At 40.2% G+C, this 57671-nt stretch carries 58 protein-coding genes and 1 tRNA gene (1 of these 59 only partly in view); 50 read left to right on the forward strand and 9 right to left on the reverse strand.

What is annotated here, in order from left to right; genetic code table 11:
• On the forward strand, window positions 1-1640 hold the 3' portion of the coding sequence (gene ilvD / locus KUA57_RS04910) for a dihydroxy-acid dehydratase (protein WP_000137343.1). The gene continues 64 nt to the left of window position 1, outside the view; 1640 of the gene's 1704 nt are visible here — the last part of the coding sequence; its start codon lies off the left edge, out of view; its stop codon occupies window positions 1638-1640.
• A 60-nt stretch (window positions 1641-1700) separates the two neighbouring features.
• On the opposite strand, the gene KUA57_RS04915 is transcribed toward ilvD, so the two are convergent.
• Window positions 1701-2042 (reverse strand): metal-sulfur cluster assembly factor, encoded by a 342-nt coding sequence (locus tag KUA57_RS04915; protein ID WP_173306484.1) that lies wholly within the window; start codon window positions 2040-2042, stop codon window positions 1701-1703.
• A 123-nt stretch (window positions 2043-2165) separates the two neighbouring features.
• Between KUA57_RS04915 and rgg the strand changes: the two genes are divergently transcribed.
• The 12 genes from rgg (at window position 2166) to KUA57_RS04980 (ending at window position 12371) form a co-directional block, all read left to right on the forward strand.
• Entirely contained in the window at window positions 2166-3017 is an 852-nt protein-coding gene (gene rgg, locus KUA57_RS04920; protein ID WP_218493749.1) for a quorum-sensing system transcriptional regulator Rgg, read from the forward strand.
• A 199-nt stretch (window positions 3018-3216) separates the two neighbouring features.
• The gene (locus tag KUA57_RS04925; RefSeq protein WP_218493750.1) at window positions 3217-4464 is read left to right on the forward strand and encodes an MFS transporter; all 1248 of its coding nucleotides are present in this window, start codon (window positions 3217-3219) and stop codon (window positions 4462-4464) included.
• A 77-nt stretch (window positions 4465-4541) separates the two neighbouring features.
• Window positions 4542-5822, forward strand: coding sequence for a histidine--tRNA ligase (hisS, locus tag KUA57_RS04930; RefSeq protein ID WP_218493751.1), 1281 nt, complete (start codon window positions 4542-4544; stop codon window positions 5820-5822).
• 143 nt (window positions 5823-5965) lie between these two features.
• The gene (locus KUA57_RS04940; protein ID WP_004240940.1) at window positions 5966-6169 is read left to right on the forward strand and encodes a helix-turn-helix transcriptional regulator; all 204 of its coding nucleotides are present in this window, start codon (window positions 5966-5968) and stop codon (window positions 6167-6169) included.
• Entirely contained in the window at window positions 6169-6366 is a 198-nt protein-coding gene (locus KUA57_RS04945) for a hypothetical protein (RefSeq protein ID WP_125416793.1), read from the forward strand. Before KUA57_RS04940 ends, KUA57_RS04945 begins: the two co-directional genes overlap by 1 nt.
• Before the next feature lie 2 nt (window positions 6367-6368).
• Window positions 6369-7109: a DUF3169 family protein gene (locus KUA57_RS04950; RefSeq protein WP_185757574.1), complete on the forward strand. Its 741-nt coding sequence runs from the start codon at window positions 6369-6371 to the stop codon at window positions 7107-7109.
• A 10-nt stretch (window positions 7110-7119) separates the two neighbouring features.
• Window positions 7120-7944 (forward strand): ABC transporter ATP-binding protein, encoded by an 825-nt coding sequence (locus KUA57_RS04955; RefSeq protein WP_125416797.1) that lies wholly within the window; start codon window positions 7120-7122, stop codon window positions 7942-7944.
• A complete protein-coding gene (locus KUA57_RS04960) occupies window positions 7937-8635 on the forward strand; it encodes an ABC transporter permease (protein ID WP_218493752.1) in 699 nt (232 codons plus the stop codon). Before KUA57_RS04955 ends, KUA57_RS04960 begins: the two co-directional genes overlap by 8 nt.
• A gap of 9 nt (window positions 8636-8644) precedes the next feature.
• Window positions 8645-9286 (forward strand): CPBP family intramembrane glutamic endopeptidase, encoded by a 642-nt coding sequence (locus KUA57_RS04965; protein ID WP_218493753.1) that lies wholly within the window; start codon window positions 8645-8647, stop codon window positions 9284-9286.
• A gap of 17 nt (window positions 9287-9303) precedes the next feature.
• Window positions 9304-9534 carry a hypothetical protein gene (locus tag KUA57_RS04970; protein WP_000832184.1) on the forward strand — a complete coding sequence of 77 codons (231 nt, stop codon included), beginning with the start codon at window positions 9304-9306 and terminating at the stop codon, window positions 9532-9534.
• A gap of 154 nt (window positions 9535-9688) precedes the next feature.
• Complete coding sequence (aspS, locus tag KUA57_RS04975; RefSeq protein WP_218493754.1) at window positions 9689-11452, forward strand: aspartate--tRNA ligase; 1764 nt, start codon at window positions 9689-9691, stop codon at window positions 11450-11452.
• On the forward strand, window positions 11430-12371 hold the full coding sequence (locus KUA57_RS04980) for a YitT family protein (protein WP_024057518.1): 942 nt from the start codon (window positions 11430-11432) through the stop codon (window positions 12369-12371). Before aspS ends, KUA57_RS04980 begins: the two co-directional genes overlap by 23 nt.
• Window positions 12372-12400: 29 nt before the next feature.
• On the opposite strand, the gene KUA57_RS04985 is transcribed toward KUA57_RS04980, so the two are convergent.
• From KUA57_RS04985 to KUA57_RS05005, 5 genes are all read right to left on the reverse strand, one after another.
• Entirely contained in the window at window positions 12401-13387 is a 987-nt protein-coding gene (locus KUA57_RS04985; protein WP_049510888.1) for a LacI family DNA-binding transcriptional regulator, read from the reverse strand.
• Window positions 13388-13396: 9 nt separating this feature from the next.
• Window positions 13397-14197 carry a DUF1189 domain-containing protein gene (locus tag KUA57_RS04990; protein WP_218493755.1) on the reverse strand — a complete coding sequence of 267 codons (801 nt, stop codon included), beginning with the start codon at window positions 14195-14197 and terminating at the stop codon, window positions 13397-13399.
• A gap of 297 nt (window positions 14198-14494) precedes the next feature.
• Complete coding sequence (locus KUA57_RS04995; RefSeq protein ID WP_203180099.1) at window positions 14495-15337, reverse strand: sugar ABC transporter permease; 843 nt, start codon at window positions 15335-15337, stop codon at window positions 14495-14497.
• A gap of 1 nt (window position 15338) precedes the next feature.
• The gene (locus tag KUA57_RS05000; RefSeq protein WP_020902369.1) at window positions 15339-16631 is read right to left on the reverse strand and encodes a carbohydrate ABC transporter permease; all 1293 of its coding nucleotides are present in this window, start codon (window positions 16629-16631) and stop codon (window positions 15339-15341) included.
• A gap of 111 nt (window positions 16632-16742) precedes the next feature.
• Complete coding sequence (locus tag KUA57_RS05005; protein WP_218493756.1) at window positions 16743-18014, reverse strand: maltodextrin ABC transporter substrate-binding protein; 1272 nt, start codon at window positions 18012-18014, stop codon at window positions 16743-16745.
• Window positions 18015-18492: 478 nt separating this feature from the next.
• Here KUA57_RS05005 and malQ point away from each other — a divergent pair, with 478 nt between their 5' ends.
• The 3 genes from malQ to KUA57_RS09590 all read left to right on the forward strand — a co-directional run bounded on the left by malQ (window position 18493) and on the right by KUA57_RS09590 (window position 22745).
• Window positions 18493-20010 carry a 4-alpha-glucanotransferase gene (gene malQ, locus KUA57_RS05010; RefSeq protein ID WP_218493757.1) on the forward strand — a complete coding sequence of 506 codons (1518 nt, stop codon included), beginning with the start codon at window positions 18493-18495 and terminating at the stop codon, window positions 20008-20010.
• Window positions 20011-20035: 25 nt separating this feature from the next.
• Window positions 20036-22294, forward strand: coding sequence for a glycogen/starch/alpha-glucan family phosphorylase (gene glgP, locus KUA57_RS05015; protein WP_218493758.1), 2259 nt, complete (start codon window positions 20036-20038; stop codon window positions 22292-22294).
• Window positions 22295-22538: 244 nt separating this feature from the next.
• Window positions 22539-22745, forward strand: a complete 207-nt coding sequence (locus tag KUA57_RS09590) for a hypothetical protein (RefSeq protein ID WP_250646318.1) — start codon at window positions 22539-22541, stop codon at window positions 22743-22745.
• A 104-nt stretch (window positions 22746-22849) separates the two neighbouring features.
• Here KUA57_RS09590 and KUA57_RS05020 read toward each other — a convergent pair whose 3' ends face one another.
• Window positions 22850-23698: a putative RNA methyltransferase gene (locus tag KUA57_RS05020; RefSeq protein ID WP_218493759.1), complete on the reverse strand. Its 849-nt coding sequence runs from the start codon at window positions 23696-23698 to the stop codon at window positions 22850-22852.
• A gap of 257 nt (window positions 23699-23955) precedes the next feature.
• On the opposite strand from KUA57_RS05020, the gene KUA57_RS05025 reads away from it, so the two are divergent.
• Window positions 23956-24234 (forward strand): DUF6110 family protein, encoded by a 279-nt coding sequence (locus tag KUA57_RS05025; RefSeq protein ID WP_000910909.1) that lies wholly within the window; start codon window positions 23956-23958, stop codon window positions 24232-24234.
• A gap of 1 nt (window position 24235) precedes the next feature.
• Complete coding sequence (locus KUA57_RS05030; protein ID WP_218493760.1) at window positions 24236-26299, forward strand: heavy metal translocating P-type ATPase; 2064 nt, start codon at window positions 24236-24238, stop codon at window positions 26297-26299.
• A gap of 77 nt (window positions 26300-26376) precedes the next feature.
• On the opposite strand, the gene tyrS is transcribed toward KUA57_RS05030, so the two are convergent.
• The gene (tyrS, locus tag KUA57_RS05035; RefSeq protein WP_000546884.1) at window positions 26377-27633 is read right to left on the reverse strand and encodes a tyrosine--tRNA ligase; all 1257 of its coding nucleotides are present in this window, start codon (window positions 27631-27633) and stop codon (window positions 26377-26379) included.
• 140 nt (window positions 27634-27773) lie between these two features.
• On the opposite strand from tyrS, the gene pbp1b reads away from it, so the two are divergent.
• From pbp1b to gap, 26 genes are all read left to right on the forward strand, one after another.
• On the forward strand, window positions 27774-30224 hold the full coding sequence (gene pbp1b, locus KUA57_RS05040) for a penicillin-binding protein PBP1B (protein ID WP_218493761.1): 2451 nt from the start codon (window positions 27774-27776) through the stop codon (window positions 30222-30224).
• A 470-nt stretch (window positions 30225-30694) separates the two neighbouring features.
• Window positions 30695-31753 carry a zinc-dependent alcohol dehydrogenase family protein gene (locus KUA57_RS05045; RefSeq protein ID WP_061864985.1) on the forward strand — a complete coding sequence of 353 codons (1059 nt, stop codon included), beginning with the start codon at window positions 30695-30697 and terminating at the stop codon, window positions 31751-31753.
• A 150-nt stretch (window positions 31754-31903) separates the two neighbouring features.
• Complete coding sequence (locus tag KUA57_RS05050; protein WP_004262492.1) at window positions 31904-32269, forward strand: DUF1033 family protein; 366 nt, start codon at window positions 31904-31906, stop codon at window positions 32267-32269.
• Between the two features lie 77 nt (window positions 32270-32346).
• Window positions 32347-33288, forward strand: coding sequence for a competence type IV pilus ATPase ComGA (gene comGA / locus KUA57_RS05055; protein WP_218493762.1), 942 nt, complete (start codon window positions 32347-32349; stop codon window positions 33286-33288).
• Window positions 33236-34252, forward strand: a complete 1017-nt coding sequence (gene comGB / locus KUA57_RS05060) for a competence type IV pilus assembly protein ComGB (RefSeq protein ID WP_218493778.1) — start codon at window positions 33236-33238, stop codon at window positions 34250-34252. The genes comGA and comGB overlap by 53 nt, the downstream gene beginning before the upstream one ends.
• A 1-nt stretch (window position 34253) precedes the next feature.
• The gene (gene comGC / locus KUA57_RS05065) at window positions 34254-34577 is read left to right on the forward strand and encodes a comG operon protein ComGC (RefSeq protein WP_000738641.1); all 324 of its coding nucleotides are present in this window, start codon (window positions 34254-34256) and stop codon (window positions 34575-34577) included.
• Window positions 34540-34974 carry a competence type IV pilus minor pilin ComGD gene (gene comGD, locus KUA57_RS05070; RefSeq protein ID WP_218493763.1) on the forward strand — a complete coding sequence of 145 codons (435 nt, stop codon included), beginning with the start codon at window positions 34540-34542 and terminating at the stop codon, window positions 34972-34974. The genes comGC and comGD overlap by 38 nt, the downstream gene beginning before the upstream one ends.
• Window positions 34937-35239, forward strand: a complete 303-nt coding sequence (gene comGE / locus KUA57_RS05075) for a competence type IV pilus minor pilin ComGE (protein WP_000413380.1) — start codon at window positions 34937-34939, stop codon at window positions 35237-35239. Before comGD ends, comGE begins: the two co-directional genes overlap by 38 nt.
• Complete coding sequence (comGF, locus tag KUA57_RS05080; RefSeq protein WP_218493764.1) at window positions 35202-35663, forward strand: competence type IV pilus minor pilin ComGF; 462 nt, start codon at window positions 35202-35204, stop codon at window positions 35661-35663. Before comGE ends, comGF begins: the two co-directional genes overlap by 38 nt.
• The gene (comGG, locus tag KUA57_RS05085) at window positions 35641-36054 is read left to right on the forward strand and encodes a competence type IV pilus minor pilin ComGG (protein ID WP_218493765.1); all 414 of its coding nucleotides are present in this window, start codon (window positions 35641-35643) and stop codon (window positions 36052-36054) included. The genes comGF and comGG overlap by 23 nt, the downstream gene beginning before the upstream one ends.
• A 32-nt stretch (window positions 36055-36086) precedes the next feature.
• Window positions 36087-36674: a class I SAM-dependent methyltransferase gene (locus tag KUA57_RS05090; RefSeq protein WP_218493766.1), complete on the forward strand. Its 588-nt coding sequence runs from the start codon at window positions 36087-36089 to the stop codon at window positions 36672-36674.
• Between the two features lie 60 nt (window positions 36675-36734).
• The gene (locus KUA57_RS05095; protein ID WP_218493767.1) at window positions 36735-37688 is read left to right on the forward strand and encodes a class I SAM-dependent methyltransferase; all 954 of its coding nucleotides are present in this window, start codon (window positions 36735-36737) and stop codon (window positions 37686-37688) included.
• A 50-nt stretch (window positions 37689-37738) separates the two neighbouring features.
• On the forward strand, window positions 37739-38929 hold the full coding sequence (locus KUA57_RS05100; RefSeq protein WP_218493768.1) for an acetate kinase: 1191 nt from the start codon (window positions 37739-37741) through the stop codon (window positions 38927-38929).
• A gap of 149 nt (window positions 38930-39078) precedes the next feature.
• Window positions 39079-39450: a ribonuclease P protein component gene (rnpA, locus tag KUA57_RS05105; protein WP_042900234.1), complete on the forward strand. Its 372-nt coding sequence runs from the start codon at window positions 39079-39081 to the stop codon at window positions 39448-39450.
• Entirely contained in the window at window positions 39425-40249 is an 825-nt protein-coding gene (locus KUA57_RS05110) for a membrane protein insertase YidC (RefSeq protein WP_218493769.1), read from the forward strand. Before rnpA ends, KUA57_RS05110 begins: the two co-directional genes overlap by 26 nt.
• A 17-nt stretch (window positions 40250-40266) precedes the next feature.
• Window positions 40267-41253 (forward strand): RNA-binding cell elongation regulator Jag/EloR, encoded by a 987-nt coding sequence (gene jag / locus KUA57_RS05115; protein ID WP_218493770.1) that lies wholly within the window; start codon window positions 40267-40269, stop codon window positions 41251-41253.
• 50 nt (window positions 41254-41303) lie between these two features.
• Complete coding sequence (locus tag KUA57_RS05120) at window positions 41304-41927, forward strand: ribonuclease P (RefSeq protein ID WP_218493771.1); 624 nt, start codon at window positions 41304-41306, stop codon at window positions 41925-41927.
• Between the two features lie 115 nt (window positions 41928-42042).
• Window positions 42043-44019, forward strand: coding sequence for a transketolase (tkt, locus tag KUA57_RS05125; RefSeq protein ID WP_218493772.1), 1977 nt, complete (start codon window positions 42043-42045; stop codon window positions 44017-44019).
• A 116-nt stretch (window positions 44020-44135) separates the two neighbouring features.
• Window positions 44136-44435 (forward strand): preprotein translocase subunit YajC, encoded by a 300-nt coding sequence (gene yajC / locus KUA57_RS05130; RefSeq protein WP_084925440.1) that lies wholly within the window; start codon window positions 44136-44138, stop codon window positions 44433-44435.
• 46 nt (window positions 44436-44481) lie between these two features.
• Window positions 44482-44925 (forward strand): low molecular weight protein-tyrosine-phosphatase, encoded by a 444-nt coding sequence (locus tag KUA57_RS05135; protein ID WP_084925438.1) that lies wholly within the window; start codon window positions 44482-44484, stop codon window positions 44923-44925.
• Window positions 44912-45322 carry an MORN repeat-containing protein gene (locus tag KUA57_RS05140; RefSeq protein WP_084925436.1) on the forward strand — a complete coding sequence of 137 codons (411 nt, stop codon included), beginning with the start codon at window positions 44912-44914 and terminating at the stop codon, window positions 45320-45322. The genes KUA57_RS05135 and KUA57_RS05140 overlap by 14 nt, the downstream gene beginning before the upstream one ends.
• 298 nt (window positions 45323-45620) lie before the next feature.
• Entirely contained in the window at window positions 45621-48272 is a 2652-nt protein-coding gene (adhE, locus tag KUA57_RS05145; protein WP_218493773.1) for a bifunctional acetaldehyde-CoA/alcohol dehydrogenase, read from the forward strand.
• A 131-nt stretch (window positions 48273-48403) separates the two neighbouring features.
• Window positions 48404-49315, forward strand: a complete 912-nt coding sequence (locus KUA57_RS05150) for a helix-turn-helix domain-containing protein (RefSeq protein WP_218493774.1) — start codon at window positions 48404-48406, stop codon at window positions 49313-49315.
• A gap of 210 nt (window positions 49316-49525) precedes the next feature.
• Window positions 49526-50209, forward strand: a complete 684-nt coding sequence (locus KUA57_RS05155; protein WP_218493775.1) for an ABC transporter ATP-binding protein — start codon at window positions 49526-49528, stop codon at window positions 50207-50209.
• Window positions 50178-51479: an ABC transporter permease gene (locus KUA57_RS05160; RefSeq protein WP_218493776.1), complete on the forward strand. Its 1302-nt coding sequence runs from the start codon at window positions 50178-50180 to the stop codon at window positions 51477-51479. Before KUA57_RS05155 ends, KUA57_RS05160 begins: the two co-directional genes overlap by 32 nt.
• A 176-nt stretch (window positions 51480-51655) precedes the next feature.
• Entirely contained in the window at window positions 51656-52666 is a 1011-nt protein-coding gene (gap, locus tag KUA57_RS05165) for a type I glyceraldehyde-3-phosphate dehydrogenase (protein ID WP_000260687.1), read from the forward strand.
• Window positions 52667-52734: 68 nt separating this feature from the next.
• Here gap and KUA57_RS05170 read toward each other — a convergent pair whose 3' ends face one another.
• Window positions 52735-53610, reverse strand: a complete 876-nt coding sequence (locus tag KUA57_RS05170; RefSeq protein WP_134974010.1) for an RluA family pseudouridine synthase — start codon at window positions 53608-53610, stop codon at window positions 52735-52737.
• 86 nt (window positions 53611-53696) lie between these two features.
• Here KUA57_RS05170 and pbp2a point away from each other — a divergent pair, with 86 nt between their 5' ends.
• From pbp2a to KUA57_RS05200, 6 genes are all read left to right on the forward strand, one after another.
• Entirely contained in the window at window positions 53697-55892 is a 2196-nt protein-coding gene (pbp2a, locus tag KUA57_RS05175) for a penicillin-binding protein PBP2A (protein ID WP_094753476.1), read from the forward strand.
• Window positions 55893-55944: 52 nt separating this feature from the next.
• On the forward strand, window positions 55945-56097 hold the full coding sequence (rpmG, locus tag KUA57_RS05180) for a 50S ribosomal protein L33 (protein ID WP_001809375.1): 153 nt from the start codon (window positions 55945-55947) through the stop codon (window positions 56095-56097).
• A 9-nt stretch (window positions 56098-56106) separates the two neighbouring features.
• The gene (gene secE / locus KUA57_RS05185; RefSeq protein ID WP_001210990.1) at window positions 56107-56283 is read left to right on the forward strand and encodes a preprotein translocase subunit SecE; all 177 of its coding nucleotides are present in this window, start codon (window positions 56107-56109) and stop codon (window positions 56281-56283) included.
• 53 nt (window positions 56284-56336) lie between these two features.
• Window positions 56337-56873, forward strand: a complete 537-nt coding sequence (gene nusG / locus KUA57_RS05190) for a transcription termination/antitermination protein NusG (RefSeq protein ID WP_000376740.1) — start codon at window positions 56337-56339, stop codon at window positions 56871-56873.
• 119 nt (window positions 56874-56992) lie between these two features.
• Entirely contained in the window at window positions 56993-57472 is a 480-nt protein-coding gene (locus tag KUA57_RS05195; protein WP_218493777.1) for a sigma-70 family RNA polymerase sigma factor, read from the forward strand.
• A gap of 89 nt (window positions 57473-57561) precedes the next feature.
• Window positions 57562-57633: transfer RNA gene (locus KUA57_RS05200), tRNA-Glu, on the forward strand.
• Window positions 57634-57671 lie beyond the last annotated feature (38 nt).

Raw genomic sequence — 57671 nt, forward strand, 5'->3', positions numbered from 1 at the left:
GTGCCATGCTTCGTGCAACTGGTATGACAGATAAGGACTTTGAAACACCGATTGTGGGAGTGATTTCGACTTGGGCGGAAAATACACCATGTAACATTCACTTGCATGATTTCGGGAAATTGGCCAAAGAGGGTGTCAAATCTGCAGGTGCTTGGCCTGTGCAGTTTGGGACTATCACGGTAGCGGACGGGATTGCTATGGGAACGCCTGGTATGCGTTTCTCTTTGACATCTCGTGATATCATCGCGGACTCAATCGAGGCGGCTATGGGTGGTCACAACGTTGATGCCTTCGTCGCTATCGGTGGCTGTGACAAGAACATGCCTGGTTCTATGATTGCCATTGCTAATATGGATATCCCAGCTATTTTTGCTTATGGTGGAACGATTGCACCGGGAAACCTTGATGGCAAGGACATTGACTTGGTTTCTGTTTTTGAGGGTATCGGGAAATGGAACCACGGTGACATGACGGCTGAGGACGTGAAACGTCTCGAATGTAATGCCTGCCCTGGACCTGGTGGCTGTGGTGGTATGTACACAGCTAATACCATGGCGACTGCTATCGAAGTTCTCGGTATGAGTTTGCCAGGTTCTTCATCTCACCCAGCTGAATCTGCTGACAAGAAAGAAGATATCGAAGCAGCAGGACGTGCTGTTGTTAAGATGTTGGAACTTGGTCTCAAACCATCTGATATCTTGACTCGTGAAGCCTTTGAAGATGCTATCACTGTAACTATGGCTCTCGGTGGTTCTACAAATGCCACTCTTCACCTGCTTGCCATTGCCCATGCTGCCAATGTTGACTTGTCACTTGAGGACTTCAATACAATTCAAGAACGTGTGCCTCACTTGGCCGACTTGAAACCATCTGGTCAGTATGTCTTCCAAGATCTCTATGAAGTCGGTGGTGTCCCTGCGGTTATGAAATATCTCTTGGCGAATGGTTTCCTTCATGGAGACCGTATCACATGTACTGGTAAGACAGTTGCTGAGAACTTAGCTGACTTTGCAGACCTCACTCCAGGTCAAAAAGTCATTATGCCACTTGAAAATCCAAAACGTGCAGACGGTCCCCTTATCATCTTGAACGGGAACCTTGCACCTGACGGTGCGGTTGCCAAGGTATCAGGTGTTAAAGTGCGTCGTCACGTTGGACCAGCTAAGGTATTTGACTCAGAAGAAGATGCGATTCAGGCTGTTCTGACAGATGAAATCGTTGATGGCGATGTAGTTGTTGTCCGTTTCGTTGGACCTAAAGGTGGTCCTGGTATGCCTGAGATGCTGTCACTTTCATCAATGATCGTTGGTAAGGGTCAAGGAGACAAGGTTGCCCTCTTGACGGATGGTCGTTTCTCTGGTGGGACTTATGGTCTGGTTGTTGGACATATCGCTCCTGAAGCTCAGGATGGTGGACCAATTGCCTACCTCCGTACAGGCGATATCGTTACGGTTGACCAAGATACTAAAGAAATTTCCATGGCCGTATCCGAAGAAGAACTTGAAAAACGTAAGGCAGAAACAACCTTGCCACCACTTTACAGTCGTGGTGTCCTCGGTAAATATGCCCATATCGTATCATCTGCTTCACGCGGAGCTGTGACAGACTTCTGGAATATGGACAAGTCAGGTAAAAAATAAACTTAAAAAGCAAGCCAATCTCGGCTTGCTTCTTTTCATCTCCAAAAGTGATTGGCCTGCTTAACGAGGTGGCAGTCCAAGGGCAATGCGGCCGTAGCGACTGATTCGTGTAATCTTCCAGGCAGGTGACCAGGTAACTTCAACCTTGACATCTTCGATACCCTCGATTTGTTTCAGACCTGCAACGATTTCGATAGGCAAACTTTCTGCACAATCGCAGGCAGTGTCGGTGAAGGTCATGACAATCTTGCAGAGACCCGTTTCATCCAGATTGATTTCATAAATCAGCCCTAGATTGTAAACATCCAATTCCACATCGGTATCAAAAACCTTCTCTAGTTTTTTGATAATTTGGTCTTGCAAGGCCAAAGCACGGTCATTGATTTTGATATCGTCTCTCATTACAGTCCCTCCACGTGATAAATATCCTCTATTTTCTCATAATTCTGACAATTTGGCAAGTTTTTGATGAATTTTCTGAAAAATATGATAAAATGAAGAAAATACTGAATCAAGGGGAAGCCTATGGAGCAGATTGGAAAAGTCTTTAGACAATTACGAGAGTCAAGAAATATCTCGCTGAGACAAGCGACTGGGGGACAATTTTCGCCATCTATGTTGTCCCGCTTTGAAACAGGTCAGAGTGAACTTTCGGTGGAAAAGTTTTTATTTGCCCTAGAAAATATATCTGCCAGTGTAGAGGAAATCCTCTTTCTGGCGAGAGGTTTTCAGTATGATACAGATTCTGAGTTGAGAAAAGAAATCATAGATGTCTTGGATCCAAAGAATATAGCACCTCTTGAGGACTTGTATCGTAGGGAGTATCAAAAGCATGCCCATTCTCAAAACAAACAGAAACATATTCTAAATGCCATTATTATCAAGTCTTATATGAAGAGTATGGATGAAAGGGTAGAGTTAACGGCAGAGGAAGGGAAAGTCCTTCATGACTATCTGTTTTCTACCGAGATCTGGGGGATCTATGAACTCAATTTATTTTCAGTCAGTTCTGCTTTTTTATCTGTTTCTCTTTTTACTAGATATGTACGAGAAATGGTACGTAAATCTGATTTTCTAATGGAAATGTCTGGCAATCGAAACCTTTTTCACACTATACTATTGAATGGTTTTTTAGCCAGCATTGAGTGTGAAGAATTTACCAATGCCTCTTATTTTAAACGTGTTATCGAAGAGCATTTCTACAATGAAAATGAAACCTATTTCCGAATTGTCTATTTGTGGGCTGAAGGCCTCCTTGATAGCAAGCAAGGTAGAGTCAAGGAAGGCCAGAAAAAGATGGAAGATGCTGTCCATATTTTTGAGATGCTTGGCTGTAATAAATCTGCCGAATACTATAGAAATACGACCGATTGTTGAATATCTGCAAACTAAGAAAATAATTTAAAATTTGAAGCGATAGAACTGTTGGGCTCTCTCGTGTCACTGGAGAAATTCTATCGTTTCTTTTTGTTCATTTTATTTGTTGCATATATTCAAAAGTTTTCCTCTAAGATTTCTAAGTGCTATACTATAGTCATACTTCATATAGAACTTCGAACAAGAAGGGAGATTACCTATGAACCTATTGTTTAGAAATCAAGCTTATCGACTCTTGACTTTGTCACGCTTCTTCAATGCTTTTGGTGCTTCAATTTTCAATCTGGTCTTTATCGTCTATGCATCGACCCTGCCACAAGCCTCTTTTGCGGTTGCTATGGCGAATATTGTCATGATTCTTCCGACTCTCTTTACAGTTTTTGTAGGGATTCGGGCAGATTACACGAGGGATAAGGTCAAATGGATGGTTTATAGCGGTTTGTTTCAGGCGGTTTTATTTTTTCTGGCAGCCCTAGTTGTCCAGCAAGCTAGTCTCTTTGCCTTTTCTAGCCTGTGTTTAATCAATGTCATTAGTGATGTCATCAGTGATTTTGCAGGTGGCTTGCGTATGCCTCTTATTAAGGAAAAAGTAGCTGAAGATGATTTGATGGAGGCTTACTCTTTTTCCCAGTTCATTACCTATATTTCAGCTATTGGTGGTCAAGCTTTTGGAGTATGGCTCTTAGGTTTATCGGTCAACAATTTTTCTATCGTTGCGGGAATCAATGCCTGTTTTTTCCTCGTATCAGCCTTTGTTCTCTTTTTAGGAAAAAGCAAATTAAGCCTGTCAATTTCATCTGATGACGGTGAAATCCTAAAAAATGAGAAGCTTTCTATTAAAGAGCAGTTCCTAACAATTTACCGAAATTTACGCCTCGTTTTTCTTAAAAGTGGACAGAAAAACTTTGGTTTCATGATCTTTGCTGTCTTGCTTATCAATGCCTTGGGTGGCGCTCTAGGAAGCGTTTATAACATCTTCTTTTTGAGCCATTCTCTCTTGAATTTTTCTTACACAGAGGCACTATTTATCGAGCAAGTCTGTGCTTTGTTAGCAATCATCATCAGTAGCCTTACGGGCAATGATTTTTTTGGGAAGCAGTCCTTGCCTAGATTGATGATGTGGGTGACCGTAGGACTCAGTCTAGTTGGTCTAGCTAATTTATTCAATCAAGTCGTACTTGGTTTACTATTTCTCTGTTCAACTCTGTATGTGTCTGGTAAAGTTCAACCAAAGATTAGTGCCATGCTCCTGAAAAATCTAGCTCCAGAGGTTCTAGCTCGTACCAGTAATTTTTTAGGTTTATTGTTTACCTTATCCATACCTGTGGGAACAGCTTGTTTCTCACTAGTAGCCGTATGGAATATACAGTTGACTTGGATGCTATTTGTTGGTCTTTCCTTCCTGGCTATTCTTTTGACAGTTATTAATCTCAAAAATGATATCTAAATCCTAAATTTTTTCTCGCTGTTTTAATCCCTCTATTTATGGTAAAATAAGACTATTAAGTTTAAAGAGGATTCCCTATGAAATTACAAAAACCAAAAGGAACGCAGGATATTTTACCTGCTGAGTCTGCCAAGTGGCAGTACGTTGAGGGCTTTGCCCGTGAAATTTTCAAGCGCTATAACTATGCAGAAGTGCGCACGCCTATTTTTGAGCATTACGAGGTTATCAGTCGCTCTGTCGGAGATACAACGGATATCGTAACCAAGGAAATGTATGATTTCTATGATAAGGGTGATCGTCATATTACCCTCCGTCCAGAAGGAACAGCGCCAGTTGTCCGTTCCTATGTGGAAAATAAACTTTTCGCACCAGAAGTGCAAAAGCCAAGCAAGTTCTACTACATGGGCCCTATGTTCCGCTATGAGCGTCCACAGGCAGGGCGTTTGCGCCAGTTCCACCAGATTGGTGTTGAGTGTTTTGGCTCTAGCAATCCAGCTACCGATGTGGAAACCATTGCTATGGCAGCTCACTTCCTGAAAGAAATCGGCATCCAAGGTGTCAAATTGCACCTCAACACTCTTGGAAATCCTGAGAGCCGTGCAGCCTACCGTCAAGCCTTGATTGACTATTTGACACCGCTCAAGGAGACCTTGTCTAAGGATAGCCAACGTCGCTTGGAGGAAAATCCTCTCCGTGTATTGGACTCTAAGGAAAAAGAAGACAAGGTGGCAGTGGAGAATGCACCGTCTATCTTGGATTTCCTTGATGAAGAAAGCCAAGCTCATTTTGATGCTGTGCGTCAGATGTTGGAGAATCTTGGAGTAGACTATATCATCGATACCAATATGGTGCGTGGTCTGGACTACTACAACCACACCATTTTCGAGTTTATCACTGAGATTGAGGGCAATGACTTGACAGTCTGTGCGGGTGGTCGCTACGATGGTTTGGTTGCTTACTTTGGTGGCCCTGAAACTGCTGGCTTTGGTTTTGGACTTGGTGTAGAGCGCCTGCTTCTCATCCTTGAAAAGCAAGGTGTAACTCTCCCTATCGAAAACGCACTGGATGTCTATATCGCAGTCTTGGGTCAAGGAGCAAATGTAAAAGCCCTAGAACTAGTCCAAGCTCTTCGCCAACAAGGTTTCAAAGCAGAGCGTGATTACCTCAACCGTAAACTCAAAGCTCAGTTCAAATCAGCCGATGTCTTTGCGGCTAAGACCCTCATCACCCTAGGAGAGAGTGAAGTCGAAAGCGGACAAGTGACGGTCAAGAACAATCAAACCCGAGAAGAAGTGGAAGTTGCGCTTGATACTATCAGCCAAAACTTCTCAGAAATCTTTGAAAAACTAGGGTTTTAATAACAGAAAAACTGGTCAGAAAACTACTCTGACCTTTTTCTTTTGCAAAATGACAAAAATCATAAACTTTTTTGACAAATATACTTGTCAAAAAGAAAAAGATGTGTTACAATGTAAGCAAGTTAAGAGAAAAGGAGAAAGGAATGCTTAAAAATCGTCTAAAAGAGCTTCGAGCTCGCGATGGTCTCAATCAAACCGAACTAGCCAAGTTGGCAGGGGTTTCCAGACAGACCATTAGCCTACTGGAACGGGATGAGTACACCCCGTCCATTATCATTGCCCTGAGAATATCTCAAATTTTCAACGAAACAGTCGAATCGGTATTTCGCTTGGAGGAGGACGAGTGATGAACAAGTACAAAGTGATTTATTATGTAGTGGTCACAGTTCTATTAGTCAGCGTGTTTCTATTGATTGGGATAGACTTAGGCTGGTTTAATCCATATCAAAGTAACCAATTTGTTTGGGCCTACTTTGCTCTCATCCCAGTAATTGAATGGATTGAAAAGAAATCAAAAAATCTAGCAAGTGAAAAAGGAGAATGAAAATGAAAAAGAAAAATAAAGGTGGATTGTTATTTTTAATGTCTGTTGTCTTTGGAGGTTTCTTGGGAGGTTTTGTAGGGATGTTTAAGGATGCTGCCGAATCCCACGCAATCATTTTAGATGTAAAAGTCTTGATACCCTGGATATCAACTATTTGTTTACTGATAGGTTTCATTAGTATTCTTTTGACTTTCAATTTCTTAAAGAAAAGCAGAAAATTTCACTCCTTGTATCAAGAGGAAATGGATGATGACCTGAATGAAACCTATTATGTGCAAATGTATCGGAATCTTGAGTTTGGAAGCATTGCTTTTAATATTACAAACGTAGCGATTTTATTGGCTCTCTTCATTTCAGCAAGTGAAATGGTTGTACTAAATGGAAGCCATCTAACCTTATCTCTTTCTTTTTTGGGATTAGTATTGATTTTTAATGTTCAAAAATATTTTTATAAAACCATTGCGATTGTTCGCCAGTTTGATTTGGTATTTTTCTCTATGCCAAAGGATATCTTAGGCTATGTCAATTCTTACGATGAAGGGGAGCGCCAGGCTAATTTGGAACAGAGTTTTCGGATTTTATTCCAATTACATCAGTATGTCTTGCCAGCTTTGTACTTTCTGATTGCTCTCTTTTCTTTACTGACAGGAGAGATTCAGTTACTAGCCTTCTTGTTTGTCGGAGCAATCCATGTTTATATCAATGTGATGCAGTTACCTATGGTGAAACGTTATTTTAAATAAAGGAGTTTCTATGATTCGTGTTGAAAATGTAAGCAAAAGTTTTGGGAGCAAAAAAGCTCTTCATCAGATTTCTTTTGAGATTAAGGAGGGTGAAATCTTTGGTTTTCTTGGCCCTTCTGGCTCAGGTAAAACAACCATGATCAATGTCTTGACAGGTCAGTTGGCTGCAGATCAAGGTAACACAATTTTGTTAGGCAAGAATTCTCAAGATTTAACCTCAAATGATTTGGAACAAATTGGTATTGTTAGTGATGGCAGTGGTTTTTATGAAAAGATGAGTCTTTATAAAAATCTTCTCATCTATGCTAAGTTATATGGTCTCAAGTCAGATAGAGTAGTTCAGGTGCTCCAACAGGTTGGATTGGCAGATGCTAAAGATGTTATCGCAGAAAAACTATCTACAGGAATGAAACAACGAATGTTCTTGGCTCGTGCCCTTCTTAATGCTCCTAAGATTCTCTTTCTAGATGAGCCAACCAGTGGCTTAGACCCTACAACATCCAAGATGATTCATACCCTACTTCAAGAATTAAAGCAAGCGGGGACAACTATCTTTCTGACCACGCATGATATGAATGAGGCAACTCTGCTTTGTGATCGCTTATCTCTTTTGAATAAGGGTAATTTAATAGAGTATGGAAGTCCGCAAGACATTATCCAGAAGTACCATGTGGATAAGAAGGTACGTGTGGTTTATAATGATGGACGAGAACAGATAGTTCCATTTGAAGAATTACCACATTTAGATACGACAGATTTGATGGTGGTTCACTCTTGTGAGCCGACTTTAGAAGAAATCTTTATCAGATTGACAGGAGAAAAGTTAGATGTTTAGAAAATTAAATGCCCTACTATGGTTAAGAGTGCAAGTTCTTATTAGCAATTCAAGTTTGTTAGCAACTTTATTGATGCCTTTTGGTATTGCTGTTCTATATAATGAATTGTCAAATAAGAATGGACAATTGAGCCTATTTTTACTATCTGCTAGCTTGACGATGGTCTTGAGCATGGGAAGTGGTTATATGGTATCGATTATGATGGCAGAAGATAAGGAAAAACGAAATCTCAAATCACTCATCCTAAGTGGTGTGACAGCAATAGAATATACTTTCAGTATGCTCGTTCTACCTATTTTGATAATGTTGGTTGCTATGATTGTACTTCCCATCTATCTTAAAGTAGATGTATCTGGTTATTTATTTGCCTATGCTATCTATTTGCTCCTAGCAACTATTTGTATTATTTTTCTCAACCTTCTAATCGGTGGGGTGTCAGATACTCAATCTAAAGCGCAAGTCTATAGTATCTTTCCTATGTTAATTGTCTCTATTTTACCCATGATTGCTTCTCAAAATGATACGGTTCAAAAAGTGTTGGATTACTCGTTCGTTGGTCCTATTGTAAATCTTTTAAATAAAAAAGGTGGAGAGATATCTTTTTCTAACATCGGTATGTTACTGGCTTGGGTACTTGTATTAGGAATAGCAAACCTCTTTGTATTGAAAAACAGTTATAAAGCAAGATAGGAGACCTTTATGAAACTACTTAAAAATCTTGGCTGGTTTTTTCTAGCTGTTCTATCCTTTTTCTTTGGCTATGGTCTGGTTCAGAGTATGGCTCTGTCAGCTCTTGGACTAGGGGCTTCGATATATGGAGTTTTACCACTTTATATCGCCCTGTCAGGGGCCTATGTTTATGGAATTTACAGATGGTATCAGACAGAAAAGGTTAGCATCCAGACAACAGCTTTTAATCGTCATATCTGGTTGCCTACTCTGGTTTTGCTAGTGGCTATTACAGCCCAGTTCTTTTTACCAGAAGATCCGTCGGTCAGTCAACAAATCGTATCTCAACTGACAGTGGAACAGCCTGCATTTGGTTTCTTTATGGTGGTGGTCTTTGCTCCTTTGACGGAAGAACTTATCTTTAGAGGGATGTTAGCACGCTACCTCTTTCCTAAGCAGGACAATAGGAAACAAACTCTGATTTTTCTTCTGGTATCCAGTCTTCTGTTTGCCTTGATTCATTTCCCAGGTGATGTGCAACAATTTTTTGTCTATTTTAGCCTTGGTTTTAGTTTGGGCTTGGCTTATATTAGCAGAAAAGGTCTGGTCTACAGTATTTCTCTCCACGCTTTGAATAATTTAATCGGCTTTTTGATGATACTCATGCTATAATAGAGTCAGGAGGTCACATGAAACGAGTAATTTTATTAGCAGTGATTCAAGCAGTTGTTCTATTTTTCATCATTGGGGCGCTAGCTTATGCCTTTAAGGGCGATTTCTTCTACAACTATCTAGCAGTTGTCTTTGCTCCTATTGCAGGTGTCTTGCGCTTTGGGACAGCTTATACAACGGAAATTGTCTTGCCTCGAAAGGCAGCTGAAATTGCTGAAAAACGTAAAGCAGGCAAAAATTCAAAATAAAAGAGTCCGGTGAACTTCATCGGATTTTTGTATTGGCGTTAATTTTTAGAGTCTTCACTTGATTTTTAAAGTCAGGCAAACTTTTCTGATGATTTTCATGAAGAGCCTGCGCTTTTATGGTAAAATAGTAACAGAATAAAAGAGGAGAGAAACAATGAAACGTAGTATGTATGCTGGTCGTGTTCGTGAGGAACACATCGGACAAGAAATGACCTTGAAAGGATGGGTTGGTCGTCGTCGTGACTTGGGCGGTTTGATCTTTATCGACCTTCGTGACCGTGAAGGAATCATGCAGTTGGTTATCAACCCTGAAAAAGTATCTGCAGAGATTATGGAAACAGCTGAAAGCCTTCGTAGCGAATTTGTTATCGAGGTGACTGGACAGGTCGCTGCGCGTGAGCAAGCCAATGATAAGTTGCCAACTGGTGCAGTTGAGTTAAACGTGACAGCTCTGACAGTGCTTAATACAGCTAAAACAACCCCATTTGAGATTAAGGATGGCATTGAGGCTAATGACGATACACGTTTACGTTACCGTTACCTTGACCTTCGTCGTCCAGAGATGCTGGAAAACCTCAAACTTCGTGCTAAAGTGACCCACTCTATTCGCAATTACTTGGATGAGTTGGAGTTTATCGACGTGGAGACACCATTCCTTTCTAAGTCAACTCCTGAAGGGGCGCGTGACTATTTGGTGCCGTCTCGTGTTAATAAAGGGCATTTTTACGCTCTTCCTCAAAGTCCACAAATCACGAAACAGCTCTTGATGAATGCTGGTTTTGACCGTTACTACCAAATCGTTAAATGTTTCCGTGACGAGGACTTGCGTGGTGACCGCCAGCCTGAGTTCACACAGGTTGACTTGGAAACATCTTTCCTTACTGAGCAAGAAATCCAAGATATCACAGAAGGTTTGATTGCGCGCGTGATGAAAGAAACTAAAGGCATCGAAGTGACGCTTCCATTTCCTCGTATGAAATATGATGATGCTATGGCTCTTTACGGTTCTGACAAGCCAGATACCCGTTTTGACATGTTGCTTCAGGACCTGACAGCAGTAGTCAAAGGTGTAGACTTTAAAGTCTTTTCAGAAGCACCTGCTGTAAAAGCAATTGTGGTCAAAGGAGCTGCGGACAACTATTCACGTAAAGACATCGACAAGATGACCGAAGTAGCCAAACAGTATGGTGCCAAAGGTCTTGCTTGGGTCAAGGTGGTTGATGGAGAATTAAACGGACCAGTTGCCAAGTTCTTGACTAGCATCCAAGCAGAATTGACAACAGCGCTTGCTCTTGAAGATAAGGACTTGGTTCTCTTTGTGGCGGATACGCTTGAAGTGGCTAATGCAACGCTTGGTGCCCTTCGTGGACGTATTGCCAAAGAGCTTGGTTTGATTGATAATGATAAATTCAACTTCCTTTGGGTTGTTGACTGGCCAATGTTTGAATGGTCTGAAGAAGAAGGTCGTTACATGAGCGCCCACCATCCATTTACTCTACCACAGGAAGAGACTGCTCACGAATTAGAAGGTGATTTGGCGAAGGTTCGTGCCATTGCTTACGATATTGTCTTGAACGGTTATGAACTTGGTGGTGGTAGCCTTCGTATCAACCAAAAAGACCTTCAAGAACGTATGTTCAAGGCTCTTGGTTTCTCAGCCGAAGAAGCAAATGACCAGTTTGGTTTCCTTCTTGAAGCCATGGACTATGGTTTCCCACCACACGGTGGCTTGGCTATCGGGCTTGACCGATTTGTCATGCTCTTAGCAGGAGAAGAAAATATTCGTGAAGTTATTGCCTTCCCTAAGAACAATAAGGCAAGTGACCCAATGACACAAGCTCCTTCAACAGTAGCTCTCAAACAACTAGAGGAACTCAGCTTACAAGTAGAAGAAGATGAAACAAGCAAAACGAATTAAGCGGTGGCGCTATTATCTGCGCCGCTTTGCTCATCAGATAAAAATTTTACGTGTCTTACAAAGCATCTCTCGCGAAAAATATGATGAGAAGATTTCGGCCTCTCTGGTCTATGGATTTTTATCAGCAGTAGCGGTCAATTTCTTTTTCCAACCAGGTCATGTGTATTCGAGTGGTGCGACAGGTCTGGCACAGATTATCTCTGCCTTGAGTAATCACTGGTTTGGTTTTCATATCCCGATTTCGTTGACCTTCTATGCCATTAATTTCCCTTTGATGGTCTTGGCTTGGTATCAAATTGGGCATAAGTTCACCGTCTTTACCTTTATAACGGTATCCATGAGTTCCTTCTTTATCCAGTTTGTCCCTGTGGCGACCTTGACGGAGGATCCCATTATCAATGCCCTTTTTGGGGGTGTTGTCATGGGCTTGGGGATTGGTTTTGCTCTTCGAAACAATATCTCCAGTGGTGGGACGGATATCGTCAGCCTGACTATTCGCAAGAAAACGGGTAAGAATGTTGGTAGTATTTCTTTCTTGGTAAATGGGACCATCATGCTGATAGCAGGCTTGACCTTTGGTTGGGAATACGCTCTCTACTCTATGATTACCATCTTTGTCTCTAGCCGTGTCACAGACGCTGTCTTTACCAAGCAAAAACGGATGCAGGCCATGATTGTGACCAATCATCCAGAGAAGGTAATTGAAAAAATCCATAAAAAATTGCACCGCGGTGCAACCATGATCCACGATGCAGAAGGAACCTATAATCACGAAAGAAAGGCAGTTTTAATCACTGTCATTACACGTGCAGAGTTTAATGAATTTAAACAGATTATGAAACAGGTGGATCCAAGCGCCTTTGTCTCTGTCTCGGAGAATGTTCATATTTTGGGACGGTTCGTTGAAACAGATAATTAGTGATCAAAAAAACCAGCTCGAGCTGGTTTTTATTTTTCGATAATTTTGTGGGCAATCAACTGGCGATAACAAATTTGTTTATTGCTTTTAGCATCATTGATTATCTGGAGGATAGTTTCAAAGGAAACACGACCAAGCTCCAAACTATTGATATCAACATAGGCCGCCAAGTTGAGCTTGGGATTGACTGAGTCGAAGCTGAGGACAGGGACATCCAGTTGGTGTTTTGCGATGTAATCACAGACCCCTGCAGCAAGGAGACTATCAATGGTAATAATAGCGTCAATATTTGAATCGTGTTTGAAGAGAAGTCTACTAAAGCGATAACCATTATCTTCAAGAAATTCAGTAGCAAAGCAAGTCAGATTAGTATCGAGAGGAAGTTGGTGTTGTTTTAGAGCCATCTCGTAACCTGTCAGACGGTCTTGTGTTACGAAGAGTCGCTTAGTACCTCCGATAAAGGCAATTCGCTTGCAGCCTTTTTTGATGAAATACTCTGTCGCATCAAAACCAGCTTGGACATTGTCATTATCGACAAGTGGAATGAAGGGAGATAGAGATTTACCTAAGATAAGGAAAGGAAATTGCTCGTCTGCTACTAACTTAACCAAAGGGTCCTCTTCTTGGGCATAGAGGAAAATCAAACCATCTACACGCTTACCATAGACCATCTGAGAAATAGCTTTAAGGCGCTCTTTTTCATCTTTACCTGTTGCAATCTGAATGGCATAGTGGTTTTCAGATGCGACTTGGGCGATACCACGGAGGACAGATGGGAAGAAAGGATTTTGATAGAAGGCGTCTGAGTCGTCAGGAAGGACCAAGCCGATAACTTGGGTATAACTGCTTACCAAACTACGAGCGTTGAGGTTGGGGTGGTAATTGAGCTCCTTCATAGCCTTGCGAACGCGTTTTTTTGTTTCGTCACTAATGGTTGATTTATTTTGAATAACACGGGTTACGGTTGAAGGCGAAACACCAGCAGCCTTGGCCACGTCTTTAATCGTAACGGGCATAAAAATCTCCTATTTATGGTAATCTGGATCACGGAAATGCGTTTTATAAAAGATAGTGACCAGATACAGAACAAAAAGAATGTTTTGTACAGTAATGAGAGTTGTCATATTTTGGCCAAATAGTCCCAAAATAAGCGTAATCAGAGTAGGTAATCCTAAACAGTTCAAGATAAAATGGTAGCACTCTTTAAAGGTCCTAAATGAAAAGAGGCGTGATTTCTTAGTGATATAAAGGAGAAGACTCGCTCCTAGAGAGACAATAAAGAAATTCAAACCAAAGAGGAAGCTCGCACCGAGAACTAGGAAGAGACTGATATAGACACGATTTTGCTGATACCAGTCTTTAGAAATGGCTTGGGTCAAGCTGTCTTTACTTTTGAAACTCTCAGTCTCAATCGCTCGGTAAGAGATACGGGTCAGCTCTTTACTTTCCTTGCTGATGACTAGCTCATTCGTATCGAAATGCAGTTGCAAGTCCTTAGGTAATTCCTTGCTTTGACTTGGACCGATTACAATAGAAGGCGCTTGACTAGCTGTTCCTGTATAAGTAAATTTACCATCAACAATTGCAGCATGTTCAGAGAGATCCTGGACAACCTTATCTGTCAATGGTTCATAGACATTATCGATAAAAGTTTCTAGTGGATAAGTCTCCTGGGAGCTATTTTGGATGGCAATAGGTACCATAGATAAGCTGATAAGGAAGATACTGGTAAAGAGAAGTTGGAACCAGTTGAGTCCGAAACGTTTGGACAGGGGCTTACGAAATCCCCAAATACTTGAAAAATAGGAAAATGGATATGGAAGCATAGGTATCTTTCTAAAAGGTGTTTTCTATATGAGTATTATTATATAGAGAAATGTGCTTTATTTCAAGTCTAGGAGAAAAATTGCTTGTTGTAAGGATATTACTTACAGTAACAATCGCTAATACTCAATGAAAATCAAAGAGCAAACTAGGAATCTAGCCGCAGGTTGCTCAAAACACTGTTTTGAGGTTGTGGTTAGAACTGACGAAGTCAGTAACCGTACTGCGGCAAGGTGAAGCTGACGTGGTTTGAAGAGATTCTCGAAGAGTATAAAATGAAAAAGGGTGGCGGGGATATATTATCCCTTGTCGCCACCACTTGTAAGTCCTGAAACAAAGTTCTTTTGTAGGAAGAAGAAGAGAATACAGATTGGAAGGGCAATGAGGATAGCACCTGCTGAGAAGTAGGCAATCTTCAAGTTTTTCACATTGCTGACGAAGGTTTGGAGACCAACGGCAACAGTAAAGTATTCTTTCTCACGAAGCAAGAAACTAGAGAGGATGTAGTCCCCAAAAGGTCCCATGAAGGCCCAGAGAGCTTGTACGGCAACCATTGGGCGAACAAGTGGAAGAACAATTTGCCAGAAGCGGCGGAAGTGTCCTGCACCGTCTAGTTTTGCAGATTCGTCTAGAGACATTGGCACTGTATCGAAGTAGCCTTTCATGAGCCAAGCATTCATCGGGATACCACCACCAACGTAGAGGAAGATGAGGAACCAGCTGTGGTTAAGGGCGTTCAACATAAGCGCCATAACGAAGAAGGCTGTCAAAGCGGCCATGGTTGGCACCATTTGGATAATCAAGAAGAAGACCAAACTTTGTTTACGAGCCAAGAAGTTGTAACGGCTGTAGGCATAACCAGCAAGTACGATAATACTTGTTTGAACTGCCATGGTAACCAAGGCGATGATCAAGGTATTGAGATACCATGTACCGTATAGGGTTTCAGTAAAGAGTCCTTTAAAGTTATCAAAATTGAAGTTGATGTTCGTATCGAGTTTAAAGGCTGCGACGTTACCTGCTTTAAAGGCTGACATGATGGTAATCAATAGTGGATAGATGATGACAATTGATAGGCCGATCAAGTAGAGATAAGTAAGGGTTTGAGTCAGTCTACGTTTGAGTTTAATTGAGTTATTCATCTTAGACGTCCTCCATATCAAATGCGTGTAGTTTCTTGAATGCGATCATAGAGATTGAGATGACAATGATAGAGATAATCAAGGTAACAGCTGCCGCCATTGAGTATTGAGGAGATGTACCTGTTGTCAAACGGTAGATCCATGAGATCAAGATATCAGTTGAACCAGCTCCACCACCGACACTACCAGGTCCTCCACCATTGAAGAGGTACATGATAGAGAAGTTGTTAAAGTTGAAGGTGTATTGACTGATCAAAGTAGGTGCCGCAACAGCTAAGATCATTGGGAAAGTGATGTTGCGGAATTTTTGCCAAGCATTGGCACCATCAATATAAGCTGCTTCGTAAAGGTCGTTAGGAATAGATTGCAAGATACCCAAAGTCAAAACGTAGATGTATGGGAATCCAAGCCAACCTTGCATCATAATCAAGGCAATCTTAGTCCAAGTTGGGTCTGTTTTCCAAGGAATAAGAGCACCATCAAGGAAAGGAAGGAATTTAGCCAAGATTGGCAATACTTGAGTGTTGATAGCACCAACACTATCGTTAAACATGTTTGAGAATGTCAAGATAGTGATGAAGGCTGGAACAGCCCAAGGAAGAAGGAAAATAACACCAAAGATACGTTTTCCTTTGATAAATGGTTGGTTAGCAATGATAGCTGTGAAGATACCAATCACGATCTGTAAAGTTGAGGCAGATAAAGCCCAAATGATAGTCCAAGAAAGAACGGCACCAAAGGCTGAACGGAAGGTACTCAAGCTCCAGATGTTTGTGAAGTTAGTTAAACCAACCCAGTCCAACAATTTGTTTGGTGGCAAGTGTTGGAAGTCATAGTTGGTAAAGGCAATCATCAAGGTTACGATAACTGGGAAGATAATCGCAAAAGTCATGGCAACATAAGATGGAATGATCAAGAGGTAAGGGAAGCCATTTTCATAGATTCCTTTGACCATTTCTTTAAAAGTAAGAGCTACTGGTATGCCATTGTTAATGTGTTTAGCAGTTGTATGTGCATCCTTGATATTTGCGAAATAAAAGAGTACATAAACGACTACAAAGATTAAATGGAAGGCACCACGAATCAGCATAAAAAGGGAATTATCACGACCTGGTTTGTCACCAAGAGTGATAAGATTGCTCAATTCAGGGGCTGCAAGTGCTAGGAAGTAGAGGACAAATACAAGGGTTACACCAAGGAAGATAAAACCTTTGGCTTTTTGTTTATTGTAAATCTGTCCTAACCCAGGAATGATAGACAGCAGGGCTGCTTTACTAGGTTGTTGCTTTTCCATAATAACTCCTTTCATAGGATACTGGTTTCTAGTTAAAACCCAAACTATATATGTTTTCTATTGATAAATTCAAAGGGGGATTTGAATTCCACCCCCCTTGAACAAATTTTTTTATTCACCAAATTTTTGTTTGATTGTTTCTTTGATCAATGTTACAGCATCGTTAGCAGCTGTTTTCGCATCTTTCTTACCACTTACAGCATCGAAGAGCATATTTTTCGCTGGATCCCAAACTGCAGACATTTGAGAGATGTTTGGCATTGGTTGAGCGTTCTTGAACTGTTTGATAACAGCTGTTGTCAACTCATCGTTTTTACCTTCAGCGTATGAACGAGCCTCAGTGTTAGCTGGGATTTCGTTAGTTTTATCGTATAATACTTTTTGTTGTTCAGTTGAAACAAGGAAGTCTACAAATTTTTGAGAAGCTTCAAGGTTCTTAGTGGCTTGAGGGATGACCCAAGCTTTACCACCACCGAAGGCAGCATATTCTTTTCCATTTGGAAGAGTAGGGATAGTCGCAACACCGTAGTTTACTTTAGCATCTTTAAAGGCTTGAGCTTTCCAAGGTCCGTCGATGATAGCAGCTGTTTTACCTTCTTGGAAATGAGTTTGAATTAAGTTTCCAGAACCTTCTGTATCTTGCATACCTTTAGGCCATTTTTCATACCAAGATTTAGCGTAGTTGATACCTGTAATTGAACCTTCGTTTGCAAGACCGATATCTTTAGGATTTTTACCGTTATCGCCAAATACATAAGCTCCGTTACCAGCAAGAAGTCCGTATGCATAGTAGAAGTTTGTCCAGTCAGCTAGGAAGGCAGTAGTTTTGCCGTCTTCACCAGCGAAGGCATATTTGCTATCTTTAGCAAGGTTTTCTAAGTCAGCAAAAGTTTTTGGAGCTTCTTTTATCAAGTCTTTGTTGTAGTACATAACTAGTGACTCGATAACGGCTGGAGCACCGTAAACTTTACCGTCAGCAGCTGTTACAAGAGATTTAGTTTTATCATCTGTTTTAGCGCTGTCGCTCAATTTCACTTCTGAAAGTTGTCCGTCAGTACCGAGGCTACCTACACGGTCGTATGGAGCCATCATAATGTCAGGGACATTACCAGATTGGTTGTCAAGAGAAAGTTTATCAAGACCTCCTAGAGCATCACCAGTTTTAAGAGTGACTTTTACTCCAGTTTCTTTTTCATAAGCTTTAGCAACTTCTTCAATATAGCTCTTATATCCCTCGTCTACATATACAGTGAGTTCTTTCGCTTCAGATGAACCAGAATCAGCAGGCTTATCAGCAGTTTTGCTTCCGCAAGCTACCAAAAGCAAGCTAGCAAGTGTAACAGTTCCAAGCACAGCAGCGCTCTTCATGAATTTAGATGACATAGTGTATTCCTCCTAAAGAATAACAAATTTTATAATGAGGAAACGCAAACGTTTTCCTTTATGGGACTAGTATAGCACAATCGGAAAGCGGTTGCAAGTGTTTTTTGTAAAAATTTTTAAAAAAATTGTGAAAAAAGTAAACGCTTCATCGTCATATAATAGTAGAAAATCCCAAAAATCGGTTTTGTTTTAAATTTAAAAAAAGTTGAGAAAACGATTGCCTAATTTACAAATGGAAAGCAGGGAGGATTCTCACTTTATTTTTGCTTAATGAGATAAGTGAAACCCGTATTCCTATTTTGTTTGTTTCCTGAAAGAATATATATACGAGTAAGAAGAAAAAATTTTAAAAAAATAATCAAAAAAGTTATCTAAAACCGCTTGCATTTATCAAGAAAATGAGCTATACTAGTAATAGCGCAAACGTTTGCGTTCATAAAAATGTAATATCTAACTATAAACACATGAGGTGCTTATTATGAAAAAACGTCAAAGTGGTGTGTTGATGCACATTTCTTCTCTTCCAGGAGCATACGGAATCGGATCATTTGGTAAAAGTGCTTACGACTTCGTTGATTTCTTGGTTCGCACAAAACAACGTTACTGGCAAATCCTTCCACTAGGAACAACTAGTTACGGAGACTCTCCTTACCAATCTTTCTCAGCCTTCGCAGGGAACACTCATTTTATCGATTTAGATATCTTGGTGGAACAAGGCTTGTTGCAAGCAAGTGACCTTGAAGGGGTTGACTTTGGTAGTGATGCGTCTGAAGTTGATTATGCGAAAATCTACTATGCACGTCGTCCTCTTTTAGAAAAAGCGGTAAAACGTTTCTTGGAAGTAGGAGATGTTAAAGACTTTGAGAAATTTGCTCAAGACAACCAATCATGGCTTGAACTCTTTGCAGAGTATATGGCTATCAAAGAGCATTTTGACAATCTTGCTTGGACTGAATGGCCAGATGCAGATGCTCGCGCTCGTAAAGCTACAGCACTTGAAAGCTACCGTGAGCAATTGGCAGACAAGTTGGTTTACCACCGTGTGACTCAATACTTCTTCTTCCAACAATGGTTGAAATTGAAAGCTTACGCTAACGACAACCACATCGAAATCGTTGGGGACATGCCAATCTACGTAGCGGAAGATTCAAGCGATATGTGGGCAAATCCACATCTCTTCAAGACAGATGTCAATGGTAAGGCTACTTGCATCGCAGGATGCCCACCAGATGAATTTTCTGCAACTGGTCAGCTTTGGGGTAACCCAATCTATGACTGGCAAGCAATGGACAAAGATGGCTACAAATGGTGGATTGAGCGCTTGCGTGAAAGCTTCAAAATCTACGACATCGTTCGTATCGACCACTTCCGTGGTTTCGAATCTTACTGGGAAATCCCTGCTGGTTCTGATACAGCAGCACCTGGTGAGTGGGTGAAAGGTCCTGGCTACAAGCTTTTTGCAGCCGTTAAGGAAGAGCTTGGTGAGCTAAACATCATCGCAGAAGACCTTGGCTTCATGACAGACGAAGTTATCGAATTGCGTGAACGTACTGGCTTCCCAGGAATGAAGATTCTTCAATTTGCTTTCAACCCAGAAGATGAAAGCATCGATAGCCCACACTTGGCACCTGCTAACTCAGTTATGTACACAGGAACACACGATAACAACACGGTCCTTGGTTGGTACCGTAACGAGATCGATGATGCGACTCGTGAATACATGGCTCGCTACACTAACCGTAAAGAATACGAAACAGTGCCACATGCTATGCTTCGTACAGTCTTTTCATCAGTTAGCTTCATGGCAATTGCAACGATGCAAGATTTGCTAGAATTGGATGAGGCAGCTCGTATGAACTTCCCATCTACCCTTGGTGGAAACTGGTCTTGGCGTATGACTGAAGATCAATTGACACCAGCTGTCGAGGAAGGTTTGCTTGACTTGACAACAATCTATCGCCGAATCAATGAAAATTTGGTAGAATTAAAGAAATAATACAATATCAGGAGACACCTTAAACATGTTATCACTACAAGAATTTGTACAAAATCGTTACAATAAAACCATTGCAGAATGTAGCAATGAAGAGCTTTACCTGGCTCTTCTTAACTACAGCAAGCTTGCAAGTAGTCAAAAACCAGTTAACACTGGTAAGAAAAAAGTTTACTACATCTCAGCTGAGTTCTTGATTGGTAAACTTTTGTCAAACAACTTGATCAACCTTGGTCTTTACGACGATGTTAAAAAAGAACTTGCAGCTGCAGGTAAAGACTTGATCGAAGTTGAAGAAGTTGAATTGGAACCATCTCTTGGTAATGGTGGTTTGGGACGTTTGGCTGCCTGCTTTATCGATTCAATTGCTACTCTTGGTTTGAACGGTGACGGTGTAGGTCTTAACTACCACTACGGTCTTTTCCAACAAGTTCTTAAAAATAACCAACAAGAAACAATTCCAAATGCATGGTTGACAGAGCAAAACTGGTTGGTTCGCTCAAGCCGTAGCTACCAAGTGCCATTTGCTCACTTCACATTGACATCAACTCTTTACGATATCGATGTACCTGGTTACAAGACAGAAACTAAGAACCGCTTGCGTTTGTTTGACTTGGATTCAGTTGATTCTTCAATCATTAAAGACGGTATCAACTTTGACAAGACAGACATCGCTCGCAACTTGACTCTTTTCCTTTACCCAGATGATAGTGACCGTCAAGGTGAATTGCTCCGTATCTTCCAACAATACTTCATGGTTTCAAACGGTGCGCAATTGATCATCGACGAAGCAATCGAAAAAGGAAGCAACTTGCATGACCTTGCTGACTACGCAGTTGTACAAATCAATGATACTCACCCATCAATGGTTATCCCTGAATTGATTCGTCTTTTGACTGCTCGTGGTATCGAGCTTGACGAAGCAATCTCAATCGTTCGTAGCATGACTGCCTACACTAACCACACAATCCTTGCTGAAGCCCTTGAAAAATGGCCTCTTGAATTCTTGCAAGAAGTGGTTCCTCACTTGGTACCAATCATCGAAGAATTGGACCGTCGTGTGAAAGCAGAAGTGAAAGATCCAGCTGTTCAAATTATTGACGAGAGTGGACGTGTTCACATGGCTCACATGGATATCCACTACGGATACAGTGTTAACGGAGTAGCAGCACTTCACACTGAAATCTTGAAGAACTCTGAGTTGAAAGCTTTCTACGACCTTTACCCAGAAAAATTCAACAACAAAACAAACGGTATCACTTTCCGTCGTTGGCTCATGCATGCTAACCCAAGATTGTCTCACTACTTGGATGAGATTCTTGGAGATGGTTGGCACCATGAAGCAGATGAGCTTGAAAAACTTTTGTCTTATGAAGACAAAGCAGCTGTCAAAGAAAAATTGGAAAGCATCAAGGCTCACAACAAACGTAAATTGGCTCGTCATTTGAAAGAACACCAAGGTGTGGAAATCAATCCAAACTCTATCTTTGATATCCAAATCAAACGTCTTCACGAGTACAAACGCCAACAAATGAACGCTTTGTACGTGATCCACAAATACCTTGACATCAAAGCTGGTAACATCCCTGCTCGCCCAATCACAATCTTCTTTGGTGGTAAAGCAGCTCCAGCCTACACAATCGCTCAAGACATCATCCACTTGATCCTTTGCATGTCAGAAGTTATTGCTAACGATCCAGCAGTAGCTCCACACTTGCAAGTAGTTATGGTTGAAAACTACAACGTTACTGCAGCAAGCTTCCTTATCCCAGCATGTGATATCTCAGAACAAATCTCACTTGCTTCTAAAGAAGCTTCAGGTACTGGTAACATGAAATTCATGTTGAACGGAGCTTTGACTCTTGGTACTATGGACGGTGCTAACGTGGAAATCGCTGAGTTGGTTGGCGACGAAAACATCTACATTTTCGGTGAAGATTCAGAAACTGTTATCGACCTTTACGCAAAAGCAGCTTACAAATCAAGCGAATTCTACGCTCGTAAAGCTATCAAACCATTGGTTGACTTCATTGTTAGCGATGCAGTTCTTGCAGCTGGAAACAAAGAGCGCTTGGAACGTCTTTACAATGAATTGATCAACAAAGACTGGTTCATGACTCTTCTTGACTTGGAAGACTACATCAAAGTCAAAGAGCAAATGTTGGCTGACTACGAAGACCGTGACGCATGGTTGGATAAAGTTATCGTTAACATTTCTAAAGCAGGATTCTTCTCATCTGACCGTACAATCGCTCAGTATAACGAAGATATCTGGCACTTGAACTAAGATACAAATTTATACTAATACATTTTGTAAAAAAGCGAGTTTCGATTGAAATTCGCTTTTTTTGAATGCTATGGATTTTGGTTAATTCTGTCTAAAAATAGGGAAATCCTAGATACAGTGAAGGCTTTAAATGCTGGTTTTTACTGTCTTCAGCCTTATATTTTTTCGTAGTTGATTACCTCATATATCTTGTATTCGCTTACACAAAGTATTATAATATGATTGTAGGAAAGAAGGTGTTTTTATGTGGAAAAAATATTTTTCAAAATATAGATGGACTGATTTATTTTGGATTTTATTTGTTATTTTGACATGCCTCTTGGCGGGTAATGATACTCTTTTCCCCCTTACCCATCAAGAAATCTCTTATCATGGGTGCTTATCGGGAATTACACTTGCCTTATTTCACTTACTATTTATTGATAAGTTTGTTATTTCGAATCGAAAATAAATGGAGAAGCTAAAAGCTTTAAATGTTTTAGACTTTTCGGATAGATAGTTTAAAAATTGAAATTTAAAACCGCAGATCTTTTTGAAATGCGGTTTTTGTGTCAATTATAGTACTTTTCCAACCAGAATCTCAGCTTCAATAGTAATCTCTGTCAGTTGGCTCCAGTCAATCTTAGTCTGGTCGATGTGAAAGAGTAGGGGCGTCATGCTGAGTAGGGCTTGGAGCTGCTCTGTTGTGATAGGCTTGGTTAGTGAGGCAGTTTTACTGGATAAGATAGTGAAGTTGTTTTGGAAATGATTTTTGATATCTTGGTTGGAATAGTCCTTGTTTGTCAGCTGGTCTTGTACCTTCTGACGGATTTCCTTGAGGTGATTTTTAGTTGGAATAACCTTTATCAAGATGCCGTCTTTGGATAAAACGCGACGAAATTCTCCATAGTTGGCAGGTGAGAAGATATCAAGCAGGATATCCATGCTAGCGTCTTTTATAGGAAGACGAGCCAAGTCACCAACGAACCAGTTGACTGCCCAGTTTGGTTCACTCTTGGCAGCGATTTGGACGGAATCTTTGGAAATATCAAAGGCATAGAAGGTTTTGTCAGGATGACTTTCTTGAAGTTTGCGAGAATAGAATCCTTCGCCACAACCGATATCTAAAATTGTTTTGGCATTTTTTGAGTTTGAAAGTAAATCAGAGACGACCTCTAGAATAGCCTGATAAAAGCCGGCTTCTAGGATTTGTTGACGGTTTTGAAAATTTTCCTTGTCATAGTTAGCAGATTGCTTGATTTGAGGGGCTAGATTGACATAGCCAAATTTCGCCAAGTCAAAAGAATGACGGTTGCAGCACTTGAGACTGCTCTCTACTAAGGTCAGATTTTCTTGACAGATAGGACAGGCAAAGGCAGTCGCAGAAGCAAAACGCTGAAGTTTGGGTTTGAGATTTGTATTCATAGTTTAAGTGTATCAAAAGAGGCAAATGAAAGCAACTTTAGGAGTAAGTAGATGGGAGATTCAGTAGAAATAAAACTAATACTCTTCGAAAATCAAATTCAAACCACGTCAACGTCGCCTTGCCGTACTCAAGTACAGCCTGCGGCTAGTTTCCTAGTTTGCTCTTTGATTTTCATTGAGTATAATTCTCCAATTTATGAAATGACATTGCTTTTATATCTAAATTGCTATATAATAATGATAAGGAGGAAATAAGTATGTTAAAAGAAGTACTAACCGTTGCAAAAGTTGCGAAAAAATCATCACTCTTTTTGGGTGGTGTCGCATTTGGTACCCTTGGTTTGAAGATCTTGGCAAGTAAGGAAGCTAAAAAAGGTTATTCTAAAGCTTTGGCTAAGGCTTACAAGTTGAAAGACGAGCTAGATGCATCTGTTTCTGTCGTGAAGCAACATGGAGACGATGTCTTGCAAGATGCTAAATATTTGTACGAGCAAGAGAAAAAAGAAGAGCAATTAGATAGCCTTATAGGAGAATAATATGTCTTTTAAAGTGCTACATAGAGGATACCAACATATCCGACTATCATCTTCTTTTTCACTCACCTTGGATATTCAAGACTATCTTCGTTCCTTGGCTAGAGATGAAAAGGGGATTGAGTCTATCCAGTTTTACATGGATCAACAGCACTTTACTCTACGTATAAAAGAAGGCTTTTCTGTATTAGATAATGCAGAAGCCTTTTTAAAAAGAATTGATAAAGGGAAAGTTTCTGAGTTGATGACTCTTCCCATTCGTAGAGAAGAGAGTGCTTATTCTATTGTTTCAGGTGCAGCGATTAAGCGTATACTTTTTCGTAGTTTTGTGCCGTACCCTATTCGCTATATATGGACTTGTTATCAGGCTTTTGGCTATATTAGAGAAGCCTATCAAACACTAGCGCGTAAGGAACTAACGATGGAGGTCTTGGACTGTTCGGCGATTTTATTGTCCTTGTTTATGAACCAATCCAAGACAGCTAGCAATATCATGTTTATGCTTGATTTGGGGAATCATTTAGATCAGTGGTCCTTGAAAAAAACTGCAACAGATTTAGAACAAAGCCTTCTTGCAAAAGAGAGCGACGTATTCTTAGTACAGGGCGATACGGTTGTTAGTATCAAGAGTTCCGATGTTCAAATAGGAGATGTCTTGGTCCTATCTCAAGGAAATGAAATTCTGTTTGATGGACAAGTAGTTTCAGGTTTAGGTATGGTCAACGAAAGTTCCTTGACGGGAGAGAGTTTTCCAGTTGAAAAAAGAGAGTCTGATTTAGTTTGTGCAAATACAGTATTAGAAACTGGAGAGTTACGCATTCGTGTAACCGATAATCAGATGAACAGCCGGATTTTACAACTGATTGAGTTGATGAAGAAATCTGAAGAAAACAAGAAAACGAAACAACGCTATTTCATCAAGATGGCGGATAAGGTCGTCAAATATAATTTCTTGGGGGCTGGGCTGACTTACCTATTGACAGGTTCTTTTTCTAAGGCTATTTCTTTCCTATTGGTCGATTTCTCCTGCGCTTTGAAAATCTCTACTCCTGTAGCTTATTTAACAGCTATCAAGGAGGGGTTGAATCGTGAAATGGTGATTAAGGATGGAGATATTCTGGAGAAATATCTGGAAGTTGATACTTTCTTGTTTGATAAGACGGGAACAATCACAACTAGTTATCCTATAGTTGAAAAGGTGTTACCTTTTGGGGACTATAGTGAGGAAGATATTCTCAGAATCAGTGCCTGTCTTGAGGAACACATTTATCATCCTATTGCTAATGCCATCGTCAAGCAAGCTGAGATAGAGGGAATTGAACATGAGGAAATGCATGGGAAACTCCAATATATCGCAAGCAAGGGGATTAAATCTCATATAGATGGGCAACCAGTTCTTATTGGAAATTATGTCTTGATGCAGGATGAGCAAATTCATATCAATTCAGAACAAAATGCTTTAATTGAAGAGTACAAGAGTCACTATAATCTCTTATTCTTGGCTTATCAGAATGAATTGATTGGAATGTTCTGTATTCATACTCCGTTGAGAAAAGAAGCAAAAGCAGCCTTGGAGAAACTTAAGGCACAAGGGAAAAAATTGATTCTGGCAACAGGGGACACCCTGGTTAGAACAGAGGAATTAGTCAAAGATTTGCCCTTTGATCAGGTCTATACAGACTTGAAACCTGATGGGAAATTTGAGCTAGTAGAGGAACTGCAGAAAGCAGGTCACACTATTTTGATGGTTGGAGATGGATTGAATGACTCAGCGGCTCTAACCCTATCAGATATCGGTGTGGTGATGAATGAGAGTGCAGATATTTCTAAGCAGATGAGTGATATCTTATTGTTAGATAATCGTTTGGATTTCTTCCAAGAGTTGGATTGGCTATCATCATCTTTGCAAACACTCATCAAGAAGAATATTCAAGATACCGTTGTCGTAAATAGTAGTTTGATTGGCTTTGGCTTGTTTAATTGGCTCAGTCCTTCAAATCTCTCTATCTTACATAATCTAACAACCTTGCGCATTGTACTGCGTAGCCTGTCTATTAAAAATAGATAGATGAGAGTTGTTAACAGCAAAAAGGAGTTACCTTTATCGAGGTTAACTCCTTTGTTTATAGGTAAATGTTGAACAATTTAGTAAGTCAATACAAAGTATTTTTTCTTACCACGACGGATAACAGTCAGTTCATTCTCTAACTTATCTGCGTCACTCAAGACATAGTCAAGGTCTTGGATACGGTCGCCATTTACGTAGATAGCTCCGTTTTGGACGTCTTCACGGGCTTGGCGTTTTGAGTTTACTACACCAGATGAGACGAGCAGTTCCACGATATTGTGGTTTTCGTCTGCTTGTACTTGGTAGTTTGGCACTCCACGAAGTCCTTGTTTGAGCTCTTTAACAGAAAGGTTTTTGATGTTTCCTGCAAAGAGTTGCTCAGTGATGTTGAGGGCTTCTTTGTAAGCTTCTTCTCCATGTACAAGTGTTACTACTTCACGAGCGAGGACTTTTTGAGCCAAACGTTCGTGTGGTGCTGCTTCGAATTGTTTACGGATGTCTTCAATCTCGTCTAATGACAAGAAAGTAAAAATCTTCAAGAAACGAACAGCGTCAGCGTCCATCACGTTCATCCAGAATTGGTACATTTCGTATGGAGAAGTCTTTTCAGGGTTGAGCCAAACAGCGTTTCCTTCAGATTTACCAAATTTCTTACCAGTTGCATCTGTGATAAGCGGAACAGTGATAACGTGACCAGTTTTATCAGCCTTACGACGAAGCAATTCAGTACCAGCTGTCATATTTCCCCACTGGTCAGAACCACCGATTTGTAGCGTCACATTGTGGTCTTGGTTAAGGACGAAGAAGTCGTAACCTTGCATGATTTGGTAAGCAAACTCAGTGTAAGAAATTCCTGTTTCGATCCGTTTTTTAACAGACTCTTTACTCATCATGTAGTTGACAGTGAAGTATTTTCCGATATCACGGAGGAAGTCAATGAAGCTGATGCTGCCAAACCAGTCGTAGTTGTTGACCATGACAGCTTTATTTTCCCCATTTTCAAAGTCAAGAAAACGAGAAAGTTGTCCTTGGATAGACTTGACCCAGCCATCTACTGTGTCTTTTGTTTGGAGACTACGTTCAGCATCTTTGAAGGACGGATCTCCGATGAGACCTGTAGCACCGCCAACGAGCGCATAAGGTTTGTGACCTGCTAGTTGCAAGCGACGACTTGTCAAGATTGCGACAAGGTGGCCTAGGTGAAGGCTGTCAGCAGTTGGATCGTAGCCAGTATAATAAGAAACTTGACCTTCTTCTAGGGCTTTACGCAAAGCTTCTTCATCAGTCGTTTGAAAAATCAAACCACGCTCTTTTAGCTCATCAAAAATGTGCATGTGTCTTTTCTCCTTTATAAAATATTGTTTCTACCTATTGTATCACAAACTCGGGCAATAGCCTAGTAGAATAAGGAAGAAAGTAGCTATTTTATTGAAAGTTTACCTTTTATGGTATAATAGTTACAGTGAGGAAATCCATGCAAAATCAATTAAATGAATTAAAACGAAAAATGCTGGAATTTTTCCAGCGAGTAAAATCAAAAATAAATCATAGAAAATCAGAGAAAGTCTCAGAAGTGAAGAAGTCGGATGGGACAGGTGGGAAAGTTCTGGCTATCCTAGGTAGCATTTTAGTTGCTATTAAGGGCATTCTGAATACTCTCTTTATTCTAGGCTTTATCGGTGGACTTTTTGGTGCAGGTGTAGCTCTTGGTTATGGAGTTGCTTTGTTTGACAAGGCTAAGGTTCCCCAATCGGAGGACTTGGTCAAGCAGGTTAAAAATATTTCTTCCATCTCAGAAATTGTTTATGCAGATGGGAGTGTCATTGCTTCTATCGAGAGCGACCTACTGCGAACTTCTGTTTCATCTGAGGAAATATCGGACAATCTCAAAAAGGCTATCGTTGCAACTGAGGACGAACATTTTCTTGAACATAATGGGGTTGTACCAAAAGCTGTGATTCGGGCGACTTTGGGAACCTTTGCAGGTTTGGGCTCATCTAGTGGGGGCTCGACCTTGACCCAACAGTTAATCAAACAACAAGTGGTTGGAGATGCTCCGACTTTGGCTCGTAAGGCTACAGAAATTGTTGATGCCCTTGCCTTGGAACGCAGCATGAGCAAGGATGAAATCTTGACTACTTATCTCAATGTTGCTCCCTTTGGTCGAAATCATAAAGGGCAGAATATTGCAGGTGCCCAGCAAGCTGCTGAAGGGATTTTCGGTATCGATGCTAACAAGCTGAGTATTCCCCAAGCTGCCTTCCTAGCAGGTTTGCCACAGAGTCCGATTACTTATTCCCCTTATGAAAATACTGGAGAGTTAAAGAGTGATGAAGACTTAGAACTTGGTTTGAAGCGGGCCAAGGATGTTCTCTACAACATGTACCGTACGGGTGCTCTGACTCAGGAAGAATACGACCAGTACAAGGACTATAATCTCAAACAAGACTTCTTGCCATCAGGAACTGTCAATGTTGTTTCGAGGGATTATCTCTACTTTACAGCTATGGCTGAAGCGACAGACCGTATGTATGATTATTTAGTTCGACAGGACAATGTCTCTAACCAAGAGTTGAAAAATGAAGCGATTCGAAAGGCTTATCATGAGAGAGCTGAGCAGGAACTAAGTAATGGTGGCTACAAAATCACTACAACGATCAATAAAAAAATCCATGCGGCCATGCAAAATGCAGTTGCGAACTATGGTCATTTAGTAGATGATTCGACTGGGCAACCTGAAGTAGGGAATGTTTTGATGGACAATAAAACGGGGGCTGTTCTAGGCTTTGTTGGTGGTCGTAATTACCAGACTAACCAAAACAATCACGCCTTTGATACCAAGCGTTCGCCAGCCTCTACAACCAAGCCTTTGCTGGCCTACGGAATTGCCATTGACCAAGGTTTGATGGGAAGTGCTAGCATATTGTCAAATTATCCTACAAATTTTGCAAATGGTAGTCCGATTGTGCATGGTAGTAGTAAAGGCACAGATATGGTCAATTTGGGTGATGCTTTAAACTATTCATGGAATATTCCAGCCTATTGGACCTATCGCATGCTTCGTGAAAAAGGTGTCGATGTTAAGAGCTATATGGAGAAAATGGGTTACGAGATTCCAGAGTACGGTATCGAAAGTCTGCCTATGGGCGGCGGTATTGAAGTCACAGTCGCCCAGCATACCAATGGTTATCAAACAATTGCCAATAACGGTGTCTACCATCAGAAACATGTGATTTCTAAGATTGAATCATCTGATGGTAGAGTAATCTATGAATTTCAAGACAAGCCAGTTCAAGTGTACTCGAAGGCAACGGCAACAATTATGCAGAGTTTGCTTCGTGAGGTGATTTCATCTCGAATCACTTCAAGTTTCCAAACGGATTTGGCTTCTATCAATTCAAGCTTAGCTCGTGCAGACTGGATTGGTAAGACTGGTACAACCAATGAAGATGAAAATATGTGGCTCATGCTGTCAACACCAAGATTGACTCTAGGTGGTTGGCTAGGGCATGATGACAACCGCCCAATGGCTAAGGGGGCTGGACATTATCGAAATGCCAAATATATGGCTTACTTGGTCAATGCTATCCAACAGGCTGAGCCTGGTGTTTGGGGCAATGAACGCTTTAATCTTGATTCTAGTGTGACCCAATCTCAGGTCCTCAGATCTACAGGACAGAAGCCAGGCAAAGTATCCGTTAATGGAAAAACAGTGGATCTTTCAGGGGCTACTGTAACGAGCTATTGGGCTAATAAGGCGGGAGCTCCTACGACTAGCTATCACTTTGCTATTGGAGGAAGTGAAGCAGATTATCAAAATGCTTGGTCAAGTATTATTGGTAGTTTCTCATCTACGCCAAGTTCAAGTAGTAGTTCTAGCAGTACATCAAGTTCATCATCTACACAACCAAATAGTAGAAGGTAGAGCTATAAAATAAAAATATTATATAACGGTCTTGAATCTCGTTAAGAGAGAAGCAAGGCCGTTATTGTGCTCTTAAAGATAAAAGCTATTATAAAAATTGTTAGTAAAATGTCTAATATATATTGCAATCTAGATAATATTGCAGAGATTATTCGTGATTTTAGAATAGAAATTCCCTGAAAATTCTATTGTTTTTGACGTCCTAGTTTATTAATGATATAGAAGAATATTCTCCATTTATCAGTAATATCATTTTTGTTTAGTCGTTTTATGTTAATCGAAAGTTCTTCTGGAGTAGTGAAATTTCTCTTTGTTAAGGATGAAAGCAGACTAGCTTCTGCTTTTTTATCTATATTACTTTACCGGTAAATAAAAAAGTTAAAAAAATCACAAAAATACTTGAAGAAACAAACGAAAAGGCTTACAATTATATTGTAAATAGTACAAATAAAAAAACGGAGGAATGCTTTATGAAAGCCTATACTTATGTTAAACCAGGACTTGCTTCTTTTGTTGACGTTGACAAACCAGTTGTTCGCAAGCCAACAGACGCTATTGTGCGTATCGTAAAAACCACTATTTGTGGAACAGACCTCCATATTATCAAAGGGGATGTTCCCGCTTGCCAAAGTGGTACCATTCTTGGTCACGAAGGGATTGGGATTGTTGAAGAAGTTGGAGAAGGAGTTTCGAACTTCAAAAAAGGCGACAAGGTCTTGATTTCTTGTGTCTGTGCCTGTGGTAAATGCTACTACTGTAAAAAAGGAATTTATGCCCATTGTGAAGACGAAGGGGGCTGGATTTTCGGTCACTTAATTGATGGTATGCAGGCTGAATATCTACGTGTCCCTCATGCAGATAATACTCTTTACCATACTCCAGAAGACTTGTCAGATGAAGCCTTGGTTATGTTATCAGACATTTTGCCTACTGGGTATGAAATTGGTGTCTTGAAAGGGAAAGTAGAACCTGGTTGTAGTGTAGCCATTATTGGTTCAGGACCTGTTGGATTGGCTGCTCTCTTGACAGCTCAGTTTTACTCACCAGCCAAATTGATTATGGTGGACTTAGACGATAACCGCTTGGAAACTGCTTTATCATTTGGTGCGACTCATAAAGTTAATTCTTCAGACCCTGAAAAAGCCATTAAAGAAATTTATGATTTGACAGATGGTCGTGGTGTGGATGTCGCTATCGAAGCTGTCGGTATTCCTACAACATTTGATTTCTGTCAAAAGATTATCGGTATAGACGGAACAGTTGCCAACTGTGGTGTACATGGTAAACCAGTTGAATTCGATTTGGACAAACTTTGGATTCGCAACATCAATGTAACAACTGGTTTGGTATCTACAAATACCACTCCACAATTGTTGAAAGCTCTTGAAAGTCATAAGATTGAACCAGAAAAATTGGTAACTCACTATTTCAAACTAAGTGAAATTGAAAAAGCCTATGAAGTCTTCAGTAAGGCAGCAGACCACCATGCAATCAAAGTCATTATTGAAAACGATATTTCTGAAGCCTAGGTAGTAAAAAGATTTTGAAACATAAGCGAATAGAAATTCAGTCATCCATCAGATGGCTGGATTTTTTATCAAAAAATTAAGAAATGAGCATATTTCTTTCCTTGTTTAGCGGAATTGGTTATAATATACGGTACAAAGGAATGAATGAATATGTATCGTGTTATAGAAATGTACGGAGATTTTGAACCGTGGTGGTTCTTAGAAGGTTGGGAAGAAGATATTGTAGCAAGTAGAAAATTTGACCAGTATTATGATGCTCTCAAATACTATAAAACTTGCTGGTTTAGATTGGAACAAGAATCCCCTCTTTATAAAAGTAGAAGTGACTTGATGACCATTTTTTGGGATCCGGAAGACCAACGCTGGTGTGATGAATGTGATGACTATTTACAACAATACCATTCTTTGGCTCTTTTACAGGATGAGCAGGTTATCCCAGATGAAAAATTACGTCCAGGCTATGAAAAACAAACAGGTAAGGAAAGGCACCGTTCTTGCCGTATGAAATTAAAATAGAGAAAAAGTAACTTTTTTGGAGTTGCTTTTTTTATTTTTCCCAAATCTTTGCGAATAGTATAGGTGAGGAGGTAAGTATGGTTCAAGAAATTGCACAAGAAATCATTCGTTCGGCTCGGAAAAAAGGGGCGCAGGATATTTATTTTGTTCCTAAGTTAGACGATTATGAGCTTCATATGAGGGTAGGAGACGAGCGCTGTAAAATTGGTAGCTATGATTTTGAAAAGTTTGCGGCCGTTATTAGTCACTTTAAGTTTGTGGCGGGTATGAATGTGGGAGAAAAGCGACGTAGTCAACTTGGTTCCTGTGATTATGAATATGACCAGAAGATGGCGTCCCTACGTCTATCTACTGTAGGCGATTATCGAGGGCAGGAGAGTTTGGTGATTCGCTTGTTGCATGATGAGGAGCAGGATTTGCATTTTTGGTTTCAGGATATTGAAGAACTTGGCAAGCAGTATAGGCAACGTGGTCTCTATCTCTTTGCTGGTCCAGTCGGCAGTGGTAAGACGACCTTGATGCATGAATTGGCCAAGTTACTCTTTAAAGGACAGCAAGTTATGTCCATCGAAGATCCTGTAGAAATCAAGCAGGACGACATGCTTCAGTTGCAGTTGAACGAAGCAATCGGGTTGACCTATGAAAATCTCATCAAACTTTCCTTGCGTCATCGGCCAGATCTCTTGATTATCGGAGAAATTCGGGACAGCGAGACGGCGCGTGCAGTTGTTAGAGCCAGTTTGACAGGGGCGACAGTCTTTTCAACCATCCATGCCAAGAGCATTCGAGGTGTTTATGAGCGCCTGCTGGAGTTGGGTGTGAGTGAGGAGGAATTGGCAGTCGTTCTGCAAGGTGTTTGTTACCAGAGATTAATCGGGGGAGGAGGAATTGTTGACTTTGCAAACAAAGACTATCAAGAACACCAGCCAACTAGCTGGAATGAACAGATTGACCAGCTTCTTAAAGATGGACATATCACAAGTCTTCAGGCTGAAACGGAAAAAATTAGCTACAGCTAAGCAAAAAAATATCATCACCTTGTTTAACAATCTCTTTTCCAGCGGTTTTCATCTAGTGGAGACTATCTCATTTTTAGATAGGAGTGCTTTGTTGGACAAGCAGTGTGTGACCCAGATGCGTACAGGTTTGTCTCAGGGGAAATCATTCTCAGAAATGATGGAAAGTTTGGGTTTTTCAAGTGCCATTGTCACTCAGTTATCCCTAGCTGAAGTTCATGGGAATCTCCACCTTAGTTTAGGAAAGATAGAAGAGTATCTGGACAATCTGACCAAGGTCAAGAAAAAATTAATTGAAGTAGCGACCTATCCCTTGATTTTGCTGGGTTTTCTTTTCTTAATTATGCTGGGGCTACGGAACTATCTACTACCACAACTGGATAGTAGCAATATTGCCACCCAAATCATTGGAAATCTGCCACAAATCTTTCTAGGAATGGTGGGGTTTGTTTCCATACTTGCCCTTTTAGCACTAACTTTCTATAAAAGAAGTTCCAAAATGCGTGTCTTTTCTATCTTAGCGCGTCTTCCCTTCCTTGGAATCTTTGTTCAGACTTATTTGACAGCCTATTATGCGCGTGAATGGGGTAATATGATTTCTCAAGGGATGGAGTTGACGCAGATTTTTCAAATGATGCAGGAACAAGGTTCCCAGCTCTTTAAAGAAATCGGTCAAGACTTAGCTCAATCCCTACAAAATGGCCGGGAATTTTCTCAAACTATAGCAACCTATCCTTTCTTTAAGAAAGAGTTGAGTCTCATTATCGAGTATGGGGAAGTCAAGTCCAAGCTGGGGAGTGAGTTGGAAATCTATGCTGAAAAAACTTGGGAAGCCTTTTTTACTCGAGTCAATCGCACCATGAACTTAGTGCAGCCACTGGTCTTTATCTTTGTGGCTTTGATTATCGTTTTACTTTATGCGGCAATGCTCATGCCCATGTATCAAAATATGGAGGTAAATTTTTAACATGAAAAAAATGATGACATTCTTGAAAAAAGCTAAGGTTAAAGCTTTTACACTTGTGGAAATGTTGGTGGTCTTGCTGATTATCAGCGTACTTCTCTTGCTCTTTGTACCTAATTTGACCAAGCAAAAAGAAGCAGTTAACGACAAAGGAAAAGCAGCTGTTGTGAAGGTGGTAGAAAGCCAGGCAGAACTTTATAGCTTGGATAAAAATGAAGATGCTAGTCTAAGCAAGTTACAAGCAGATGGGCGAATCACAGAAGAACAGGCTAAAGCTTATAAAGAATACCATGCTAAACAAAATACCAGTCAAACCGTTGCAGATTAAGGCCTTTACCATGCTTGAAAGTCTCTTAGTTTTGGGACTGGTGAGTATCCTTGCCTTTGGCTTATCCGGCTCTGTTCAGTCCACTTTTGCAGCGGTAGAGGAGCAGATTTTCTTTATGGAGTTTGAAGAACTCTATCGGGAAACTCAAAAACGCAGTGTAGCCAGTCAGCAAAAGACTAGTCTGAACTTAGATGGGCAGACCATTAGCAATGGCAGTCAAAAGTTGACAGTTCCTAAAGGAATTCAAGCACCATCGGGACAAAGTATCACATTTGACCGAGCTGGGGGCAATTCGTCCCTGGCTAAGGTTGAATTTCAGACCAGCAAAGGAGCGATTCGCTATCAGTTATATCTAGGAAATGGAAAAATTAAACGCATTAAGGAAACAAAAAATTAGGGCGGTGATTTTGCTGGAAGCAGTAGTTGCTTTAGCTATCTTTGCCAGCATTGCGACTCTCCTTTTGGGACAAATTCAGAAAAATAGGCAAGAAGAAGCAAAAATCTTGCAAAAGGAAGAAGTCTTGAGGGTAGCTAAGATGGCCTTGCAAACAGGTCAAAATCAGGTAAACATAAACGGAGTTGAGATTCAGGTGTTTTCTAGTGAAAAAGGATTGGAGGTTTACCATGGTTCAGAACAGTTGTTGGCTATCAAAGAACCATAAAGTCAAGGCTTTCACCTTGTTGGAATCCCTGATTGCCCTTATTGTTATCAGTGGAAGCTTACTCCTCTTTCAAGCTATGAGTCAGCTCCTCATTTCAGAAGTTCGCTACCAGCAACAAAGCGAGCAAAAGGAGTGGCTCTTGTTTGTGGACCAGTTGGAGGCAGAATTAGACCGTTCGCAGTTTGAAAAAGTGGAAGGCAATCGCCTCTATATGAAGCAGGATGGCAAGGAAATTGCGATAGGCAAGTCTAAATCGGATGATTTTCGGAAAACAGATGCCAGTGGACGAGGTTATCAGCCTATGGTTTATGGCCTCAAATCAGCTCAGATTACAGAGGATAATCAACTGGTTCGCTTTCGTTTCCAGTTTCAAAAAGGCTTAGAAAGGGAATTCATCTATCGTGTGGAAAAAGAAAAAAGTTAAGGCAGGTGTTCTCCTCTATGCAGTCACCATGGCAGCCATCTTTAGTCTTTTGTTACAATTTTACTTGAACCGACAAGTCGCCCACCATCGAGACTATGCTTTAAATAAAGAAAAGTTAATCGCTTTTGCTATGGCCAAGCGAACCAAAGATAAGGTTGATAAGGAAAGTGGGGAACAGGTCTTTAATCTAGGTCAGGTGAGTTATCAAAATAAGAAAACAAACTTGGTGACAAGGGTTCGCACGCCTAAGAGTCAATATGAGTTTCTGTTTCCTTCAGTCAAAATCAAAGAAGAGAAAATAGAGAAAAAGGAAAAGGTAGCGACCGATTCAAGCGAAAAAGCAGAGAAGAAAAAATCAGAAGAGAAGCCTGAAAATAAAGAGAATTCCTAGCCAATCAAGCTACTTTGTGCTAAACTAAAAATATGAAACATGATTTTAACCACAAAGCAGAAACTTTTGATTCCCCTAAAAATATCTTTCTTGCAAACTTGGTATGTCAAGCGGTCGAGAAACAGATTGATCTTCTATCAGACAAAGAAATTTTGGATTTCGGTGGTGGGACGGGTCTATTAGCCTTGCCCCTAGCCAAGCAGGCTAAGTCTGTCACTCTTGTAGACATTTCTGAGAAAATGCTGGAGCAAGCTCGTTTGAAAGCGGAACAGCAAGACATCAAGAATATCCAGTTTTTGGAGCAAGATTTACTGAAAAATCCTATGGAGCAAGAGTTTGATCTGATTGTTGTCAGTCGGGTTCTTCACCATATGCCTGATTTGGATGAGGCTCTTTCACTGTTTCATCAACATTTGAAGGAAGATGGACAACTTTTACTTGCTGATTTTACCAAGATAGAGGCTAATCATCATGGATTTGATTTAGCTGAACTGGAAAAACAGCTAATTGAGCATGGTTTTTCATCTGTGCATAGTCAGATTCTCTATAGCGCTGAAGACCTGTTTCAAGGAAATTACTCAGAACTCTTTTTAACAGTAGCCCAAAAATCACTCGCCTAGTCAGGGAGTGATTTTTCTATAAGGATGGAAAAAAGAAGGGAAATTTGATAAGATAGGAATATGGATTTTGAAAAAATTGAACAAGCTTATACGTATTTACTAGAGAATGTCCAAGTCATCCAAAGTGATTTGGCGACCAACTTTTATGACGCCTTGGTGGAGCAAAACAGCATCTATCTGGATGGTGAAACTGAGCTAGAACAGGTCCGAGAGAACAATCAAGCCCTTAAGCGTCTAGCACTACGCAAAGAAGAATGGCTCAAGACCTACCAGTTTCTCTTGATGAAGGCTGGGCAGACAGAGCCCCTACAGGCCAATCACCAGTTTACACCGGATGCTATTGCTTTACTTTTGGTGTTTATTGTGGAAGAGTTGTTTAAAGAGGAGGAGATTACGATCCTCGAAATGGGTTCTGGGATGGGAATTCTGGGTGCTACTTTCTTGACCTCGCTTGATAAAAAGGTGGATTATTTGGGAATGGAAGTGGATGATTTGTTGATTGATTTGGCAGCTAGCATGGCAGATGTAATTGGTTTGCAGGCTGGCTTTGTCCAAGGAGATGCCGTTCGTCCACAAATGCTCAAAGAAAGTGATGTGGTCATCAGCGACTTGCCTGTTGGATATTATCCTGATGACGCCGTTGCGTCGCGTCATCAAGTTGCTTCTAGCCAAGAACATACTTACGCCCATCACTTGCTCATGGAACAAGGACTTAAGTATCTCAAGTCAGATGGATACGCTATTTTTCTCGCTCCGAGTGATTTGTTGACCAGTCCTCAGAGTGATTTGTTGAAAGGGTGGTTGAAAGAGGATGCGAGTCTGGTTGCCATGATTAGTCTGCCTGAAAATCTCTTTGCCAATGCCAAACAGTCTAAGACTATTTTTATCCTACAGAAGAAAAGTGAAATAGAAGTGGAGCCTTTTATTTATCCACTTTCTAGCTTGCAAGATGCGAGTGTTTTAATGAAATTTAAAGAAAATTTTCAAAAATGGACTCAAGGTACTGAAATATAAAATAGATTTTGTTATAATAGATGAAAACGCTTAAAAAGGGGTATCATGTTATGACAAAAACAATTGCAATCAATGCGGGAAGTTCAAGTTTGAAATGGCAATTATACTTAATGCCAGAAGAAAAAGTATTGGCGAAAGGGTTGATTGAACGTATCGGTTTGAAAGATTCAATTTCAACTGTAAAATTTGATGGCCGTTCTGAACAACAAATTTTGGATATCGAAAATCATACACAAGCTGTTAAAATTTTATTGGATGATTTGATTCGTTTCGATATTATCAAGGCTTATGACGAGATTACAGGTGTTGGACACCGTGTTGTTGCAGGTGGAGAATATTTCAAAGAATCAACAGTCGTTGAGGGAGATGTTTTAGAAAAAGTTGAAGAGTTGAGCTTGTTGGCTCCTCTCCACAATCCAGCCAATGCAGCAGGTGTTCGTGCCTTCAAGGAATTGTTGCCAGACATTACCAGTGTAGTTGTTTTTGATACTTCATTCCACACAAGTATGCCAGAGAAAGCTTATCGCTACCCTCTACCAACAAAATATTACACAGAAAACAAGGTTCGTAAATATGGTGCCCACGGTACAAGTCACCAGTTTGTAGCAGGAGAAGCAGCAAAACTCTTGGGACGTCCATTAGAAGATTTAAAATTGATTACTTGCCACATCGGTAATGGTGCTTCTATTACAGCAGTTAAGGGCGGTCAATCTGTTGATACTTCAATGGGATTCACTCCACTTGGTGGTGTGATGATGGGAACTCGTACAGGAGATATTGACCCAGCTATCATTCCTTACTTAATACAATATACAGAGGACTTTAATACTCCTGAAGACATTAGTCACATCCTTAATCGTGAATCAGGACTAATGGGGGTTTCAGGTAAATCCAGTGATATGCGTGATGTGATTGCTGCTATGGAAGAAGGGGACCACGATGCCACTTTGGCTTATGAAATGTATGTTGACCGTATCCAAAAACATATCGGTCAATACCTTGCGGTCCTAAATGGAGCAGATGCTATTATCTTTACTGCAGGTATCGGTGAAAATGCAGCAAATGTACGTGAAGATGTTATCTCAGGTATCTCTTGGTTTGGCTGTGATGTTGATCCAGAAAAGAACGTATTTGGTGTGACAGGAGACATCTCAACAGAGGCAGCGAAGATCCGTGTTTTGGTTATTCCAACTGATGAAGAATTGGTCATTGCCCGTGACGTTGAACGCTTGAAAAAATAAGTAAAACTAGTAAAAATATTCCGTACAAGGAGTTGGGAAAGAGATTTTTCCAGCTTCTTTTTATGGTGAAATTGTCCAAAACCTTGCTATGATTGGTTTTTTTGAAAAATATGGTATAATAGTAGTAATTTAATAGATGGAGTTGAGTTTTGAAGAAAAACTTTCGTGTAAAAAGAGAGAAAGATTTTAAGGCGATTTTCAAGGAGGGGACAAGTTTTGCTAACCGCAAATTTGTTGTCTACCAATTGGAAAACCAGAAAAAACATTTTCGAGTAGGTCTATCAGTTAGCAAAAAACTTGGGAATGCCGTCACTAGAAATCAAATTAAGCGACGAATTAGACATATTATCCAGAATGCAAAAGGGAGTCTGGTAGAAGATGTCGATTTTGTTGTCATTGCTCGAAAAGGAGTCGAAACCTTGGGATACGCAGAGATGGAGAAAAACCTACTCCACGTATTAAAATTATCAAAGATTTACCAGGAAGGAAATGGGAGTGAAAAAGAAACTACAGTTGACTAGTTTGCTAGGACTGTCCCTATTGATCATGACAGCTTGTGCGACAAATGGGGCAACTAGCGATATTACAGCCGAATCGGCTGATTTTTGGAGTAAATTTGTTTACTTCTTTGCGGAAATCATTCGCTTTTTATCGTTTGATATCAGTATCGGAGTAGGGATTATTCTCTTTACGATCTTGATTCGTACAGTCCTCTTGCCAGTTTTCCAAGTGCAAATGGTGGCATCCAGAAAAATGCAGGAAGCTCAACCTCGCATTAAGGCGCTTCGAGAACAATATCCGGGTCGAGATATGGAAAGCAGAACCAAGCTAGAGCAAGAAATGCGTAAAGTCTTTAAAGAAATGGGTGTCAGACAGTCAGATTCTCTTTGGCCGATTTTGATTCAGATGCCGGTGATTTTGGCCTTGTTCCAAGCTCTATCAAGAGTTGACTTTTTAAAGACAGGTCATTTCTTATGGATTAACCTTGGTGGTGTGGATACAACCCTTGTTCTTCCGATTTTAGCAGCAGTATTCACCTTTTTAAGTACTTGGCTGTCCAACAAAGCCTTGTCTGAGCGTAATGGCGCTACGACTGCGATGATGTACGGGATTCCAGTCTTAATCTTTATCTTTGGGGTTTATGCTCCGAGCGGAGTCGCTCTCTACTGGGCAGTGTCCAATGCTTATCAAGTCTTGCAAACCTATTTCTTGAACAATCCATTCAAGATTATTGCAGAGCGCGAGGCCGTAGTACAGGCACAAAAAGATTTGGAAAATAGAAAAAGAAAAGCCAAGAAAAAGGCTCAGAAAACGAAATAATAAGGAGGAATCTGGTAATGGTAGTATTTACAGGTTCAACTGTTGAAGAAGCAATCCAGAAAGGATTGAAAGAATTAGATATTCCAAGAATGAAGGCTCACATCAAAGTCATTTCTCGTGAAAAAAATGGCTTTCTTGGTTTATTTGGTAAAAAACCAGCCCAAGTGGATATCGATGCTATTAGTGAAACAACTGTCATTAAAGCAAATCAACAAGCTATTAAGGGTGTTCCTAAAGAAATCAATGAACAAAATGAACCGGTCAAAACGGTCAGTGAAGCAACCGTTGATTTGGGTCATGTTGTAGAAGCGATTAAAAAGATTGAAGAAGAAGGCCAAGGGGTTTCTGATGAAGTCAAGGCTGAAATCTTGAAAAATGAAAAACATGCTAACACCATTTTAGAAGAAACTGGACATATTGAGATTCTAAATGAATTACAACTAGAAGAGAGAACAGATGAAACTGTTTCTGCTTCTGAGTCAGTTTTCGACACAGAAGAACCTTCTAGTCAATTTATCGAAGATTTAGACTTAAAGGTGGAACCGAGTTTTGATATTGAACAAGTAGCTACGGAAGTAACGACTTATGTCCAGACAATCATTGATGATATGGACGTTGAGGCGACGATTTCAAATGATTATAACCGTCGTAGCATCAATTTACAAATTGATACAAATGAGCCAGGGCGTATTATCGGTTATCATGGTAAAGTATTGAAAGCCTTGCAGTTATTGGCTCAAAATTATCTTTATAACCGCTATTCAAGAACCTTCTACATTACTATTAATGTCAATGATTATGTTGAACACCGTGCAGAAGTCTTGCAGACCTATGCGCAAAAATTGGCGGCTCGTGTTTTAGAAGAAGGACGTAGTCATCAAACAGATCCTATGTCAAATAGTGAACGCAAGATTATTCATCGTATTATTTCACGTATGGATGGCGTGACTAGTTACTCTGAGGGTGATGAGCCAAATCGTTATGTTGTCGTAGATACAGAATAAGTAAAATCAGGTTTATCCTGATTTTTTGCTAGTTAGAGGAAGTTAAACGGATGTTGAATAAGATAAGAGACTATCTAGACTTTGCAGATTTGCAGTACCGTAATCCTGATAAATCAGGAGAAGAACGGGAGAAGATGCTGGAATTACGCCACAAAGGCCAAGAGGCCCGAAAGGCTTTTACAGAATTGGCCAAAGCTTTCCAAGCAAGCCATCCAGAATGGCAACTCCAACAGACTAGCCAGTGGATGAATCAGGCCCAGCGTTTGCGACCACATTTTTGGGTTTATCTACAGAGAGACGGACAAGTGACAGAACCTATGCTGGCTTTACGTTTATATGGGAGCCCTTCAGATTTTGGAGTATCACTAGAAGTCAGTTTCATCGAGCGTAAGAAGGATGAGCAAACTCTGGGCAAGCAGGCTAAAGCTTTAGAAATTTCAACCGTTGAAGGGATTTATTATCTAGCCTACTCAGATGGTCAAAGTCAACGGTGGGAGGCGAACGAAGAAAATCGTCGTACTTTACGTGAGAAGTTGAGGAGTCAGGAAGTCCGAAAAGTTTTAGTTAAGGCAGATGTTTCTTTTATTGAAAATCAATCATTAGAAGTGATTTTAGAAAAATTAGAAGGTGCTTATGAACGCTTACTTCCCTACTATCAGGCGACTAGAGGATAGCAAATAGAATACTTATTTACGTCGAATTGTTTAATTGCTATTCTATGTATTTTTTCATATAATAGTAAAATAGAATGTGTGATTCACTAATCACCTCAAATAGAAAGGAAATTCTATGTCAAATCTATCTGTTAATGCAATTCGTTTCCTAGGTATTGACGCTATCAACAAAGCCAACTCAGGTCACCCAGGTGTGGTTATGGGAGCAGCTCCGATGGCTTACAGCCTCTTTACAAAACAACTTCGTATCAATCCAGCTCAACCAAACTGGATTAACCGCGACCGCTTTATTCTTTCAGCAGGTCATGGTTCAATGCTCCTTTATGCTCTTCTTCACCTTTCTGGTTTTGAAGATGTCAGCATGGATGAGATTAAGAGCTTCCGTCAATGGGGTTCAAAAACACCTGGTCACCCAGAATTTGGCCATACAGCAGGAATTGATGCTACAACAGGTCCTTTAGGTCAAGGGATTTCAACTGCCACTGGTTTTGCCCAAGCAGAACGTTTCTTGGCAGCCAAATATAACCGCGAAGGCTACAATATCTTTGACCACTATACTTATGTTATCTGTGGAGACGGAGACTTGATGGAAGGTGTCTCAAGCGAGGCAGCTTCGTACGCAGGCTTGCAAAAACTAGATAAGTTGGTTGTCCTTTATGATTCAAATGACATCAACTTGGATGGTGAGACAAAGGATTCCTTTACAGAAAGCGTTCGTGACCGTTACAATGCCTACGGTTGGCATACTGCCTTGGTAGAAGATGGAACAGACTTGGAAGCAATCCATGCTGCTATCGAAACAGCTAAAGCTTCAGGCAAACCATCTTTGATTGAAGTGAAGACGGTTATTGGATACGGTTCTCCAAACAAACAAGGAACTAATGCCGTACATGGGGCTCCTCTTGGAGCAGATGAAACTGCAGCAACTCGTCAGGCTCTTGGTTGGGACTACGAACCATTTGAAATTCCAGAACAAGTTTACGCTGATTTCAAAGAACATGTTTCAGACCGTGGTGCATCAGCTTATGAAGCTTGGACAAAATTAGTTGCAGATTATAAAGAAGCTCACCCAGAACTAGCTGCAGAAGTAGAAGCCATCATCGACGGACGCGATCCAGTTGAAGTGACTCCAGCAGACTTCCCAGCTTTAGAAAATGGCTTCTCTCAAGCAACTCGTAATTCAAGCCAAGATGCCTTGAACGTTGTGGCGGCTAAGTTGCCAACCTTCTTGGGTGGATCAGCTGACTTAGCTCACTCAAACATGACTTATATCAAGACTGACGGACTTCAAGACGACGCCAATCGCTTGAACCGTAACATTCAGTTTGGTGTTCGTGAATTTGCAATGGGAACTATCTTGAACGGGATGGCCCTTCACGGTGGACTTCGTGTATACGGTGGAACTTTCTTCGTCTTCTCTGACTATGTGAAGGCAGCTGTCCGTTTGTCAGCCTTGCAAGGACTTCCTGTGACCTATGTCTTTACCCATGATTCTATTGCAGTTGGGGAAGATGGGCCAACACACGAACCAGTTGAACACTTAGCAGGTCTCCGTGCTATGCCAAATCTAAATGTTTTCCGTCCAGCAGATGCGCGTGAAACTCAAGCAGCTTGGTACCTTGCAGTGACAAGTGAGAAAACACCAACTGCTCTTGTCTTGACACGTCAAAACTTGACTGTTGAAGAGGGAACAGACTTCGACAAGGTTGCTAAAGGTGCTTATGTTGTCTATGAAAATGAAGCAGACTTTGATACCATCTTGATTGCGACAGGTTCAGAAGTCAATCTAGCTGTCTCAGCTGCTAAAGAATTGGCTAGTCAAGGCGAAAAAGTCCGCGTAGTCAGCATGCCATCTACAGATGTCTTTGATAAACAAGATGCAGCATACAAGGAAGAAATTCTTCCAAATGCAGTTCGCCGTCGTGTTGCAGTCGAAATGGGTGCAACTCAAAACTGGTACAAATATGTTGGTCTCGATGGTGTTGTTCTCGGTATTGATACCTTCGGAGCCTCTGCACCAGCACCAAAAGTATTGGCAGAATATGGCTTTACTGTAGAAAATCTTGTAAAAGTCGTTCAAAATTTGAAATAATTCTAAAAATCAGGGCGCGAGCTCTGGTTTTTCTTACTAGAAAAGCAAGGTACAATCTTGTAAAAGTAGCTGAAATTTGATATAGTAGTCCTATGTAAAAGACAAAGGAGAAGAAAATGAATCCAAATTATACATTTTTAATTATGCTTGTAGCGATGTTGGGCTTGATGTTCTTTATGCAACGCTCTCAAAAGAAACAAGCACAAAAACGTATGGAAAGCTTAAATAAACTACAAAAAGGCTATGAAGTGATTACAATCGGTGGACTTTACGGAACAGTCGATGAAGTAGATACTGAGAAGAGAACGATCGTTCTTGATGTAGATGGAGTTTACTTGACTTTTGAACTAGCTGCTATCAAGACAGTATTACCGATGAAAGAAACAACTTCACTAGAAGGCGCAATTGAAAAATAAGACGGGACTACTAACTCCCGTTTTTCTATAAAAGAAAGGAAATGGGATGAAAAAACTAGTCTTTGTCTGCCTGGGAAATATTTGTCGCAGTCCTATGGCTGAGTTTGTTATGAAATCAATGACAGATAATTACGAAATCCAAAGTCGAGCGACTTCCTCTTGGGAACATGGTAATCCGATTCATAAGGGAACTCAAGGAATTTTTCAACAATATGAGATTCCCTATGACAAAGCCAAAACATCGCTTCAGATTAGTAAGGAAGATTTTGAAGTTTTTGATTATATTATCGGAATGGATGCTTCAAATGTTTCTGACTTACGTCAGATGTGTCCAGCAGACTGTCAAGATAAGATTTACTCATTTGCATCTGAAAGTGTTCCAGATCCTTGGTATACAGGAGATTTTGAGGAAACCTATCGACGTGTTCAAGAGGGGTGCAGGGCTTGGTTAGAACGTTTAGAAAGGGAGAGTGAAGATGGAAAATCTTAAGAATTTTTACGAAAAGTATCGTGTCTATCTGACTCGTCCACGTTTAGAGCTTTTAGCAGTAGTTGCCATTGTTTTCTGTGCTGTACTCGTCTTTTTTCTAAATATTCCTGGAAAAGGTGTTCTAAAACTGGATAATGGAACGATTGTTTACGATGGCAGTCTTGTCCGTGGTAAAATGAATGGACAGGGTACTATTACTTTCCAAAATGGGGACCAATATACAGGTGGTTTCAGCAATGGAGCCTTCAATGGAAAAGGTACCTTTCAATCTAAAGAAGGCTGGACCTACGAAGGTGATTTTGTAAATGGTCAGGCTGAAGGAAAAGGGAAACTAACAACAGAACAAGAAGTCGTTTATGAAGGAACTTTTAAACAAGGCGTTTTTCAACAAAAATAGGGCCTCCTTATCAAAGGAGGTATTGTTATAAGCTTTAAGTAAGCGCTTACCTGCAAATCCTTTTCTTTCCAAGTTCCTCTTCCAAGCAAGTTTGTGAAATAAAAAATTTTTGAAATAAATTTCACAAACTCTAAAGAAAAAGCTTGTGGAGAAAAGATAATGAGAAAAACTTCACAAGGAACCAAAAATTCTTTGTGAAATGTTTATGAAACTGTTTACAAAGTTGAAATAATGCGTTATAATAAACTTGTGAAAAAATTAACAAAGGATTTAGTCCTTGAAAGCTATGGAGGAAAATATGGCTGATAAAAAAACTATGACACCAGAGGAAAAGAAACTCGCTGCTGAAAAGCATGTCGATGGGTTGGTGCAAAAAGCTCTAGTTGCCCTTGAAGAAATGCGTAAGTTGGACCAAGAGCAAGTTGACTACATCGTAGCTAAAGCGTCAGTAGCAGCTTTGGATGCCCACGGAGAATTGGCTTTACATGCCTATGAAGAAACAGGACGTGGTGTATTTGAAGATAAAGCAACTAAGAACTTGTTTGCTTGTGAACATGTAGTAAACAACATGCGTCACACTAAGACAGTTGGCGTTATCGAAGAAGACGATGTAACAGGATTGACTCTCATCGCTGAACCGGTTGGTGTTGTCTGTGGTATTACTCCTACAACAAACCCAACATCAACAGCAATCTTTAAGGCATTGATTTCATTGAAGACACGTAATCCAATTGTCTTTGCCTTCCACCCGTCAGCTCAAGAATCATCAGCTCACGCAGCTCAAATCGTTCGTGATGCTGCGATTAAAGCAGGAGCTCCTGAAAACTGCGTACAGTGGATCACTGAACCATCTATGGAAGCAACTAGTGCGCTTATGAACCACGAAGGTGTTGCGACAATCCTTGCAACAGGTGGTAATGCCATGGTTAAGGCGGCTTATTCATGTGGTAAACCAGCTCTTGGGGTAGGTGCCGGAAACGTGCCAGCCTATGTTGAAAAATCAGCTAACATCCGTCAAGCAGCACACGATATCGTCATGTCTAAATCGTTTGATAACGGTATGGTCTGTGCCTCAGAGCAAGCGGTTATCATTGATAAAGAAATTTACGATGAATTTGTAGCAGAGTTCAAATCATATCATACTTACTTTGTAAACAAAAAAGAAAAAGCTCTTCTTGAAGAATTCTGCTTCGGCGTGAAAGCAAATAGCAAAAACTGTGCTGGTGCAAAATTGAACGCTGACATTGTTGGTAAACCAGCAACTTGGATTGCAGAGCAAGCAGGATTTACAGTTCCAGAAGGAACAAACATTCTTGCTGCAGAATGTAAAGAAGTTGGTGAAAACGAGCCATTGACTCGTGAAAAATTGTCACCAGTAATCGCAGTTTTGAAATCTGAAAGCCGTGAAGATGGTATTACTAAGGCTCGTCAAATGGTTGAATTTAACGGTCTTGGGCACTCAGCAGCCATCCACACAGCTGATGAAGAATTGACTAAAGAATTTGGTAAAGCTGTTAAAGCTATTCGTGTTATCTGTAACTCACCTTCTACTTTCGGTGGTATCGGGGACGTTTATAATGCCTTCTTGCCATCATTGACACTTGGATGTGGTTCTTACGGACGCAACTCAGTTGGGGATAACGTTAGTGCCATTAACCTTTTGAATATCAAAAAAGTCGGAAGACGGAGAAATAACATGCAATGGATGAAACTTCCTTCAAAAACATACTTTGAACGTGATTCAATTCAATACCTTCAAAAATGTCGTGACGTTGAACGTGTCATGATCGTTACTGACCATGCCATGGTAGAGCTTGGTTTCCTTGATCGTATCATCGAACAACTTGATCTTCGTCGGAATAAGGTGGTTTACCAAATCTTTGCAGATGTAGAACCAGATCCAGATATCACTACAGTTGAACGTGGTACTGAAATCATGCGTGCCTTCAAACCAGATACAATCATCGCTCTTGGTGGTGGATCTCCAATGGATGCTGCTAAAGTAATGTGGCTCTTCTACGAACAACCAGAAGTGGACTTCCGTGACCTTGTACAAAAATTCATGGATATCCGTAAACGTGCCTTCAAATTCCCATTGCTTGGTAAGAAGACTAAATTCATCGCAATCCCAACAACATCTGGTACAGGATCTGAAGTAACACCATTTGCCGTTATCTCTGATAAAGCAAATAACCGTAAATACCCAATCGCTGACTACTCATTGACACCAACTGTGGCAATCGTAGACCCTGCCTTGGTATTGACAGTTCCTGGATTTGTTGCTGCGGACACTGGTATGGACGTATTGACCCACGCGACTGAAGCTTACGTATCACAAATGGCTAGCGACTACACTGATGGTCTTGCACTTCAAGCTATCAAACTTGTATTCGAAAACCTTGAAAGCTCAGTTAAGAATGCAGACTTCCACTCACGTGAGAAAATGCATAACGCTTCAACAATCGCTGGTATGGCCTTTGCCAATGCCTTCCTAGGTATTTCTCACTCAATGGCACATAAGATTGGTGCCCAATTCCACACAATCCACGGTCGTACTAATGCAATCTTGCTTCCATACGTCATCCGCTACAACGGTACACGTCCAGCTAAGACAGCAACATGGCCTAAGTACAACTACTACCGTGCAGATGAAAAATACCAAGATATCGCTCGTATGCTTGGACTTCCAGCTTCTACTCCAGAAGAAGGTGTGGAATCTTACGCAAAAGCTGTCTACGAACTTGGTGAGCGCGTAGGTATCCAAATGAACTTCAAAGCACAAGGTATCGACGAAAAAGAATGGAAAGAACATTCACGTGAATTAGCCTTCCTTGCTTACGAAGACCAATGTTCACCAGCTAACCCACGTCTTCCAATGGTTGACCACATGCAAGAAATCATCGAAGATTCTTACTATGGCTACAAAGAAAGACCAGGACGCCGTAAATAATTGTTATCAGCCTAGAGGCAGGAGTTATCCTGTCTCTTTTTTGTAATTCTATTTGAAAAATGGTATAATCATCGCATATATTTATTTGAAAATCAAATCTTTTATAATCATGCGAGGGAGAAATGTAAGAGATGAATGAGCTAGGGGAAAAGGTAAGACTTCTTAGAGAAGAGAAAGGACTTAGACGCCCTGTTTTTTGTGGAGATGAGTCAGAACTGTCAGTCCGTCAGTTAGTGCGCATTGAAAAAGGAGAATTTCGCCCGACGATAAAAACACTAGAATATATTGCAGATCGATTAGAAATTCCGTCCTATGTCTTGATGCCAGATTATAAGGAACTGCCTAAACGCTACCAAGAATTAAAGTACTTTCTTTTACATCACCCTGACTATGGAGACAAGGAGTTGCAAGAACAAAAGGAAGAATATTTTGATGAGATTTTCGAGTGTTTTTATGATGACCTGCCCCGTGATGAGAAGATGATAGTGGACTGCCTTCAGGCAATAGATGCAGTGAGAGCGACTAGTAATTCTTTATACGGAAGTGGTGTGATTGAGGACAGTCTTCAAGACTTACTATCCAGAGATGTATATAAAGCCGTGGACTTGTTGAAATTGAGACTGTATTTCAACTGTCAGTTAATGGATGGTTTAAATGTGGGTGAGATAAAAGAATCTGAGCATGAAACCATTCTTTGTTTTCATGACAAATTAAGTTCTCAGGTTGATAAGATAGAGTTCGATTGTTTGAACTTGCTTAGAGATTCCTTGTTAGCTTCTTTAACTTGTATAGAAATTATGGGGCTGTTTCATTATTTTAAGAGAGCGGTTGAGACCTTAAATAAAATAGGGCAGAAAACACGAGATTTCCAAAAGCAACCGATTGTCTTGATGGTGGAGTGGAAATATTATATTCATACTGACTATGATACAGCCAAACAAAAGTATGAAGAAGCAAAAATGATGGCGAGGATGTTTGGTAATGAGAAGTTAATCGTTAGTTTAGATAATGAATGGGCCGAGGATCTAGAAAGATATCATTAAAGAGTTTATAGGAGTGACATTTCTGTCATTGGAGAAATGTCGCTTTTTTGTTAAAATGAATTTTACTTGATATACATCCAGAAGCAAACTAGGCAATAGAGAGAAAACTCTAAGTAGTAGGCCCATAGGGGAAATCAGTGCTGATGTAGCTTGAAGGATTTTCTATCAGTATGATGTATGACGATAACAGTTTTAAACAAGGGGGAAAGAATGTCCATTTTATCCATTAAAAATATTTCAAAGTTTTACACTTTGGACGGTAAACATCAAGAGCAGGCTCTAAGAAATATTAACCTGCAGATTGCAAAAGGTAAAATTACAGCGATTTACGGACCGTCAGGCTGTGGCAAAACTAGCTTGCTAAACATCATCAGCGGTTTAGACAGACAATATGAAGGAGTTTTAGAATTTAAAGGGGAATCCCTCCGTGACTTATCAGAGATTGAACTAACTCAATTTCGTAAAGATAAGATTGGATTTGTGTTTCAAAACTTTAACCTCATTCCTCATCAGTCTGTCTTGGACAATGTCAAGCTACCTCTCTATGTCAAAGATTTATCTGACAGGGAGATGACAATGATTGCAAAGGAGCAATTAAGTAACTTGGGCATGGAGCCTTTTATGGCTAAAAATGTTAAACAGCTTTCTGGTGGGCAAAAGCAACGCGTAGCAATCGCGCGTGCACTGGTAAATCAGCCAGATATGATTGTAGCAGATGAGCCAACGGGTTCGCTGGATTCTCAATCCCAAGAAATGGTATTGGAGGTATTTAAAAATTTAGCCCAAACAGGGAAAACAGTATTGATTGTAACCCATAATCCAGAGGTTGCTGAATATGCAGACGTGATTATCAAAATGAAGGATGGTGAAGTCGTTGAAGAAGTCAAAAAATAAAGGATTATCATTGAAAAATAAATTCAAACTTTCTTTAAATAACTTTATGGAAAGAAAGTGGCGTAACCTATTGATTGCGCTAGCAACCTCAATCGGTTTTGTAGGAGTCTTAATTTCTTTTGGCTTGGGAAATGCTTTGATTTCGATGATTGATGAAAATACGAATGGAGGTCAAATTCCTTCTCAAGTTCAGATTGCTTTAAATACAGAAAATGCTGGACGAGGCTTTTTGAACCAAGATGATAAGAACTATATCACGAATACAGTTGGGAAAGAAGCTATTAAATATTTGGAGAGTCCTTTTGGGATGACCATGTCAAATATTACTATAGATGGGCAAGAAATGGATCTGAGTCAAACGATGCCTTCTTATGCTCAAGTAGTGAGTCTCTATGAGGATACAAGTATTTCTGTTAGTAGTAATGAGGCGGACAAAGTATTAGCTGGCTCCCTCTATACTGATGCAAATGAACAGGGATTGACGATCCCAAGCAGTTTACTAAAAAATTGGAATGAACAGACAGGAAAAAATCTGACAGCTAGTGATGTTATTGGCAAATCAGTCTCAGCAAGTATTGTAGAAAATGCTGCCGAAGCTAGTAAGATTGCTCAATTTCAAACGAAGATTGTACGTGTGATTAATGATGAAGATGACATGGAGGACAGTAACAGTTTCATGCCGTCTAGTCAAATGGAAACAATTTTGAAAGAAGCTGGATTTACAAAAGCTGTATCTTATTTTATCTTGGAACTCAAAGATCCATCACAGACAAAAGTGGTAACAGAAGAATTACAGAAAAATAAGAAGTATACTGTTCTTTCTCAACAGAAGGTTCTTGATATTGTGATTACCTTTATTCGTGTCATTCAGGGATTGTTGATTGTGCTTTCATCACAAGCTATTGTGGTAGCAGCGGTCATGATTGGTATCATCATTTACATCAATATTATGCAACGTTCTAAGGAAATAGGTGTCATGAAGGCAGTTGGTTATCAAAATCATGATGTCAAAGGGATTTTTATTTACGAGGCTATCTGGATTGTAGGGATCGCCTTGCTGCTGGCATTTTTGGTTGCACAAGGGGTGGGAAGTTTGGCGAATGCGATTGTAAATCACTTTTACCCATCCATCACGAAGGTTTTTGAATTAAATCCTCTATCTATTTTAGGAACTCTAGCTTTCGCTCTCTTGCTTGGTTATGTATCAGCTTACTTCCCAGCACGTAAAATTAGTAAAATGGATCCTGTAGAATCGCTACGATATGAATAGTAAGGGATTCCTTGATTTACAGTTTAAAAAAGAAACTAACATAGAAAAACAATGCCCGTACTTGCAATTAAACTTAAATAGTTATATAATAGGTTTGTTGAAAGGTGATTTGTAGTGATTCAAGTTACTCTTTTCACAATAAAAATTTCATGATTTTCATAAGGAGGAAATCACTAATGGTAGTTAAAGTTGGTATTAACGGTTTCGGACGTATCGGTCGTCTTGCTTTCCGTCGTATCCAAAACGTAGAAGGTGTTGAAGTTACTCGTATCAACGACCTTACAGATCCAGTTATGCTTGCACACTTGTTGAAATACGACACAACTCAAGGTCGTTTCGACGGTACTGTTGAAGTTAGAGAAGGTGGATTTGAAGTTAACGGTAAATTCATCAAAGTTTCTGCTGAACGTGATCCAGAACAAATCGACTGGGCTAACGACGGTGTAGAAATCGTTCTTGAAGCTACTGGTTTCTTTGCTAAGAAAGCAGCTGCTGAAAAACACTTGCACGCTGGTGGAGCTAAAAAAGTTGTTATCACTGCTCCTGGTGGAAACGACGTTAAAACAGTTGTATTCAACACTAACCACGACGTTCTTGACGGTACTGAAACAGTTATCTCAGGTGCTTCATGTACTACAAACTGCTTGGCTCCAATGGCTAAAGCTCTTCAAGATAACTTTGGTGTTGTAGAAGGATTGATGACTACTATCCACGCTTACACTGGTGACCAAATGATCCTTGACGGACCACACCGTGGTGGTGACCTTCGCCGTGCTCGCGCTGGTGCTGCAAATATCGTTCCTAACTCAACTGGTGCTGCAAAAGCTATCGGTCTTGTAATCCCAGAATTGAACGGTAAACTTGACGGATCTGCACAACGCGTTCCAACTCCAACTGGATCAGTTACTGAATTGGTAGCAGTTCTTGAAAAGAACGTTACTGTTGATGAAGTGAACGCAGCTATGAAAGCAGCTTCAAACGAATCATACGGTTACACAGAAGATCCAATCGTATCTTCAGATATCGTAGGTATGTCTTACGGTTCATTGTTTGACGCAACTCAAACTAAAGTTCTTGACGTTGACGGTAAACAATTGGTTAAAGTTGTATCATGGTACGACAACGAAATGTCATACACTGCACAACTTGTTCGTACTCTTGAATACTTCGCAAAAATCGCTAAATAATTCATGAGTCGATAAAAAGCAAGGCTTCTTGGTCTTGCTTTTCTTATATGGAAAAATGGATGACACAATCATCCATTCTTTTTTAATTCTTTTTCAAAAGTATCTGATAGGACAGTGAAGCTTAATTTCTCTAGAGTAAGCGGATGGGTAAAGGACAGTCGAAAGGCGTGGAGCATAAGCCGACTTGTCTTTGATTTACTATTATAGAGAGGGTCGCCCAAAATAGGGAAGTTATGATGCGAAAGGTGCACACGGATTTGATGTGTTCGCCCGGTCTTTAGTTTGCAACGAACCAAGGAAGTTTTGTCTGGGAATTGCTTTAATCTGCTTACATGCGTTTCAGCATATTGCCCATTTTTTGTATCAACTATTCGTTTTCTGCGGTCATGGCGATCACGCCCAATTTTGTCTCTGAAAACAAGCTCTTTGCTGTTGATATGTCCGTCGACCTGTGCCCAATATTCCCTAGAAATCTCTTTTTTCTCCAATAAGCGATTGAGAATAGGCAGGATAAAAGGATTTTTGGCAAAGAGAACCAAGCCACTGGTTTCCATGTCTAGACGATGAACGACATAGCAGGTTTGGCCAACATAGGCACTGACATGGTTAAGAAGGGCGATTTCGTTTGGCTGATTACCATGCGTTTTCATCCCCTCGGGTTTGTTTACAATAATCAAGTGTTGATCTTGATAAACTTTCTGAACGAGGTTAGGATTGCCCCAAGGGATTTCTTTTTCGGGATAATCTTCTTCGTCAAAAGTCAACTGGCAAACATCTCCAGGATTTACCGTCTCGTTCCAATGAACTTCTCGCTGATTAATCAAAATGTGTTTCTTGATTCTCAAAAAATGACGGATTTTTCTAGGGATGAGGAGTTGTTCCTCAAGTAATTGCTTTACCGTCATTTGAGGTAGAGAGTCTGGTAATGTAAATGTGAATTTCATACAGATATTGTAACAAAAAAAGCCCTATTTGGATAGGAAATAGCTAAATTCTTGTCTTCCTATGACGAAGATGATAAAATAAACGCATGAAATTAGATAAATTATTCGAGAAATTTCTTTCTCTTTTTAAAAAAGAAACAAGTGAACTAGAGGACTCTGATTCTACTAGCTTACGTCGCTCTCGTAGTGATCGAAAAAAATTAGCCCAAGTAGGTCCAATTCGAAAATTCTGGCGTCGCTATCATCTAACAAAGATTGTCCTTATACTAGGTTTGAGTGCAAGTTTGCTAGTTGGAACCTATTTGTTTGCTGTAGCCAAGTCAACCAATGTCAATGATTTGCAAAATGCCTTGAAAACTCGAACTATCATTTTTGACCGTGAAGAAAAAGAGGCTGGTGCCTTGTCTGGTCAAAAAGGAACCTATGTTGAATTGACTGATATCAGTAAAAATTTGCAGAATGCCGTTATTGCGACAGAAGACCGTTCTTTTTATAAAAATGACGGGATTAACTATGGTCGTTTCTTCTTGGCTATTGTAACTGCTGGTCGTTCAGGTGGTGGTTCTACTATTACCCAACAGCTGGCTAAAAATGCCTATCTGTCACAGGATCAAACTGTTGAGAGAAAAGCGAAAGAATTTTTCCTTGCTTTAGAATTAACCAAAAAATATAGTAAGGATCAAATTCTAACCATGTACCTTAACAACGCTTATTTTGGAAATGGTGTGTGGGGTGTAGAAGATGCGAGTAAGAAATACTTTGGAGTTTCTGCATCAGAAGTGAGTTTAGATCAAGCTGCTACTCTGGCAGGGATGCTCAAAGGGCCGGAACTGTATAATCCCTTGAATTCTGTAGAAGATTCTACCAATCGGCGCGATACTGTCTTGCAAAATATGCTTGCAGCGGGTTACATTGATAAAAATCAAGAAACCGAAGCTGCAGAAGTTGATATGACTTCGCAATTACACGATAGGTATGAAGGAAAAATCTCAGATTACCGCTATCCTTCTTACTTTGATGCGGTGGTTAATGAAGCCGTTTCCAAGTATAATCTAACAGAGGAAGAGATTGTCAATAATGGCTACCGCATTTATACAGAGCTGGACCAAAACTATCAAGCAAATATGCAGGTTGTCTATGAAAATACAGCTCTATTTCCTAGGGCAGAGGATGGAACATTTGCTCAATCAGGAAGTGTGGCTCTCGAACCGAAAACAGGTGGAGTTCGTGGAGTTGTCGGTCAGGTTGCTGGCAATGATAAAACTGGATTCCGGAGTTTCAACTATGCAACTCAATCAAAACGTAGCCCTGGTTCTACAATTAAGCCTTTAGTTGTTTATACGCCTGCAGTTGAAGCTGGCTGGGCTTTGAATAAGCGGTTGGATAACCATACCATGCAGTATGACAGCTATAAGGTTGATAACTACGCAGGGATCAAAACGAGTCGAGAAGTTCCTATGTATCAAGCCTTGGCAGAATCGCTTAATCTGCCTGCTGTTGCCACTGTTAATGATTTGGGCGTTGATAAGGCTTTTGAGGCGGGCGAAAAATTCGGACTCAACATGGAAAAGGTCGATCGTGTTCTTGGCGTCGCCTTGGGAAGCGGTGTTGAAACCAACCCTCTTCAAATGGCTCAAGCATATGCTGCCTTTGCAAATGAAGGTTTAATGCCGGAAGCTCATTTTATTAGTAGAATTGAAAATGCTAGTGGTCAGGTCATTGCGAGCCATAAAAATTCACAAAAACGGGTGATTGATAAGTCTGTAGCTGACAAGATGACTAGTATGATGTTGGGGACATTCACCAACGGTACCGGTGTTAGTTCATCGCCTGCAGACTATGTCATGGCAGGAAAAACTGGAACAACTGAAGCTGTTTTCAATCCTGAATACACAAGTGACCAGTGGGTAATTGGTTATACTCCGGATGTAGTGATTAGTCACTGGCTTGGTTTCCCTACCACTGATGAAAGTCACTATCTAGCAGGATCTACTTCAAACGGTGCAGCTCATGTCTTTAGAAACATTGCCAATACCATTTTACCTTATACGCCAGGAAGTACCTTTACAGTTGAAAATGCTTATAAGCAAAATGGAATTGCACCAGCCAATACAAGAAATCAAGTACAGAGTAATGAAGAAAATCAGGCGGATAATAGCCTTTCTGATATTAGAAGTCGTGCACAAAATCTGGTAGATGAGGCTAGCCGTGCTATCTCGGATGCTAAAATTAAGGAAAAGGCTCAAACGATATGGGATTCGGTAGTCAATCTATTTCGTTAAGATGCTTGTCAAAGCCTAGCTTTCTTGTTATAATAGATAAGATGGAGGCGTTATGGCACTAAAAAAAGCAAGCCTAGCTTGTGCGGTTTGTGGTTCGAGAAACTATTCAATCAAGATCAGCGGAAACCCCAAGCCAACACGACTAGAAGTAAATAAATTTTGTAAACATTGTGGTAAGTACACTACACACAGAGAGACGAGATAGGAGAGAGCGATGCGTTTTATTGGAGATATTTTTAGACTTCTTAAAGACACAACATGGCCAACTCGCAAGGAAAGCTGGAGAGATTTTCGTTCTATCATGGAATACACTGCTTTCTTTGTTGTGATTATTTATATTTTTGACAAGTTGATTGTTTCAGGTTTGATTCGATTTATTAACATTTTTTAGAAGATTTGTGGAGTTATTTACGCCAAAAATCTTCTATTATGAAAGGAAGTATCATGGATAGTTTTGATAAAGGATGGTTTGTTTTACAAACCTATTCTGGTTATGAAAATAAGGTAAAAGAAAATCTATTACAACGTGCACAAACCTACAATATGTTGGATAATATATTACGTGTTGAAATTCCAACACAAACAGTGCAAGTTGAAAAAAATGGAAAGAGAAAAGAAGTAGAAGAAAATCGCTTTCCAGGTTATGTTCTTGTGGAAATGGTGATGACAGATGAAGCTTGGTTTGTTGTTCGAAATACACCAAACGTTACAGGATTCGTCGGATCTCACGGAAATAGATCAAAACCAACTCCATTATTGGAACAAGAAATCCGTGATATCTTGGTTTCTATGGGACAAACTGTACAAGAGTTTGATATCGATGTTGAAGTTGGTCAAACTGTACGTATCATTGATGGTGCTTTTGCAGACTATACTGGTAAAATTACAGAGATTGATAACAATAAAGTGAAGATGATTATCTCTATGTTTGGTAATGACACAGTTGCAGAAGTAAACCTAAACCAAATTGCAGAATTATAACCCAAAGAGAGGCTTGTCCTCTCTTTTTTGTGCAGTTGAGGCAGTGTAGAGAACAGAACGGGGGAAATAACCAAATTAGCTTCTTTATTTGTTAGACTGTATCTAGAAAGGGGAACAATATGATTGAAGAATTGTATGAAGAAGTCCGAGGCATTGTATATAAGAGTAGAAAAGAATATTACTTGCATTTATGGGAGCTATCGGATTGGGATCAAGAGGGTATGATTTGCTTACATGAATTGATCAGTAGAGAAGAAGGACTAGTAGAAGATATACCACGCTTACGTAGATACTTCAAAACTAAATTCCGGAATCGGATTTTAGACTATATCCGTAAGCAAGAAAGTCAAAAACGAAGATATGATAAAGAACCCTATGAAGAAGTAGGTGAGCTTAGTCATCGTATCAGTGAGGGAGGTCTGTGGCTAGATGATTATTATCTCTTTCATGAGACACTAAGAGATTATAGAAGCAAACAAAGTAAAGACAAACAAGAAGAGTTAGAACGCATCTTAAGAAATGAACGCTTCCGAGGGCGTCAAAGAGTATTAAGAGACTTACGTATTGTGTTTAAGGAGTTTGACATCCGTACTCAATAGGAAGTCATACAAAAAAACATAAAAAGTTTTAAAAAGTAGTTGACAAGTCTGAAAAAGTCTGTATAATAGTAAGAGTTGAAAACAACTCTGGTCCGTTGGTCAAGGGGTTAAGACACCGCCTTTTCACGGCGGTAACACGGGTTCGAATCCCGTACGGACTATGGTATGTTGCGGTTGAAGCACTTGATGAAAAAAAGTT

Source organism: Streptococcus vulneris, from assembly GCF_019218685.1.
GTDB classification, from domain to species: Bacteria; Bacillota; Bacilli; order Lactobacillales; family Streptococcaceae; genus Streptococcus; species Streptococcus vulneris.

Coding starts and splice junctions, on each gene's coding strand:
- KUA57_RS05135 (WP_084925438.1), top strand. CDS start 44,482: ATGAAAAAACTAGTCTTTGTCTGCCTGGGAAATATTTGTCGCAGTCCT.
- KUA57_RS05020 (WP_218493759.1), bottom strand. CDS start 23,698: ATGAATACAAATCTCAAACCCAAACTTCAGCGTTTTGCTTCTGCGACT.
- KUA57_RS04925 (WP_218493750.1), top strand. CDS start 3,217: ATGAACCTATTGTTTAGAAATCAAGCTTATCGACTCTTGACTTTGTCA.
- comGD (WP_218493763.1), top strand. CDS start 34,540: ATGCTAAACAAAATACCAGTCAAACCGTTGCAGATTAAGGCCTTTACC.
- comGE (WP_000413380.1), top strand. CDS start 34,937: ATGGAAAAATTAAACGCATTAAGGAAACAAAAAATTAGGGCGGTGATT.
- comGC (WP_000738641.1), top strand. CDS start 34,254: ATGAAAAAAATGATGACATTCTTGAAAAAAGCTAAGGTTAAAGCTTTT.
- rpmG (WP_001809375.1), top strand. CDS start 55,945: ATGGCACTAAAAAAAGCAAGCCTAGCTTGTGCGGTTTGTGGTTCGAGA.
- comGA (WP_218493762.1), top strand. CDS start 32,347: ATGGTTCAAGAAATTGCACAAGAAATCATTCGTTCGGCTCGGAAAAAA.
- malQ (WP_218493757.1), top strand. CDS start 18,493: ATGAAAAAACGTCAAAGTGGTGTGTTGATGCACATTTCTTCTCTTCCA.
- KUA57_RS04985 (WP_049510888.1), bottom strand. CDS start 13,387: ATGCCCGTTACGATTAAAGACGTGGCCAAGGCTGCTGGTGTTTCGCCT.
- KUA57_RS04945 (WP_125416793.1), top strand. CDS start 6,169: ATGAACAAGTACAAAGTGATTTATTATGTAGTGGTCACAGTTCTATTA.
- KUA57_RS04980 (WP_024057518.1), top strand. CDS start 11,430: ATGAAACAAGCAAAACGAATTAAGCGGTGGCGCTATTATCTGCGCCGC.
- KUA57_RS05000 (WP_020902369.1), bottom strand. CDS start 16,631: ATGGAAAAGCAACAACCTAGTAAAGCAGCCCTGCTGTCTATCATTCCT.
- KUA57_RS05140 (WP_084925436.1), top strand. CDS start 44,912: ATGGAAAATCTTAAGAATTTTTACGAAAAGTATCGTGTCTATCTGACT.
- comGB (WP_218493778.1), top strand. CDS start 33,236: ATGGACATATCACAAGTCTTCAGGCTGAAACGGAAAAAATTAGCTACA.
- KUA57_RS04995 (WP_203180099.1), bottom strand. CDS start 15,337: ATGAATAACTCAATTAAACTCAAACGTAGACTGACTCAAACCCTTACT.
- KUA57_RS05100 (WP_218493768.1), top strand. CDS start 37,739: ATGACAAAAACAATTGCAATCAATGCGGGAAGTTCAAGTTTGAAATGG.
- KUA57_RS05160 (WP_218493776.1), top strand. CDS start 50,178: ATGGTGAAGTCGTTGAAGAAGTCAAAAAATAAAGGATTATCATTGAAA.
- jag (WP_218493770.1), top strand. CDS start 40,267: ATGGTAGTATTTACAGGTTCAACTGTTGAAGAAGCAATCCAGAAAGGA.
- KUA57_RS05155 (WP_218493775.1), top strand. CDS start 49,526: ATGTCCATTTTATCCATTAAAAATATTTCAAAGTTTTACACTTTGGAC.
- KUA57_RS05050 (WP_004262492.1), top strand. CDS start 31,904: ATGTATCGTGTTATAGAAATGTACGGAGATTTTGAACCGTGGTGGTTC.
- aspS (WP_218493754.1), top strand. CDS start 9,689: ATGAAACGTAGTATGTATGCTGGTCGTGTTCGTGAGGAACACATCGGA.
- KUA57_RS04915 (WP_173306484.1), bottom strand. CDS start 2,042: ATGAGAGACGATATCAAAATCAATGACCGTGCTTTGGCCTTGCAAGAC.
- KUA57_RS05025 (WP_000910909.1), top strand. CDS start 23,956: ATGTTAAAAGAAGTACTAACCGTTGCAAAAGTTGCGAAAAAATCATCA.
- KUA57_RS05120 (WP_218493771.1), top strand. CDS start 41,304: ATGTTGAATAAGATAAGAGACTATCTAGACTTTGCAGATTTGCAGTAC.
- pbp1b (WP_218493761.1), top strand. CDS start 27,774: ATGCAAAATCAATTAAATGAATTAAAACGAAAAATGCTGGAATTTTTC.
- KUA57_RS05095 (WP_218493767.1), top strand. CDS start 36,735: ATGGATTTTGAAAAAATTGAACAAGCTTATACGTATTTACTAGAGAAT.
- KUA57_RS05150 (WP_218493774.1), top strand. CDS start 48,404: ATGAATGAGCTAGGGGAAAAGGTAAGACTTCTTAGAGAAGAGAAAGGA.
- KUA57_RS05170 (WP_134974010.1), bottom strand. CDS start 53,610: ATGAAATTCACATTTACATTACCAGACTCTCTACCTCAAATGACGGTA.
- KUA57_RS04950 (WP_185757574.1), top strand. CDS start 6,369: ATGAAAAAGAAAAATAAAGGTGGATTGTTATTTTTAATGTCTGTTGTC.
- adhE (WP_218493773.1), top strand. CDS start 45,621: ATGGCTGATAAAAAAACTATGACACCAGAGGAAAAGAAACTCGCTGCT.
- KUA57_RS05195 (WP_218493777.1), top strand. CDS start 56,993: ATGATTGAAGAATTGTATGAAGAAGTCCGAGGCATTGTATATAAGAGT.
- KUA57_RS04970 (WP_000832184.1), top strand. CDS start 9,304: ATGAAACGAGTAATTTTATTAGCAGTGATTCAAGCAGTTGTTCTATTT.
- nusG (WP_000376740.1), top strand. CDS start 56,337: ATGGATAGTTTTGATAAAGGATGGTTTGTTTTACAAACCTATTCTGGT.
- KUA57_RS04965 (WP_218493753.1), top strand. CDS start 8,645: ATGAAACTACTTAAAAATCTTGGCTGGTTTTTTCTAGCTGTTCTATCC.
- gap (WP_000260687.1), top strand. CDS start 51,656: ATGGTAGTTAAAGTTGGTATTAACGGTTTCGGACGTATCGGTCGTCTT.
- KUA57_RS05030 (WP_218493760.1), top strand. CDS start 24,236: ATGTCTTTTAAAGTGCTACATAGAGGATACCAACATATCCGACTATCA.
- pbp2a (WP_094753476.1), top strand. CDS start 53,697: ATGAAATTAGATAAATTATTCGAGAAATTTCTTTCTCTTTTTAAAAAA.
- hisS (WP_218493751.1), top strand. CDS start 4,542: ATGAAATTACAAAAACCAAAAGGAACGCAGGATATTTTACCTGCTGAG.
- KUA57_RS05045 (WP_061864985.1), top strand. CDS start 30,695: ATGAAAGCCTATACTTATGTTAAACCAGGACTTGCTTCTTTTGTTGAC.
- tyrS (WP_000546884.1), bottom strand. CDS start 27,633: ATGCACATTTTTGATGAGCTAAAAGAGCGTGGTTTGATTTTTCAAACG.
- yajC (WP_084925440.1), top strand. CDS start 44,136: ATGAATCCAAATTATACATTTTTAATTATGCTTGTAGCGATGTTGGGC.
- KUA57_RS05005 (WP_218493756.1), bottom strand. CDS start 18,014: ATGTCATCTAAATTCATGAAGAGCGCTGCTGTGCTTGGAACTGTTACA.
- glgP (WP_218493758.1), top strand. CDS start 20,036: ATGTTATCACTACAAGAATTTGTACAAAATCGTTACAATAAAACCATT.
- KUA57_RS04955 (WP_125416797.1), top strand. CDS start 7,120: ATGATTCGTGTTGAAAATGTAAGCAAAAGTTTTGGGAGCAAAAAAGCT.
- KUA57_RS09590 (WP_250646318.1), top strand. CDS start 22,539: ATGTGGAAAAAATATTTTTCAAAATATAGATGGACTGATTTATTTTGG.
- KUA57_RS04990 (WP_218493755.1), bottom strand. CDS start 14,197: ATGCTTCCATATCCATTTTCCTATTTTTCAAGTATTTGGGGATTTCGT.
- tkt (WP_218493772.1), top strand. CDS start 42,043: ATGTCAAATCTATCTGTTAATGCAATTCGTTTCCTAGGTATTGACGCT.
- KUA57_RS04940 (WP_004240940.1), top strand. CDS start 5,966: ATGCTTAAAAATCGTCTAAAAGAGCTTCGAGCTCGCGATGGTCTCAAT.
- KUA57_RS05090 (WP_218493766.1), top strand. CDS start 36,087: ATGAAACATGATTTTAACCACAAAGCAGAAACTTTTGATTCCCCTAAA.
- KUA57_RS04960 (WP_218493752.1), top strand. CDS start 7,937: ATGTTTAGAAAATTAAATGCCCTACTATGGTTAAGAGTGCAAGTTCTT.
- comGF (WP_218493764.1), top strand. CDS start 35,202: ATGGTTCAGAACAGTTGTTGGCTATCAAAGAACCATAAAGTCAAGGCT.
- secE (WP_001210990.1), top strand. CDS start 56,107: ATGCGTTTTATTGGAGATATTTTTAGACTTCTTAAAGACACAACATGG.
- rgg (WP_218493749.1), top strand. CDS start 2,166: ATGGAGCAGATTGGAAAAGTCTTTAGACAATTACGAGAGTCAAGAAAT.